The following is a 56,550-nucleotide window of genomic DNA, read 5'->3' as shown; positions in this document are numbered from 1 at the left end:
CTGCTTTCCGTCGTCCTGTCACAGGTCCATCACCCCTACTGGCTCTACTTCACCGCCTTCGTAGGGCTCAACCTGCTGCAGTCCGCCTTCACGGGTTTCTGTCCCATGGCCGCGATCCTCAAGGCCACCGGTCAGAAATCCGGCCAGGCCTTCGGCTAACGGCGGCGGCGGGCGGGCGGTCACCCGGCCGTCCGCCTCCACGCACCCGCCCTCCACCGGCCGGCCCGTAACCCCGCGACGCCATGGCATCCATCCCCCCTCACGCCCGTCGGGTCTTCCAGGGGATTCTGTTCGACGTCTATCAATGGGAACAGGAACTGTTCGACGGCTCCACCACCACCTTCGAGGCCATACACCGCCTGCCGTCGGTCCAGATCATCGCCACCACACCCGAGGACGGCATCATCCTGCTGATGGAGGAGCAACCCTTCGTCGGCGAATTCATATCCGTTCCCGGCGGCCGCGTGGAACGGGATCATGGTCCCGAGGAGACGGCGCGCCGGGAACTGCTGGAGGAACTGGGGATGACCGCCGAGACCTGGACCCCGTGGCGCACCACCCATCGCGGCGGCACCATCCAGTACCAGAGCCACGATTTCATCGCCAGGCGCTGCCGCCGCGTCCGGCCACCGGAGCAGGAACCCGGGGAACGCATCCAGCCCTTCGTCGTGGGCCTCGGGCAGTTTCTCGACCTGGCCGCGGATACACGATTCCGTAACAAAGGGTTGTCAGACTATTTGAATCACCTGCGCCATACTCCCGGTGCCGTGGAGAAACTGCGCCGCGAACTGTTTGGCTGACAGGGCCCTTTCTCCCGGCCACGAGGCTGCCGCTCCCCATGGTAAAGACCCTCTCCCGCAAGCTGGCCCAGCGTACCCACGACCTGGTATTCCGCACCGTCCATTCCCGCAATCTCATATACAACGCCTGCTGGGAGGACCCGCGCATCGATCGACGCCTCCTGGAGCTCGACCAACGGAGCCGCGTCGTGGTGCTCACCAGCGCCGGCTGCAACGCCCTGGATTATCTCCTCGATCGTTCCGCGAGCATCGACGCCGTGGACGTCAATCCCCGCCAGAACGCGCTGCTGTGGTTGAAGATCGCCCTCATCGAACGGGGCCGCCACGACGACCTGTTCCGCTTCTTCGGTGACGGCCACCACCCCGAGCACCGGCGCGTCTATGGCGAACTCCGCCACCGTCTGCCGGCGGAGGCGCGGCGGTTCTGGGACCACCACGTGGACTATTTCGACGCCGCCAGCCGCCAGGGCTCGTTCTATTATCGGGGGACTTCAGGAGCCGTGGCGTGGCTGCTCACCCGTTATCTGCTCCAACCCCGCCGCCAGCTCAAACCCCATCTCCACGACCTCATCCAGGCCGATACCCTGGAGGAACAACGGGCCATCTATGCCGCCATGGAACCGCGCCTGTGGCGCCGCGTCGATGGCTGGCTGCTGAATCAGCCCCTCATCATGTCCATGCTGGGGGTGCCGCGGCCCCAGATCCGGCTCATCAAGGACGAGTATCCGGGAGGGCTCGTCGGCTATATTCGGGACAAGTTCAAGCATGTGCTCACCGAGGTTTTGATCCACGACAACTACTTCTGGCGCGTCTATCTGACGGGTTCCTACACCGCGGACTGCTGCCCGAACTATCTGCGGCGGGAACACTTCGATACCCTGCGAGCCAATGTGCACCGGATACGGGTGCACACCACCACGGTGACGGACTTCCTGCGCCGGCGGCCGGGCACCTACAGTCATTATGTCCTGCTCGACCATCAGGACTGGCTGGCCCGTCATGATCCGATGGCCCTGGAACAGGAATGGCGCCTCATCCTCGCCAACGGCGGGCCCGGGGCCAGGGTGCTCATGCGCTCGGCCAGCCATCGGGTGGACTTCATCCCCGAGGGGATACGGGAGGCCCTGACCTTCCGGCCGGACCTCGCCCAGACCCTGCACCTGGAGGATCGGGTGGGTACCTACGGCAGCGTCAACCTGGCCGTGGTGCGGTGAACGGCACCTCCCGCGCCGCCAACGAGGCGGCGCTCCAGCGTTACTATCGCTTCCACGCCCGCATCTACGATGCCACTCGCTGGGCCTTCCTGTTCGGCCGCGCGGCCCTCGTGGATGCCATCGCCCGCCACGCACCGGCACCCCGGAACATCCTCGAAGTGGGATGCGGCACCGGCCGCAACCTGCTGGCCCTCGGCCGGCGCTTTCCGGCCGCCCATCTCCAGGGCGTGGACGTCTCGGCCGCCATGCTGGCCACCGCAAGACGCCGCCTCGCCAGGGCCGGCGCCCCGGCCACCCTGACGGAGGCCGCCTACGACAGGCCCCTGGCGGCGCCGGACCAGGCCTTCGATGTGGTGCTGTTCTCCTACTGTCTGTCCATGATCAACCCGGGCTGGCCGGAGGCCCTGGAGGCGGCCCGGGCGGATCTGGCCCCCGGCGGGCTGCTTGCCGCAGTGGACTTCCACCACAGCCCCAACGCGGGCTTTCGCCGCTGGATGGGGATGAACCACGTGCGCATGGAGGGCCAGCTGCTACCCGCCATGGAACGGGATTTCACCACCGTGGAGCGCCGGGTGATGCCGGCGTACGCGGGCCTGTGGAGCTACTTCGCGTATCTGGGGCGCGCGGGTTGACGGCGCCCCGGCCACAGGCCGTTGACACCCTCGGGCGCCAATGCGGGGGGCGCACGACGATGCGGCGTCACACCGGTTTGTAGATCTCCACCCCCTGCTCCTTGAACTCCTCCGCCTTTTCCTGCATGCCGGCATCCACCGCCTGGTCGGCACCGAGGCCCCGTTCCCGGGCGTAGTCGCGCACGTCCTGGGTGATCTTCATGGAACAGAAGTGGGGCCCGCACATGGAGCAGAAATGGGCCACCTTGTGGGCCTCCTTGGGCAGGGTGGCATCGTGATAGGAACGGGCGAGTTCCGGGTCCAGGGAGAGGTTGAACTGGTCCTCCCAGCGAAACTCGAAACGCGCCTTGGACAGGGCGTTGTCCCGGATCTGCGCCGCCGGATGCCCCTTGGCCAGATCGGCGGCGTGGGCGGCGATGCGATAGGCGATGATGCCTTCCTTCACGTCCTGGAGATCGGGCAGGCCGAGGTGCTCCTTGGGGGTCACGTAGCACAGCATGGCGGTGCCATACCAGCCGATCTGGGCGGCGCCGATGGCCGAGGTGATGTGATCGTAACCCGGGGCGATGTCGGTGGTAAGCGGCCCCAGGGTGTAGAAGGGGGCCTCGTAGCACTCGGTCAGCTCGCGGTCCATGTTCTCGCGGATGAGATGCATGGGCACGTGGCCCGGGCCTTCGATCATCACCTGGACGTCATGCTCCCAAGCCACCTTGGTGAGTTCCCCCAGGGTCCTGAGTTCCGAGAACTGGGCCTCGTCGTTGGCATCCGCGATGGAACCCGGGCGCAGGCCGTCCCCCAGGGAGAAGGCCACGTCGTAGGCCGCCATGATCTCGCAGATCTCATCGAAGTGGGTGTAGAGGAAATTCTCCTGATGGTGGGCCAGGCACCACTTGGCAAGGATGGAGCCGCCGCGGGACACGATGCCGGTCACGCGCTGGGCCGTCAGGGGCACGTAGCGCAACAGCACGCCGGCGTGGATGGTGAAGTAATCCACCCCCTGCTCGGCCTGCTCCACCAGGGTGTCCCGCATCAGCTCCCAGGTGAGTTCCTCCGGGCGGCCATCCACTTTCTCCAGGGCCTGGTAGATGGGCACGGTGCCGATGGGTACCGGGCTGTTGCGGATGATCCATTCCCGGGTCTCATGAATGTTCCTGCCGGTGGAGAGATCCATGAGGGTGTCACCGCCCCAGCGGCAGGACCACACCAGCTTCTCCACCTCCTCGTCGATGGACGAGGTGACGGCGGAGTTGCCGATATTGGTGTTGACCTTCACCCGGAAATTGCGCCCGATGATCATGGGCTCGAGTTCCGGATGATTGATGTTGGAGGGGATGATAGCCCGTCCCCGCGCCACCTCGTCGCGCACGAATTCCGGGGTGATCTCCGCCGGTATAGCGGCCCCCAGCCCCTGGCCGGCGTGCTGGCGCAGCAGCGCGCCGTAGCGGGGGTCCGCGCGCATCTCCTGGAGGCGGCAGTTCTCGCGCAAGGCCACGTACTCCATCTCCGGCGTGATGTCGCCGCGGCGCGCATAGTGCATCTGGGTCACGCGGCGGCCGTCGCGGGCCCGGCGCGGTGCCCTGATGTGCTCGAAACGCAGAGCGTCGAGGGCCGGGTCGGCCGCCCGTTCGCGACCGTAGCGGGAACTCAGGCCCGACAGCACCTCGGTATCCCCCCTCGCCACGACCCAGCCACTGCGTACATCGGCCAGCCCCTTGCGCAGATCGATGACGGTATCCGGATCCGTGTAGGGACCGGATGTATCGTAGAGATAGAGGGGCGGGTTCTCCTCGCCACCGAAATTCGTCGGGGTCTCGGCGAGTTCGACTTCCCGCATGGGAACGCGGACATCCGGCCTCGCGCCCTGGACATAGGTCTTGCGGGAACCCGGGAAGGGCGTGACGGACCCGCCGGTATGGTCCTGCCTGCCCGGCGTCAGCGCTTCAGGGACAGCATTCATATGACTATTGTCTAACCTCGCGATAAGTATGCGGTTTCCCGCTGGGACAGGCGGCCAGGACGGCCCGGTGTCGCAACGAGGCGGGGAGATTCCTCAAAAAAAACAAGGCCTAGCCATGCATTTTCACTTTTCAAAGCTATATAATGGGACGCTCGGATGCAAGCAGACCACCAGGGGGATAAACGGATATTCTCCGTGCATTAGCCCCACTCCCTGCCACCACTCGACGCCCACATGACGCCCACATGACGCCCACATGACGAATACGCGATGAACTACCAGAAGGCTCGCTTCAACATGGTCGAACAACAGATTCGGCCCTGGGATGTGCTGGACCAGCGGGTGCTCGACGCGGTGGAGGGGTTGCCGCGGGAGGCCTTCGTACCGCCATCCTTCGGCATGCTCGCCTACGCCGATGCCGCCCTGCCCCTGGCGGACGGCCAGCTCATGATGCCGCCCAAGGTGGCGGCCCGGCTGACCCAGGAACTCCTGCTCGAAGCCACCGATCGGGTGCTCGAGGTGGGTACCGGCAGCGGCTATCTGACGGCACTGCTGGGGCGCCTGTGCCGCCATGTCTACAGCATGGAGATATCCCCCGGCTTGTCGAAGGCGGCGGCACAAGTCCTGGAGAAGCAGGGCATTGCCAATGTCACCCTCGGCGTGGGCAACGGCTTGGCGGGATGGGACGAGCACGCCCCTTTCGATGCCATCGTGGTGACGGGTTCTCTCACGGAAGTCCCCGATACGCTGCTGCGTTCCCTGACCCTGGGCGGGCGCCTGGTGGCCGTGGTGGGCACGCCGCCGGTGATGGAGGCCATGAGATACCAACGAGAGACCGACGATTACTGGTCCACCACCAGCCTGTTCGATACCGAACTGCCCCCCGTATCCGGACTCGCCGAGCCCGAGCCATTCGATTTCTAGGAGATGTTCGCCGTGAAACCCATCAAGACCCTGTTTCTGGGGGCCGCCCTCGCGTTCGCCCCTTTCACGGTGTCCGCCCTCGATCTACTCGAGGCCTACGAGTTGGCCTTGGCCAACGACCCGGAATACCTGGCCGCCCAGGCCGCCAATCGCGCCGCCCAGGAGGCTCGTCCCCAGGCCCTGGCGGGCCTGCTGCCCAACGCCCAGGCCACCGGCAACACTAGCTATAACGACCAGGAGAGCAGTTCGCAGTTCAGAGCCGGCAGCGGCAGTGAAAAGTTCAACAGCCACGGCTATCAGCTCTCCCTGCGCCAACCGGTGTTCCGCTGGGACCGCTGGGTACAGCTGGAACAGGCGGACCTCAGTATCCAGCAGGCCAACGCGGTGCTGGACGCGGCCCACCAGGACCTCATCCAGCGCATCACCAGCCGTTACCTGGACGTGCTGCGCGCCGAGGACAACCTGGAGTTCGTGCGCAAGACCAAGGAGGCCATCGGCCGCCAGCTCAACCAGGCGGAACAGCGCTTCGAGGTGGGCCTCATCGCCATCACCGACGTGGAGGAGGCCAAGGCCGCCTACGATCTGGCGGTGACCGACGAGATCCGGGCGGAAAACGACATCGCCAACGCCCACGAGGCCCTGCGGGAGATCATCGGCGAGTACCACGACGAGGTGCAGGGCTTCAAGGACGACCTGCCCCTGGAGCGCCCCGACCCCGAGGACATCGATGCCTGGACCGCCATCGCCCTGGAGCAGAACCTCAATCTCCAGGCCGCGCAGTTCGCCGCGGAAAACGCCCGCGAAGAGATCCGCCGGCGCAGCGCCGACGGCCACTACCCCACCCTGGACGTGGTGGCCAGCCGCTCCTACAACAACAGCGGGGGCGGCAACTTCGGCGGTTCCACCAACAAGACCGACGCCATCGGACTCGAACTGGCGGTACCCCTGTACTCCGGTGGCTTCGCCTCGTCCAGGGTGGAGGAGGCCCGCCATCTCTACCGGCAGGCCACGGATCAGCGCGAGCAGGCGCGGCGGGCGGCCCAGCGGCTGGCCCGGGACGCCTACCTCGGCGTGCTGGCCGACATCAGCCGCATCAAGGCCTTCAAGCAGTCCCTGGTATCCACCCAGACCGCCCTCAAGGCCACGGAAGCCGGCTTTCAGGTGGGGACGCGTACCACGGTGGACGTGGTGAATGCCCAGGTGGACCGTTTCCGCGCCAGCCGCGACCTGGCGGCGTCACGCTATGACTACGTCATCAACAGTCTGGCCCTGAAACTCGCCGCCGGCACCCTCTCCCCCGAGGATATCGAGTACTTCAGCAGCTGGTTGGAACAATAGGCCTCACCTTCTTCATTCCCTCGCATGGTAGAGCAGCCCCCCGGCCCCGGATTCAGTGCGGAGCGTCGAGCAGGTGCTCCAGGGTATCGGCCAGGCGCCCCAGGGCGCCCCGGTTCTCCACCACCACCCGGCGGCCACACGCCCCCACGCGATGGCGCAGGTTGGCATCGCCCAGCCACTCCTCCACCACGCCGGCCAACCGCTCGCCGCCCGCCAGGCGCACGGCGGCGCCACGGTCCACCAGCAGATCCGTAATCTCCTGGAAATTGAACACATGGGGTCCGGTGACGACGGGCAGTCCCAGGGCGGCGGGTTCCAGCACGTTGTGGCCGCCTCGCGCCACCAGGCTGCCGCCGACAAAGGCCACATCGGCGGCGGCGTAGAACAGCAGGAGTTCGCCCATGGTGTCGCCGATGACCACCTCGGCGGCCCGCCAGTCCGCGCCAGAGTCCGTGCGTCTGGCGGTGGCGAAGCCCCTGCGCACCGCCAGGCCATGGACCCGCTCGAAGCGCTCGGGATGGCGGGGCACCAGGAGCAGCAGGGCATCGGGAAAGCACCGCCGCAACCGCTCGTGGGCCTCCAACACCGCCTCTTCCTCGCCCTCATGGGTGCTGGCGGCGATCCATACCTCCCGCTCCACCCCCATGCGCCGGCGCAACACCTGGGCCTTCTCCCTGATGCTGGCGGGGATCTCCTGATCGAACTTGACGCTGCCGGTCACCACGAGACGCTCTAGTGGCAGCCCCAGGGCCGCCAGGCGGGCGCCGTCGGCAGCGGACTGGGCCGCGGCCACGGACAGGTTGCCGAGCATCTCCCGGGTCAGCGCCCCGAAGCGGGCATAACCGCGCCGGGAGCGCTCCGACAGCCGGGCATTGGCCAACACCACCCGCGTCCGTCTCTGCGCCAGGGCGGCCAGGTAATTGGGCCACAATTCGGTCTCCACGAAGACCGCGAGCCGAGGCCGCACCCGGTCGAGGAAACGCCCCACCATGGGCGGCAGATCCTGGGGCAGGTAGCACAGTTCGAAGGCCCCGGCGCCGGCCTCGCGCAGGCGCGCCATGCCCGTGGGGGTGGTGGTGGTCACCAGCACCCGCAGCCCCGGCCGGCGCCGCTGCAGGGTACGAACGAGGGGCAGGGCCACCTGGGTCTCACCCACCGACACCGCGTGGATCCACAGGTCGTAGGGACCCTTTATGGCGGCTGGCGGCAGGCCGAAACGCTGGGGCCAGTGGCGCCAGTAGCCACGATTGCGCAGCCCACGCCAGGCCAGATGGAAGGCGACGAGAGGCTGGGCCAGGAACAGGGCGGCGGTATAGAGGGCACGCACGGGATCAGTGGCCGGGAGGCCGGGGGACCGCCACCTCCGAGTCACCGCAACACGGGGTCACGACGATTCGGCGCCGGGCTCCCGCACCCGCCCCTTGACCGCCTCGATGATGTCGGTGGTGGAGCAGCCCTCGAGGAAATCGAGCACCACCACCTCGCCACCCCGGGCGCGCACACAGTCCGCTCCGGCGATATCCTCGGGGCGGTAGTCACCGCCCTTCACCAGCACCCCGGGACGTACCGCACAGATGAGACGCTCCGGCGTGTCCTCCGGGAAGGGCACCACCCAGTCCACCGCCGCCAGGGCGTCCAGGACGGCGGCGCGCCGGGACAGGGGGTTGATGGGCCTGTCGTGACCCTTGAGACGCTTCACGGAGGCATCGTCGTTCACGGCCACCACCAGGCGGTCGCCGAGGGCCCGCGCCTGCTCCAGATAGCGCACGTGGCCCGCATGGAGGATGTCGAAACAGCCGTTGGTCATCACCACCCGCTGGCCTTTGCGCCGGGCCCCGTCCACCAGCGCCAGCAGAGACGATTCGTCCACCACGCCGCTGCCGCGCCCCTCCTGCTCCTGCACCGCGCCCCGCAGCTCGGCACGGCTCACCGACGCGGTACCCAGCTTGCCCACCACCAGGCCCGCCGCCAAGTTGGCCAGGCGCGCCGCCGGGTCGAAGTCGAGACCGGCGCCCAGGGCGGCGGCCAGGGTGGCCACCACGGTATCACCGGCACCCGTGACATCGAACACATCCCGCACCCGCGCCGGGATGTGCCGGGCGCCGCCGGCCGTGACGAGGGTCATGCCGTGTTCGCTGCGGGTGATCAGCAGGGCCTCGAGTTCGAGTTCCTCCCGCAGCCGCGCCCCCCGGGTCTCCAGGGTCTCCAGGTCCGCGCAGGCGCCCGCCATGCCCTCGAATTCGGCGAGATTGGGGGTCAGCACCGTGGCACCGCGGTACTTGTGGAAATCGCGCCCCTTGGGGTCCACCACCACCGGTATGCCGCGGTCGCGGGCGTCGCGGATCAGGGGCGCGGGGTCCTCCAGGGCACCCTTGGCGTAGTCCGACAGCACCATCACCTGGACCGCGTCCGCGGCCATCAGTCGTGGCTCCAGAGTAACACCCCCCGTGCGCCGATCCTCGAAATCCAGGCGCAGGAGTTGCTGATGGCGGCTCACCACCCGCAGCTTGGTGACCGTGGCATGGCCCGGCCGGCGCTCGAGCCGGCGGGTCACGCCATGGGCGTCCAGCAGGGCCTCGAGACTGGTGGCGGCGCCGTCATCGCCGACGATCCCCACCAGCACCGCGCGCGCGCCCAGGGCGGTGACGTTGACCGCCACGTTACCCGCTCCGCCGGCGCGCTCCTCCACGTCCTGCACGTGCACCACCGGCACGGGGGCCTCGGGCGATATGCGGGAGGTGGCGCCGTACCAGTAGCGGTCCAGCATGACGTCGCCCACCACCAGCGCGGTCACGCGGCTGAAGTCGGGCACGGTCGGATCATGGGGGGTGGCGGGCACGGCGAAGGCACGGCGTCTGGGGTGGCGCGAGTCTACCACAGGGCACCGCCGGCCCATGCCGCGGCGGGCTGGCCGGGAGCCACGATGCCCGCTAGGATCAGTTTTATGCCCTCATCTTCCCTTCTGACCCGCGTCCTGGCGGCGCTGCTGTGCCTGGGCGCCGGAGGCACCGCCGCCGCCCTGCCCGAGTCCTTCATGGCCGAGTTCGCCGTGACCAGCAATGGCAGCAGTATCGGCCGCACCACCTGGACCCTCGATGCCGTGGATGAGGGACGGTACCGTTTCCGCTCCGAGACCCGGGCCACGGGCTTCATGTCCCTGCTGTTTTCGGGCAGGCGCACGGAGCAGAGCCTGTGGACTCACCACGAGGGCCGCGTGCGGCCGCTGGCATATCGTTATGTGCGCACCGGGCGGAAGGCCCGGGAGGTGGAGGTCATCTTCGATTGGGATGCAGGCCAGGCCATCAACCGCCATGAGGGCAACAGCTGGAAGCTCGATGTCACGGCCGGCACCCAGGACAAGCTGGTCTATCTCCTGGCCCTCATGCAGGACCTGGCACGGGGCGCCCGGGATCTCGTCTACCCCATCGCCGATGGCGGTTATCTGAAGGAATATGCCATCGAACGCCAGGCACGGGAGCGCCTCGACACCCCCTTGGGCACCTTCCACACCGTCAGGCTCTACCGGCAGGACCCCAAAGGCAAGCGCCACACCACCCTGTGGGCCGCCCCCGAACTGGACTACCTGCCGGTGAAGGTCCAGCAGGACGAAAAGGACGGCGACGTGCTGGCCATGACCCTGGAGTCCCTGAAAGGCATTCGGGCTTTGGCGCGGGAAGATTCCGACTAGGCGCCGTTGGGCGAGCCGCCGATGAAGCCGAAGAAGGCGGCCGCCAGTAGCACGGCCAGGGTGGCCGAGAAGGCGAACAGCAGGCCCGCCGCGATGGGGTCGCGCCGGCGCACGTACCAGCCGGCCCAGGCCGTACCCGCCACCACCAGAAGCAGCAGGACGATCACGCGTCCCCCCATGCGGCCTCCTCGCGGCTGACACGATGGATGTGGCAGCGGTCGTCCGGGAGATCAGCCATGGCCGTATGCCCCTTATCCGCTCCGTCATCACCCGCGATCACCAGACGAAAGCGATGGAGTCCCCGCGCATCCCGCTCCGCGGCGCCCCGCTGGCAAAGCTCCGTGACGCCACCAGCGCCGTCGACGCGGTCGCCCTCCACCACATAGATGAGCAAGCGGTCCCCCACGGTGATGCGGTCCCGCAGCACCACGTCGCCCACGTTGGGCGCCTCGTCCACCCGGACCCGGGCGAACACCTCCGCCGGACACTGGCACCCGAGGACATCCCGTGCAAAGGCCTCCACCCGCGCAGGGGTCACGGCCGCCATGGTCAACCTCCGCCCTGTTCGAGCTGCTGGGCCAGCTTCCGGGCGGGCACATAGCCGGGCAGCAGCTCGCCCGTCTCCAGGACGATGGCCGGCGTACCCCGCACACCCATGGCCTTGCCCAGGCGGAAATGCTCGTCCACCGGGTGGGCGCACTCCTGGGGCTCCACCGTCTTCCCGGTCTTGGCCCGGGTCATGGCCGCTTGCCTGTCGTCGGCACACCATACCGCGATGGCGTCGGGGCGGGACCGGGGGCTGAGGGCGGGATAGGCGAGATAGTTCACGGCCACGCCGAGGGCGTTGAGTTCGGACACCTCGTCGTGCAGCTTGCGGCAGTAGCCGCAGCGGGTATCGGTGAACACGTAGACCTCGTGGCGCGGTTTATCCGGGGCGAAGCGAATCATCGAATCCCCGGCCACGCCGTTGATCATATCCAGCCGGATACCGTTCATGCGCTGGTCCGTCAGATTCTTTCCTTCCCGGGTGTCGTAGAGCTGCCCCACCAGCAGATACCGTCCATCCTCCGAGACATAGACGATGCGGGAGCCGAACACCAGCTCGTAGAAACCGTCGAGCGGCGCGGGTCGCACCGCGTCGGCCCCATGGGGCGACACCATCCGTGCCGCCTCCATGACGCTGTCGGGCACGTCGTCCGGCGCGGCGCCGACCCCCAGGGTGATGGAGGCAAGGCACAGGGTGGTTAGGATCTTCTTCATCTGGTGCTCCAAAAGATGTCTGCGGTGAGTCCGCCGGCGCGGCGCCGACGAGACCATGGTCCGGCCTTTCGGGAAAGGGCCGTATTTGCCGGTCCTTCCCTGGTCCTTCCCTGGTCGTTCCCTGGTCGTTCCCTGGTCGTTCCCCATGAGACCGCCGTCAGTCGCGAAAGTTGATGAACTGCAATGGCTGGTCGAATTTCTGTTCCTTTAACAAGGCGATGATCTGCTGCAACTCGTCGCGCTTTTTGCCCGTCACCCGCACCTGCTCCCCCTGCACCGAGGCCTGGACCTTGAGCTTGCTCTCCTTCACCTGTTTGACGATGCGCCGGGCCAGTTCCTTGTCTATGCCCTGGCGCAGGGTGATGGGGCGGCGCGCGCGGCGGTTGCTCTCCTGCACCTCGCCGGGATCCAGGGCGTTGATGTCCACCTTGCGCTTGGCCAGTTTGGTCTCGAGAATGGACATCATCTGGTCCAGCTGGAACTCGTTTTCGCCTTCCAGGGAGAGGCCGCCCTCGACCATCTCCACCCGGGCGTCGCTGCCCTTGAAATCGAAACGGGTGGCGACCTCGCGGTTGGTCTGGTCCACGGCGTTGGTGATCTCGTGCATGTCCACCTCGGACACCACATCGAACGATGGCATTGTCAGGCTCCCGGGATTGTCGGCCACCCCCGGCGGGGGCATGCAGTGAAGGCCCCATATCTCAGGGCAACGCGTTTTTCATCTTCCTTCGAGGTCGGAGGCGCTGCAGTATAAGCTCGTAGCGGGGTTCCCACCAAGGCACCATCGAGGTTATCGTGCCCGTGCGCACCGGGCCTGCCCTGCGGAACGACCATCGCGTCCATGGGCGCTGACTCAGTCCACCGCGGACCGTCGTGCTAGACTTGAAGTACCCCTTTAGCGGAGTACTTCCAATGCGCGCCGTCGGCATCAAAGAACTCAGAACCAATCCCTCCCTGCTCAGCAAGGCCCTGGAGGACCGGGAATACCTGCTGATCACCAAACGCGGCAAGCCGATCGGCATCGCCTCGGCCTTCGAGGATGGCGTCCTCGACCTGGGCTTGAAAAAATGGCTTGCCATCCGTTCCTTCGAGGCGGGCGACCTGTCCCTCGGCCAGGTGGCCCAGGTGTTCGACAAGTCCAAGGAAGAGACGATGCGGCTGTTGGCATGCCTGGGCATCGCCATCGCCGATTACGACCTCGATCAGGACCTCGAAACCCTGGGGTTGAAAACGCGCTGACATGGACAGCATCGTCAGCGACACGACGGCGCTGATCGTACTCGCCAGACAACAACGCATCGCCATCCTGGGGGCGTGTTTCGAACGCATATTGCTGCCGCCGACCGTCTACGAGGAATGGTTGCGGGGTGATGCCAGGGTCGAGGATCTGATGGCCCAGCACCGCTTCTTGAGGGTCGTCGCGTCACCTCGAGGTGACGTATTGGAGGAACTGCAGGCACTGTTGGACCCGGGTGAGGCCGAGGCCATCGCCCTGGCCAAGGAACTTCGCATTCCCCTCCTGGTGGACGAGAAAAAGGGCCGCACCATCGCCCGCATGATGGGGATACCCGTAGTAGGCCTGGTGGGCGTGCTGTGTCTCGCGGTGGAGTCGGGCGTTTGCTCCGCCGCGGAAGTGAAAGCCGTGGTGCACAAGGCCGTCGACAGCGGGTTTCGCCTGTCCAACCCACTGTATGCGGCATTCGTCGAGCGGGTCGATGAGATCGAAGGTGCAAGGCACCAACGATAATGGAGCCCCACCAGCGGCAGGCCCTGACGGGCGGCCTGCCCCTGGCCCCACCCGCCCGGTTCTTCAAGGTGGTACCCGCCGAGACTGAAGCACCGCCCTCCGTATGACGCGCAGGGCCGGGAAAAGCGTCACCACGAAAGACACGAAACTGCACGAAAAGGAAAAGGCCGGGGCGAACAGCCAAGAGCCTAACCGCGAAAGGCGCGAGTGACGCGACGAAGTTAACGCCAGGGAGACACGCAGGGTGGGACTAGCCGAGCGGTGCCCCCGCTCGGACGCCGGGGTGACTATTTCCCATTTCCCATTTCCCACTTCTCTTGCCCATTTCCCTATTCACTATTCCCTATTCACCATTCCGATTTCCCTATTCACTATTCACTATTCACTATTCACTATTCACTATTCACTATTCACTATTCACTATTCACTATTCCCCTTTTCCCTTTTCCCTTTTCCCTTTTCCCCAAGCATGCATCGAATCACAACGGTCGCGGCTCACCCCCTCGGATGGTGTTGCTGGTGGAGTCTTTTGAGGCGCTCGCGGGCCACGTGGGTATAGATCTGGGTGGTGGAGATGTCGCTGTGACCCAACAGCATCTGCACGGCGCGCAGATCCGCACCGTGGTTCAGGAGGTGAGTAGCGAAGGCGTGGCGCAGGGTGTGGGGGGAGAGATGCTTGCGGATCCCGGCCGCGGTACCGTAGCGGCGGATGTTGTGCCAAAAGGCTTGGCGGGTCATGGCGCGGCCGCGGGCGGTGGGGAACAGCACGCCGGTGGGACGTCCCCGAACGAGCCCTTCCCGGCCGTCCTGGAGATAGCGCTCCAGCCACGCCGCGGCCTCCTCGCCGAAGGGTACCAGCCGCTCCTTGGCACCCTTGCCCATGACCCGCACCAAACCTTGGCGCCGGCTGAGGCGCGCCATCTCGAGGCCCACCAGTTCGGATACCCGCAGGCCCGTGGCGTAGAGCAGTTCCAGCATGGCGCGGTCCCGCAATCCGAGCACCGTGGTCGTATCCGGGGCCGCCAGCAGGGCCTCCACCTCCGCCTCCGACAACACCCCCGGCAGGCCGCGACCCAGGCGGGGTCCGGCAATGTTGGCGCTGGGATCCGCCGAGAGACGCTGCTCCCGCACCTGGTAGCCGTAGAACCGCCGCAGGGTGGACAGCCGCCGGGCGGTGCTGCGGGGCGGCGCAGCGGCGAAGCCGGCGAGATATTCCAGCAGGTGCTCGCGCCGGGCCTCCAGCAGCCCGAGGCCACGGGCATCCAGCCATGTCGCCAGCATGCGCAGATCGGTGCCGTAGGCCGCCAGGGTGCTACGGGCCAGGCCCCGCTCCATCCACAGGGCATCCAGGAAGGCGTCGATGAGGCCCTGCCCGGCCTCGGCACGGTTTGTCGCGCCCTGATCCAGGGTGGAAGTCACTGCCGGTCTCTGACTCGATGATTCCAAACACCGGTCACTGAACGTCTCGGGACAGAGCGCCGGTTACCCGCAATACCTGACGAGATAGCCGGATTCCACACCGCCGTTCAGCGGCTCCCGGGCAATCCCAGACGCCGGATGGCCCGCCGCAACAGCGCCTGGCGCTCGGGCTCGGCGGCCACCGCCAGCAGGGTCTCGTAGAGATTCCGGGCGTCGTCGTTCAGGCCGGCCTCGGCCAAGGCCTCGGCGGCCCGGTAGCGGGCGGTCCGGGACCAGGGATCCATGACTCGCGGCCCCGGCAACACCGCCGAGCGCAGGTACAGGCGCGCGGCCGCCAGGGGTTGCCCGGCGGCCTCCCTGGACTCCGCCATCCAGTAGTGGATCTCCCGGCGCCGCTGCTCATCGGCCACCCGCGCCCGCATGTCCTCGAACAGCCCGTAGGCCAACTCCGGCTCCCCCACCGCCTGGAGTTCGAACAGCACCTGGTTGATGCGGTCCACATCTCTGGGGGCCAAGGCCGGGTGGGCGGCCAGCAACTCCCCCAGTACGCGGGCACCCTCATCAGGCAGCCCCCCCAGCACCAGCACCCGGGCGCGCCGCAGGGGCCACTCGAAGCCGTCACCACCGGGCGGCGACGCCTCGAGATCCCGGGCCATCTCGGAGGCCAGAGGGATGTCCCCCGCGGCGAGAGCCTGTTCCACCAGGGCGTAGCGGATGGCCTCCGGCAAGCGCGCCGCTTCCGGCCCGTCATCCCTTTCCAGATAGAGCTGGCGCAGCACCTCGAGGCCCCCGGGCAGCGCCCGCAGGGCGGCCACAAGGGCGGTCTCGCCCTGCCGCCGCCATACCTCGTCCTCGGCCCCACGAGCCACGAAGGCATAGAGGCTGCGTGCCGCCACCGGCTCCCGCTCCGCGACGGTGGCCGCCAGCTCCAGCCACGTCTCGAAACGGCCGATGAGGAGCTGGTGGACGTTGGACAGGATGCGGGCATGGGTCCCGTAGGCATCCCACAACGCCTTGGGGGACGCCGCAACCAGATGTGCCGTGCCTGCAAGCCGGCGGTGGGTCATGGCACGCTCGAGGGCCAGCACGCGCTGGGCGGGTGTGGCGGCACGATCCGCCAGCGCCACGGCGAGTTGGTAATGGCGGCCGGCGGACAGTTCATGGTCCGTGGCGACCTCGTCCACCGCCGCCATGCCCGCCTCCCAGTCCAACCGGCCGGCCTGGATCTGCGCCAGCAACCGCAGGAAGGCGGCCTCGTCACCGGCAACCTCCTCCAGGGTCACCAGGGCCTCGTCGGGCTGGCCCGCCAGCACCATCACCCGCGCCGCCAGACGGCGCCACGCCTCCGCGCCGTCACCGAAATCCAGGCGGTGGCGCAACAGGGCCTTGAAGGCATCCGCGGCCTCGCCGTCCACCACGTAGCTCTCGATCACCAGCCGCCGCACCTCCTCGGCGGCGGCAGGCCGGGGCGCGGACCACAGCAGCGCCCGCAGGCGCCGCCGCGCCTCGGCGCCCCGGCCCCGTTCCAGCTCGGCCCGCACGGCGCGCAGCACGGCGTGACCATGGAAATCGGCCGGCAAGCCGGCCCCGTAGCCGTCCACCCGCGCCACCAATCGTCCCCAGGCACCCCGGGACTCCAGCACCACCAGCCGTTCCCGTTCCCAGGCCAGCCATGCCGCAGGGTCGTCGGCACGGGCGGGCTGGGCCCCGTCCAGCAACCGCAGGGCGAGCCCGGGGGCACCGGCCGCCGCCACGGCACGCACCTCCTCCAGGGACACCGCCTCGCCGGTGGCCCCCGCGGGGGCCACCAGCAGCCACAGTGCCAGCAGCAGGGGGCAACGGGACGATGGCCGGACCCAACGAAAAACGGGTGTCATGCAGACCATGACACCCGCTCCGGACAGCCCCCTCCGGCGGCCCCGCCCCGCGCCATGGGGCTAATGTCCTGTCCCGCAAGAATCATTCAATCCTCGCTGGTTCTCGCCGAGCCATACGGCGTTGTTCGTCGTCGCCATAGCGGTGCTATGACTCCTCCTCTCGCCTTGCCTGGCTCAACGCGCCCGGCGCGATCTCTTGAACATTCGTACGGGACAGGGCATTAAATCTTTTCCTTGATCTTGGCCGCGTTGCCGCGCAGGGCGCGGAGGTAGTAGAGCTTGGCGCGACGCACCTTACCCCGGCGCTTGACCTTGATCTCGTGGACCGCCGGGCTGTAGGTCTGGAACACCCGCTCCACTCCCTCGCCGTGGGAGACCTTGCGCACCGTGAACGAGGAATTGAGGCCGCGGTTGCGGCGGGCGATCACCACCCCCTCGAAGGCCTGCAGCCGCTCCCGGGTGCCCTCCGTCACTTTCACCTGGACCACCACGGTGTCGCCGGGATTGAAAACCGGCACGTCCTTGGTCATCTGTTCCTGTTCCAGTGCTTCGATGATGTTGCTCATGTCGTTACCCTCAAATGTCCGGGAGGCTAAAGGCTCCCGTCTTCCGCTTCCCGTATGAATTCGTCCAGCAATGCCAGCTGCTCCGCGTCCAGCACCCGCCCGGCCAGCAGGTCCGGACGCCGCCGCCATGTGCGGCCCAGGGCCTGCTTGAGACGCCAGCGGGCGATGTCGCCGTGGTTGCCCTCCAGCAGCACCGGCGGGACCCGCCGCCCCAGGGCCTCCTCGGGCCGGCTGTAGTGGGGACAGTCCAGCAACCCGGCCGCGAAGGAGTCCTGCCGCGCCGAGTCCTCGTGCCCCAGGGCCCCCGGCCGCAGCCGCGTGACGGCATCGATGACCACCATGGCCGCCAGCTCGCCCCCCGACAGCACGTAATCGCCGAGGGACCATTCTTCGTCCACGGTGGCCTCGATGATCCGTTCGTCCACCCCTTCGTACCGCCCCGCCACCAGCAGCAGGCGGGGCATGGCGGCCAGGTACTCCACCCCGGCCTGATCCAGCCGCCGGCCTTGGGGCGACATATAGACCGTGGTCACTCCGGATCCGCCCATGGCCTCCCGCGCCGCCACGATGGTGTCGTGCAGGGGATGCACCCGCATCACCATCCCCGGCCCACCGCCATAAGGCCGGTCATCCACGGTGCGGTGGCGATCATCCGCCCAGTCCCGCGGGTTCCACGTGTCCAGGGCGATGATGCCCTGCTCCAGGGCACGGCGGGTGATGCCGCAACAGCGCACCGCGTCGAACATCTCCGGGAACAGGGTCACCACGCCGATGTGCATGGTCAGAAGTCCGGATCCCAATCCACGGTGATGCGTCCCGCCCCGCGGTCTACCGCCGTGACCACCCGGTCCGGCAGGTAGGGCACGAGGCGCTCCCGTTCACCCCGCACCACCAGTACGTCGTTGGCCCCGGTCTCGATGAAATCCGCCACCGTGCCCAGGACCGCGCCCGCCACCGTCACTACCTCGAGCCCCAGCAGGTCCACCCAGTAGAACTCACCCTCGGGCAGGGCGGGCAACCGGCGGCGCTCCACCGAGATGTCGCTGCCCAGCAGGGCGCGGGCCTGCTCCCGGTCGGCCACGCCGTCCAGGCGCACCACGATGCCCTTGCCGTGGACGCGTCCCTCTGCCACCGCATAGGCCCGGCAGGTTCCCGCCTGCTCCAGGTACCAGGGCGAGTAGTCGAGGATCCCGGCCCGGGGCGCGGTGTGGGAATACACCCGCATCCAGCCGGCCACGCCGTAGAGCCCGTTGATCCGGCCCACGACGATGCGCGAACCGGCCTCGTCGTCGCTCACCGGGGAGCCGCTCCCGGGGTCGACCCCGTCAGGCCGGCAGCGCGCTCACCAGCTTGGCCACCCGCTCCGAGGCCTGGGCGCCCTTCGAGACCCAGTGATCGAAGCGCTCCTTGTCGATACGCACCGCCTCCTCTCCTTCCACGGCCACCGGGTTGTAGAAGCCAATGCGCTCGATGAAGCGGCCGTCGCGCCTGTTGCGGCTGTCGGTCACCACCACATGGTAGAAAGGCCGCTTCTTGGCCCCACCCCTGCTCAGACGAATCGTAACCATAAATGCTGTCAATCCACTGTAGGCGGGACGCCCGAAGGAATCCCGGCACCGAAAAGGCGAAGATTCTACTGATTATCGGCCGCGAATAGAAGCATAGTTTTGCGGCGGCCGTCCGGAGTCCTCAGACCGGGGGCATCCCGGGGGGCATGCCGCCCTTCATGCCGCGCATCATCTTGGCCAGGCCACCCTTTTTCTTCATGCGTTTCATCATCTTCTGCATCTGGGCAAACTGCTTGAGCAGCCGGTTCACATCCTGCACCTGGGTCCCCGAGCCTTGGGCGATGCGCCGCCGCCGGGAGCCCTTGATGATGGAAGGGAAATGGCGTTCCTGGGCCGTCATGGAGTTGATAATGGCCTCCATGCGCACCATTTCCCGGTCGTTCACCTGTCCCTTCACCTTGTCGGGCACCTCCGACATGCCGGGCAGCTTGTCCATGAGCCCGGCCATGCCCCCCATCTTCTTCATCTGGCGCAGCTGCTCGGCGAAGTCCTCGAGGTCGAAGCCCTTGCCCTTGGCCAGTTTCTTCGCGAGCTTCTGGGCCTGGTCCTGGTCCACCTGCCGTTCCACGTCCTCGATGAGGGTGAGCACGTCTCCCATGCCGAGGATGCGCGAGGCCACGCGGTCCGGGTGAAAGGCCTCCAGGGCCGCCAGCTTCTCCCCCACTCCGAGGAACTTGATGGGCTTGCCGGTGATGTGGCGCACCGACAGGGCCGCACCGCCCCGGGCGTCGCCGTCGGTCTTGGTGAGCACCACGCCCGTCAGGGGCAGGGCGTCACCGAAGGCCTTGGCGGTGTTGGCGGCGTCCTGGCCGGTCATGGCATCCACCACGAACAGGGTCTCCACCGGCGACACGGCACGGTGCAGGGCCTGGATCTCCCCCATCATGGCCTCGTCGATGTGCAGGCGACCGGCGGTATCCACGATGAGCACGTCCACGAACTTGCGCCGGGCGTGCTCCAGGGCCGCCCGGGCGATGTCCTCGGGCCGCTGGTCGGTGCTGCTGGGAAAGAACTCCACCCCCACCTGGCCGGCCACCGTCTCCAACTGGTGGATGGCCGCCGGGCGATAGACGTCACAGCTCACCACCAGCACCGACTTCTTGTCCCGCTCCGTCAAACGCTTGGCCAACTTGCCCACGGTGGTGGTCTTGCCCGAGCCCTGCAGGCCGGCCATCAGGATCACCGCCGGCGGCTGGGCCTTGAGGTCCAGGGACTCGTTGGCCTCGCCCATCACCGTTACCAGCTCGTCCCGGACGATACGCACCAGCTCCTGGCCGGGAGTGAGGCTGGTCATGACCTCCTGACCCACCGCCCGCTCGCGCACCCGGTCCACGAACTCCTTGACCACCGGCAGGGCCACGTCGGCCTCCAGCAGGGCCATACGCACCTCGCGCAGGGTGTCCTTGATGTTGTCCTCGGTGATCCGGCCCTGACCACGGATGGTCTTGAGGCTGCGGGACAGGCGATCGCTTAGATTCTCGAACATCGGGGCTCGGTTACGCTGAAGGGAAAGTGTTAGATTCTAACAAGCCGCGAATCATTTCATCCATGGCGGCAAGTATGCCATCATGAAGTTCCGAGTGGTCCGGCTCTCCTGGATGAACACTTTCGCTCTCGCTCTCATCGCACTGGTCTTCTACCTGGCCGCCACCGGCCGGGTGGCGGCCGGCCTCTTCGTGGATCCGCCGCCGCCCCGGCGCATCAAGGCACAACTCCTGGCCCTGGGGCTGGTGGCCCTGATACTGCACAGCGCCGTGCTGTACCTGGAGATGGTGACCAGCGCCGGCATCAACCTCGGCTTCTTCAATGCCCTGTCCCTGGTAGCATGGGTCATCGTGGTCTTGCTGCTGGCCGGCATGCTTACCCGGCCGGTGGAGAATCTGGGCCTGCTGGCCCTTCCCGTTGCGGCCCTGGCCCTGTTGCTGTCGGTCTCCTTCACCAGCGACCACTACCTGCCGCTGGACGCCGGACTGGGGCTGGAATCTCATATCGCGCTGGCCGTACTAGCCTACAGCCTGCTCACCATCGCCGCCGTGCAGGCCCTGCTGCTGGCGTTTCAGGACCACCAGCTGCGACGCCGTCACCCCGGCGGCTTCCTGCGCGCCCTGCCCCCCCTGCAGACCATGGAGAAACTGCTGTTCCAGATCATCGGCCTGGGCTTTTTCATCCTCAGCCTGGCCATCGTCAGCGGCATGATGTTCCTGGACGACATGTTCGAGCAGCAGGTAGCCCATAAGACCGTGCTGTCCATCGTCGCCTGGGTGTTGTTCGGGGTGTTGCTGTGGGGCCGCTGGCGCTTCGGCTGGCGGGGACGCAAAGCCATCCGCTGGAGCCTGGGCGGCTTCTTCGCCCTCATGCTGGCCTTCTTCGGCAGCAAGCTGGTGCTCGAACTCATCCTCGGTACCTGATCCGGGCTGGATGCCTCCCTGATATCGCGCCATGAGTGACATTCCCCTGGGCCTGCTGGCCCTTGCCCTGCTGGGCCTGATCGTCCTGTCCGCCTTCTTCTCCGGTTCCGAGACCGGCATGATGGCCATCAACCGCTACCGGCTGCGCCATCTCGCCAAGGGCGGCCATCGCTCCGCCCGGCAGGTGAGCACCCTGCTGGAGCGGCCGGACCGCCTCATCGGCGTCATTCTCCTCGGCAACAACTTCGCCAACATCCTGGCCTCCACCCTCGCCACCCTCATCGCCATCCGCCTGTTCGGCGAGGTGGGCATCGCCGTGGCCCCCATCGCCCTCACCATCGTCATTCTCATCTTCGCCGAGGTGACGCCCAAGACCATCGCCGCGCTGGAGCCCGAGCGCATCGCCTTCCCCGCGTCGTGGGTATTGAAGCCCCTGCTGTGGCTGTTGTATCCCCTGGTGTGGGTCATCAACGGCCTGGCCAACGGGCTCCTGGGATTGTTCGGCATTCGGGCCGACCGGGCCGCCGACACCCCCCTCAGCCAGGAGGAGCTGCGCACGGTGGTGAAGGAGGCCGGCGCCATGATCCCCCAGCGCCACAAGCGCATGCTGGTGAGCATCCTCGACCTGGAGAAGGTCACCGTCGACGACATCATGGTGCCCCGTAACGAGGTGGCCGGACTCAACCTGGAGGAACCCGATGACGTGCTGCTGGACGTCATCAGCGGCAGCCAGCACACGCGCCTGCCCCTCTACCGCGGCCATATCAACCATGTGGTGGGCATCATCCACCTGCGGCGGGCCCTGCGCCTGCTCAGGGAGGACCGCTTCTCCCGGGAGGACCTGGAGAAGCTGGCCCAGGAGCCCTACTTCGTGCCCTCCGGCACGCCGCTCCATACCCAACTCATCAACTTTCAGCGCCAGCGGCGCCGCATCGGCCTGGTGGTGGACGAGTACGGGGACGTCGAGGGGCTGGTGACCCTGGAGGACATCCTCGAGGAGATCGTGGGCGAGTTCACCAGCGATCCCGCGGCCTTCACCCCGGACGTGGTGGCCCAGGCCGACGGCACGTACCTGGTGGACGGCAGCGCCAACATCCGCGACCTCAACCGCGCCATGCAGTGGCACCTGCCCACCGACGGTCCCAAGACCCTCAACGGGCTGATCCTGGAACACATGGAATTCATCCCCGAGCCCGGCATCAGCCTGCGGCTCGCCGGCTATCCCATCGAGATCGTGGCCACCAAAGACAACGCGGTGCGGCGCGTACGCATCAATCCCCAACTGGCGGAGCCCTCCGCACCCCGGGAGGGAGAGGGCACACCATAACGCCGGTGACGAGCCGGCCCATTCATCTCAGGAGGTGAAGCGTGTCAGACAACCGTGGCGAGAAGCGCCGCTTCAGTCGGGTCCCCTTCGCCATGGCGGTCACGGTGGCCGGCGATGGACCGCCGTGCCGGGCCACCCTACTGGACATCTCTCTCCACGGGGCCCTGGTGGAATGCCCGCCCGGCGAGGGCCCGGAGCTGGATAGCCGGGGCACCCTGACCCTGCCCCTGGATGACGGCGAGACGCGGATCGTCATGGATTTCACCGTGGCCCATCGGGACAGTGAGCGCCTGGGGCTGCGTTGCGAGGGCATCGACGTGGACAGCATCACCCATCTGAAGCGCCTGGTGGCCCTCAACCTGGGCGACCCCGAGGCGGTGTACCGGGAACTCGCCCACCTGGTGGGGGGCGACCCGCTGCCACCGTGACGGACGGCGGGGGCTGGAAGTTCAGAAGACGTCCAGCACGTCGCCCAGGCGTTTGGCCGGGATCACCTCCATGCCCTTGACGGCCCGGCGCGGCTTGTTCGCCGCCGGCACCACGGCGCGCCGGAAGCCGTGCTTGGCGGCCTCCCGCAGGCGCTCCTCGCCCCCCTGCACGGGACGGATCTCGCCCGCCAGGCCCACCTCGCCGAACACCACCAGCTCCGCCGGCAGGTCGCGGTCCCGGAAGCTGGAAAGCACCGCCATCACCACGGCCAGATCCGCACCCGTCTCGTTGAGGCGCACCCCGCCCACCACGTTGACGAACACGTCCTGGTCGAAGGTGGCGATGCCGCCGTGGCGGTGCAGCACCGCCAGCAGCATGGCCAGCCGGCTATTGTCCAGACCCAGGGTCACACGCCGCGGGTTGGCGATATGGGAGGCATCCACCAGGGCCTGGACCTCCACCAACAGGGGCCGGCTGCCCTCACGGGTGACGGTGATGACACTCCCCGAAACCGGGGCATCGTGGCGGGACAGGAAGATGGCCGAAGGGTTGGACACCGGTTTCAGGCCGCCGTCGGTCATGGCGAACACACCCAGCTCGTTGGCCGCCCCGAAGCGGTTCTTGATGGCACGGATAATGCGATAGCGGCTGCCGGCATCGCTCTCGAAATAGAGCACCGTATCCACCATGTGCTCCAGCACCCGCGGGCCGGCCAGGGCGCCCTCCTTGGTGACGTGGCCGGCCAGGAACAGGGTGGAACCGGTGGTCTTGGCGAAGCGCACCAGCTGGGCCGTGCTCTCCCGCACCTGGGCCACGCTGCCCGGGGCCGACTGGAGCAGATCCGTGAACACCGTCTGCACCGAGTCGACGACCATCACCCCGGGACGTTCGTGGGCCGCCACCTCCAGGATGCGCTCCACCTGGGTCTCCGCCAGCAGCCGCACCGCCTCGCCCGACAGCCCCAGGCGTTCGGCCCGCAGCCGCACCTGCTGGGGCGATTCCTCGCCGGTCACGTACAGGGCCTTCACCCCCCGCGCGGCGGCGGCGGCTAGGGCCTGCAGCAGCAGGGTGGACTTGCCGATCCCCGGGTCCCCGCCCAACAGCACCACCGAGCCCGGCACCAACCCGCCTCCCAGCACCCGTTCCAGCTCCGGCATGTCGAGGCTGACCCGCTGCTCGGCCACCAGATCCACGTCCGCCAGGTCCAGGGCATCGCGCCCCTGCCCCGCGCTGCCGCTGAAGCCGCCCCGGCGGTGGCGCTCGGCACCGGGGGCCGCAGCGACGATCTCCTGGAGGCTGTTCCAGGCCCCGCAGTCCGGACACTGGCCCGCCCACTTGGGCTGCTGCCCGCCGCACTCGGTGCAGGTATAGAGCCGTTTCTCCCTGGCAGCCACCTACAGGCCCTCCGCGGCAGGGGTACCGGACCGGAGTGTAGATACTCCGTTTCCTGTCAAGCAGTCTGTAGGTCGGTTGCTCTCGGCAACCGACATCCGCACCCGCAAACCGCCGAGTTTCCGTCGGCTGCCAGGAGCAGCCGGCCTACGCCTCTGTCCTTCTCCCCAGGGAAAATGGGAAAGGGGAAATGGGAAATGGGAAAAGATTACCACCCGTGCGTCCGCTCTGCTGACGCCGAAACGGTGGATCCGCTGCGCCTTTTCAAACTGCCACTCCTCCCTGACCTTCTCCCTTTTCGCGTCACTCGCGTCTTTCGCGGTTACGCTTTGAGTAGGTCGGGCTTCAGCCCGACAGCGGGGTTGAATAGGGAAGTTTGTCGGGCTGAAGCCCGACCTACAATCCTCCACAAGCGCACCTTGGGGACATTCAAGCGTCATTCCACGTACTCCCGGGGCACCCGCGGGGCGACACCGCACAGGAGTTCGTAGGCGATGGTGCCGGCGGCGCCGGCCACCTCCGCCACCGGCAGGCCGGGGCCCCACAGTTCCACGGGATCGCCGATGCGGGTGTGGGGCCGGGTGCGCAGATCCACCGTGATCATGTCCATGGAGACGCGGCCGGCCAGGGGTACCCGGTGGCCGTCCACCAGCACCGGCGTGCCGCTGGGGGCATGGCGGGGATAGCCGTCGCCGTAGCCCGCCGCCACCACCCCCACAGGCATGGCCTCGGGACAACGGAAGGTGGCGCCATAGCCCACGGTGGCGCCGGCCCGGCAATGGCGAACCTCGATGAGTCTTGACTCCAGGGCCATCGCCGGGACGAGGCCGAGACCCGCGGCCGTGACCCCCTGGAGCGGGCTCACGCCGTAGAGCATGATGCCGGGACGCACCCATTCATGGTGACTATCGGGCCACCCCGCGATGCCCGCCGAATTGGCGATGGAACAGGCCCCGGGGAGTTCGCCCCGGGCCTCGACGAGGCGCATCTGCTGGCCCACGCTCATGGGGTCATCGCGATCGTCGGCGCAGGCCAGGTGGGTCATGAAGACGATATCGTCCGCCACCGCCGGCGCGTCCCGCAGGCGCTGCCAGTGGCAGGCCACCTCGGCGGGGGCGAAGCCGAGGCGGGACATGCCGGTATCCACCTTCAGCCACACCCCGAGCCCCGCCGCCGCCGTCACGGCCTCCAGCTCCTCCACCTGGCGGGCCTGGTGGACCACCAAATCGAGACCATGCTCCATCACCACACCCAGCTCGTCGCGGTGGAAGTGGCCCTCCAGCAGCACCACCCGCGCCGCCGGCAGCGCGGCGCGCAGGGCCAGGGCCTCGTCGAGGGTGGTGACGCCGAAGGCGTCAGCGTCCGCCAGGGCACCGGCCACGGGCCCCAGGCCGTGACCGTAGCCATCGGCCTTGACCACCGCCATGACCCGGCTGGCCGGGGCCAGCCGGCGCACGCGGGCCAGGTTGTGGGTCAGGGCATGAAGCTGGATTCTGGCCCGCAGGGGGCGGGTCACGAATAGCCTCCCCCATCATAGGCGGAGGTGTAGTTCTCGAAGCTGGTGAACTCCCCCAGGAAGGTCAGGCGCACCATGCCGATGGGCCCGTTGCGCTGCTTGCCGATGATGATCTCCGCCATACCCTTGTCGGCGCTGTCCTCGTGGTAGACCTCGTCACGATAGACGAACAGGATGACATCGGCGTCCTGCTCGATGGCGCCGGATTCCCGCAGGTCCGACATCACGGGGCGCTTGTCGGTGCGCTGCTCCAGGCTGCGATTGAGCTGGGACAGGGCCACCACCGGGCAGTCCAGCTCCTTGGCCAAAGCCTTCAGGGAGCGGGAGATCTCGGAGATCTCGTTGGTGCGGTTCTCCTTGGTACCGGGCACCTGCATGAGCTGCAGGTAGTCCACGATGATGAGCCCGAGATCACCGTTCTCGCGCTTCAGACGCCGTGCCCGGGCCCGCAGATCCGTGGGCGTAAGAGCGGGGGAATCGTCGATGAACAGGGCGCTGTCCCGCAACAGGGCGGTAGTGGAGGTGAAGCGGGGCCAGTCGTCGTCGGTGAGGCGGCCGGTGCGGATCTTGGACTGGTTGATGCGCCCCAGGGAGGAGATCATGCGCATCACCAGTTGCTCCGCCGGCATCTCCATGCTGAACACCGCCACCGGCTGCTTCTCCGCCAGGGCCACGTTCTCCGCCAGCTTCATGGCGAAGCTGGTCTTGCCCATGGAGGGCCGCCCGGCCACGATGATGAGGTCCGAGCGCTGGAGGCCGGCGGTCTTGTCGTCGAGATCGGTGAAACCGCTGGACACCCCGGTGAGGGCGGAACCCGACTGGTGCAGGGCGTCGATGCGCTCGATGACCCGGGTCAGCACGTCGCTCATGCCGGAGAAGCCCCCGCGACCGCGGTTCTCGCCGTCGGCGATCTGGAACACCAGCTGTTCCACGTGGTCCAGCAACTCGCGGGTCTCCCGGCCCTCGGTGTTGAAGGCCGCATCGGCGATCTGCCCACCCACCCGGATGAGTTGGCGCAGCACCGATTTCTCGCGCACGATGGCCGCGTAGGCCCTGACGTTGGCGGCACTGGGGGTACTTTCCACCAGTTCGGTCAGATAGATCAGCCCGCCGGCGTCGTCCAGTTGGTTGCGACTCTCCAGCCACTGGGAGAGGGTGACCAGGTCGCAGGGCGAGCCCGCCTCGATGAGGGCACGCACGGCCCCGAAGATGAGAGCGTTGGCGCGCTGATAGAAGTCTTCCTTGGAGATCCGGTCGGCGATCTGGTCCCAGGCGGAGTTGTCCAGCAGCAAGCCGCCGAGCACGGACTGCTCGGCATCGAGGGAATGGGGCGGCACCTTGAGGGCCGCGGTCTGTGAATCGAGGTCGCGCAACCGGGACGCGGTTTCCTGCATGGTGCCACCCTGAATGGTTGATCCTGGCGGGGCCATGGAAAACGCCGAAAGATTCAGCGATACCCACGTGGCCCAGGGCCGGACCTCCATGACGTTCCCACAGCGATACCGTCGCGGGGGCGCCGGCGTGCCACCGGCTGGACCGGGCCGATGCAAGCCGGAACCGACTGAATCAGCCCCTCTGGTCCGGCCGCAGCCTTGACCTCAGGTTACGCCGTGGCGCCGGCGGCGTCATCTCCACCGGCACCGGGCCAACGGCCGGTTCAGTCCTCCGCCACCACCTCCAAGCGCAGGCTGGTACGCACCTCGCCGTCCACGTTGAGTTCCACCTCGAAATCACCGGTATGACGCAAGGGCCCCTCGGGCAGCAGCACCTCCTGTTTCTCCAGCTCCACCCCCGCGGCGACGGCGGCCTCGGCAATATCCGCCGTGCCCACGGAGCCGAACAGCTTGCCTTCGGCCCCGGCCTTGCGCTCGATGCGCAGGGACAGCTCACCCAGCTTCGCGGCGCGCGCCTCGGCCTTAGCCAGGGCAGAGGCCTGGGCGGCCTCCAGCTCGGCCCGCCGCTCCTCGAAGGCGGCGATGGCCTCCTTGGTGGCCGCCACGGCCTTACCCTGAGGCACCAGGAAGTTGCGGCCATAACCGGGCCGCACCCGCACCCTGTCGCCCAACCCACCGAGGTTGTGAACCTTCTCCAGCAGTATGACGTCCATCACGGTCTACCTTTCGCGTTAGTCCTGCAGTCCCTTGCGTCTGAAATCGATCCAGGTGTCGGCCATCCCCGCCGCACCCAGGGCAATGGTCGCCGGCGCACCCATCACCAGCAACAATACATAGGTTCCGAACAGCCAGCCCACGGAAGCGCCCCGCTTGGCCACCAGGGCATGGACCACGGCCAGACCCTGAAATACGAACAGGGCCATGCCGATGATCGCGAACTCGCCGGCGAAGCGGCCGAAGCCGCCGGGGGCCACCATGGCGACACCGACCAATACCAGGGTCGCCAGCGCCAGGGCCTGGGGCAGACGCAGGGCGCGGAACTCCTCGCCGAACCCGCCCGGCTTGTAGAGCACCGACTGCCACCAGCGACCCAGCCACAGGGACAGCAACTGGCCCACCATGGACGCCACCGCCACCAGTCCCGTCATCAGCGCGGCGATGTTGTCCAGGGCCTGGGGATCCATGGTTACACCCTGACCGCTGAGGGCCGGGGCCAGGATCTCCTCCAGCATCTGTCGCCACCAGTCGGCAGGCGACTCCAGAAAAATATACAGCAGCACCACTACCAGGGCGGACAAGGCACCCGCCGTCAACATCGCCAGTTCCTGGGAACCTGTGGCCCGCAGCACCAGGGCCAGCAGGGTGACCGGTACCCACAGGCTCAGGGCCACGGCCACGGCCGGCACGAAGGAACCCAACGCCAGGGTCGCCAGCAGGCCGGTGCCCAGCAGGGCTGCGGCTCCCACCACCAGGGCCTCGCGCCCGCCGTGGCGCAGGGCCACGAGCACCAGGGCTCCGGCGCCCAGATAGGCCAGGGGCGCCACCAACAGCGACAACACCGTGAAAACCGCGATGACGGTGACCGCCTGGAAGCGGCCCCGCATCGTGTATTGGGCGATCAAGCGCACTGTAGGTTGGCCGGGCAGTGACTCACCGCGGGCGTCGCCGGAGGCCCTGCCCGCCCCTCGACACGCCCTCGTCGATTTTACTCGTGCTGGTCCGAAAACGGCAGCAAGGCGAGATAACGGGCCCGCTTGACGGCCGTGGCCAGTTGGCGCTGGTAACGGGCCTTGGTGCCCGTCACCCGGCTGGGCACTATCTTGCCCGTCTCGGTGACATAGGCCTTGAGGGTGGCGAGATCCTTGTAATCGATCTCGGTAATTCCCTCGGCAGTGAACCTGCAGTACTTGCGGCGGCGAAAAAATCTGGACATGCCCCTTTCTCCTGAATACGTGAGTTCGAAAAGTGAAGTAGCGGCCTCAGTCGGCGGCCTTGTCCGAACCCCCGGAGTCATCGTCACCACCACGGGAACCGCCGTCATCCGCGTCACCGTCGTCGCTGTCTTCACCGGAGTCATCGTCTGAGCGGCTCCGCGACGGGCGCGTATCGCCACCATCCCGATCACCCGAACGCGGCTCCTTCTCCTCCTTGGACTTGGCCATGAACGAGGGTTCGGTAACCGCCTCTTTCCTGCTCAGAACGAGGTTGCGCAACACGGCGTCGTTGAACTTGAACGCACTCACCAACTCGTCCAGCACCTCCTGTCCGCACTCGATGTTGAGAAGCACGTAGTGAGCCTTATGGATCTTGGAGATGGGATAGGCGAGGGGGCGGCGTCCCCAGTCCTCGAAGCGGTGGATCTTGCCGTTACCGCCTTCGACCATGGATCGGTATCGTTCCACCATGGCCGGCACCTGCTCGCTCTGATCCGGATGGACCAGGAACACGATCTCGTAATGACGCATGTAGGGTTCCTTTCGGGTTGAGCCCCCCGTTGCGCTGCGGTGGGGCAAGGAGATGTCCCGCATGGGGGACGGAAAAGCAGGGCAGTCTAATCCACCGGCCCGCCCGACGCAACAACAGCAAGCGCGCCTCCCCGCCCCCACAGCCGCCCCCATTCCCTTTCCCCTTTCCCCTTTCCCTTTTCCCCTACTCCCTACTCCCTACTCCCTACTCCCTACTCCCTATTCACCATTCACCATTCACCATTCACCATTCCCCTATTCCCCTATTCCCCCAAAGTATCCCTATCGATCGCGCTGCCGCACCGCCTCGAACAGCGCGATGCCGGCCGCCACGGAGACGTTGAGGCTCTCCACGGTGCCCTTGAGGGGGATGGCGGCGAACTCGCTACAGTGTTCCCGGGTCCGGTGCCTCAGTCCCTTCTCCTCGCCGCCCATCACCAGGGCGAGGGGACCCCGCAGGTCGCAGTCGGACAGGGGCGCGGCCGCCATGCCCTCCAGACCCACCCGCTTGAGTCCGCGATCCGCCAACAGCTTGAGGGTGCGGGCCAGATTGGCCACCTGGATGAAGGGAACGGTCTCGGCACCCCCGCAGGCCACCTTGCGCACCGTGGGGGTGAGACCCACCGCCCGGTCCCGGGGCGCCACCACCAGGGTCACGCCGGCGCCATCGGCGGTGCGCAGGCAGGCCCCCAGATTATGGGGGTCTTGGATGCCGTCGAGTATCAGTACCAGGGGTGCCGGGCCGGCGGCTTCCAGCAGGGGCTCGATGTCGGGTTCCCCCCGGGGGTGGCCGCTCCGGGCGAGAGCCACCACACCCTGGTGCCGCACCCCGGGCACCAGCCGGTCCAGTTCGGCGCGCTCCACCTCGTGGACCATGCCGACGCGGCGGCGGGCCAGCCCCAGCAGGCGCTCCAACCGGCGATCCTTGCGGGTGCGCTGGACCCACAGCTCGGTCACGGCCCCGGCATCGCCCTCCAGCAGGGCCGTGACCGCATGGAGGCCGCAGACCTTCTCCGCCATGGCAGCGGGCTAACGTCGGCGCCGCCGACCGCCGCGCCGGGACTTGGCCTTGGGCTTATCGCCTTCTGCCGGGGTTGCCGGGGTTGGCGGGGTTGCCGGCGTCTCCAGGATTGCCGGAATCTCGGCGGCGGCCTTGGGCCGCGCCCTGCCGCGGCCGCTCCCGGCCTTGTCCTTCGGCTTATCGCCTGACGCCGGGGTTGGCGGGGTTTCAAGGGGAGCCGGAGTGTCGTCGGCGGCCTTGGGCCGGCCCCTGCCACGGCCACCCTTGGCCTTGGGTTTATCGCCTTCCGCCACGTTTGCCGGGGCTGCCGGGGTTGGTGGGGTTTCAGGGGGTGCCAGTGTGCCGCCGGCGGCCTTGGGCCGGGCCCTGCCCCGAGCGCCCCTGCTCCTGGCCTTGCTCTGGCTCTTGCTTTGGCCCTTGCTTTGGCCCTTGCCTTGACCCCGGCCCTTGGTGGCCGGCGCGGCGGCAGGCTCGAAATCGATCTTGCGCTCGTCCAGGTTGACCCGCATCACGCGGACCTCGAGGGGATCGCCGAGACGGAAGGTCTGGCCCGTGCGCTCCCCCTTCAACCAGCGGCGTACCGGGTCGAAGTGGTAATAGTCGTCGCCGAGGGCGGTGATGTGCACCAGGCCCTCCACGTAGATGCCGTTCAGCTCCACGAACAGCCCGAAGGAGGTGACGGAGGAGATGACGCCCTCGAAGGTATCCCCCACCCGGTCCTGCATGTACTCGCACTTGAGCCAGGCCTCGGCGTCACGGGTGGCATCATCGGCCCGCCGTTCGCCCGCCGAGCACACCTCGCCGAGCTGGCCGAGGTCGCCCTCGTCATAGGGGAAATCCGCGGCCTTGCCGCCCCGCAGCATGTGACGGATGGCCCGGTGCACCATGAGATCGGGGTAGCGTCGGATGGGCGAGGTGAAGTGGGCGTAGTGCTCCAGGGCGAGACCGAAGTGACCCTTCTTCTCCGGGCTATACACCGCCTGGTTGAGGGAGCGCAGCATCACCGTCTCGATGAGGTGGCGATCCGGCCGCTCATGCACCGCGGTCAGCAGCTCGTTGTAATGAATCGGTTCCGGCTTGTCGCCGCCCTGCAGGCTGAGGCCGAGGCCCTGGAGGAACTCCCGCACGTCGGACAGCTTCTGGCCGCCGGGCGGCTCGTGGACCCGGTACAGGGCCGGTATGCGATGGCGCTTGAGGAAGCGCGCGGCCGCCACGTTGGCCGCGATCATGCACTCCTCGATGAGCATGTGAGCGTCGTTGCGCTCCACCGGCACGATGCGGTCGATCTTCTTGTCCGGCCCGAACACGATGCGGGTCTCAGAGGAACCGAAGTCGATGGCGCCGCGGCGCTCCCGGGCCACCCGCAGCACCTTGTAGAGATCGTGCAGGGCTTCCAGGTGGGGCACCAGGTGCTCATACTCCTCGCGCAACGCGGCATCGCGCGCGACGAGGATGTCGGCAACCTCGTCGTAGATGAAGCGCGCATGGGAGCGCATTACCCCCTCGATGAAGCGCGAGCGGCGGATGGTGCCCGCGGCATCGAACTGCATCTCGCACACCAGGCACAGGCGGTCCACCTCCGGGTTGAGAGAACACAGGCCGTTGGACAGCACCTCCGGCAGCATGGGTACCACCCGCCCCGGGAAATAGACGGAGGTGGTGCGCTCCAGCGCCGCCTGATCCAGCAGCACGCCGCGCTCCACGTAGGCCGAGACATCGGCGATGGCCACCAGCAGGCGCCAGCCCTTGGGGGTGGCCTCGCAATAGACGGCGTCATCGAAGTCCTTGGCGTCGGCACCGTCGATGGTCACCAGGGGCAGATGGCGTAGATCCGTGCGACCCTTCTTGGCGGCCTCGGGCACCTCATGTCCGAAGGCCTTGAGTTCCTCCTCCAGCCCCTCCGGCCATTCGTAGGGGATGCCGTGGGCGCGGATGGCGATGTCGATCTCCATGCCCGGTCCCATGTGGTCCCCCAGCACCTCCACCACCCGTCCCATGGGGCGGGCGTGTTTCTCGGGCTGGCGGGTGAGTTCCACGGTGACGATCTGGCCGGGCTCGGCGCCGCCGCGATCCTCCGGCAGCACCAGCACGTCGTGTTGCACCCGCTTGTGGTCGGGGACCACCAGCCCCAGGGGGCCCTCTTCCATGAAGCGCCCCACCAGGGTGTTGGTGTTGCGCTCCAGAACCTCCACCAGGGTGCCTTCGCGCCGTCCCCGGGCGTCCACCCCCACGGTGCGCACCAAGGCCTTGTCGCCGTGGAGCAGGCCGCGCATCTGGCGCGGCGACAGGAACAGGTCGTCCCCACCCGCCTCCGGCACCAGGAAACCGTAGCCGTCGGCATGGCCGATGACACGCCCGCGTACCAGGTCCATCTTGTCGACGGGGCCGTAGGCGCCGCGCCGGGTCACCACCAGCTGGCCGTCCCGCACCATGGCGCCGAGGCGCCGCTCCAGGGCCACCACGGCCTCGTCTTCCAGACCGATGCGGGACCGGATCTCCGCGAAGGGCAGGGGCTGACCCGCCTCGGCCAGCAGATCCAAGAGGAATTCGCGACTGGGGATGGGGTTGTCGTAGCGCCTGGCCTCGCGGCCGGCGTGGGGATCCCCGGCGCGCCAGTCGGCGGGCTTGCTTTTGTTTTTTGCCATAGGTTCGGAATTTATTGTTGGGAAGTTGGGAAAGACGGAAGCGTACGTTGACACTGCGCGGGACGAAAGGTACATTCTCGCGCTTCCTGACGGGCATTCATAGCCCCGGCCCGGGATCCACCTGCCGAGGTGGCGAAATTGGTAGACGCGCTAGCTTCAGGTGCTAGTTGGGGAAACCCAGTGGAGGTTCAAGTCCTCTCCTCGGCACCATCTCCTTAAGCCATGCCAGACCATGCCAGAGCATTCAAGCAATTGTTCTGAAAGCGTTTTCCCAGCCGCTTCGTTCCATTTGCATTTACATTGTGTTTTGTTGTCGGTTGAAGTGCCCCCTGTCAAGACAAAGTCCACCTGAGTTTAAGTTCTACATTCCACCTCATATGCAGCAGCTGCACGGCGCTGCCCCGATTCAGCACTGACGGCTGTTGTCCAGTACGAAGCCAAGGCCATCCATGCTGAAAAGCAGATTCACTACAATCTAACCAAGAGTTAGCTTCCTATGTTCCCGGACATGCTTCACTTTCCATAGCAACTGGGGGTGTTGCCTGATACGCGCTGCCAGTTTGTCGTCACCGGTCAGAAGCTCGGGGACAATTTCACCACGTTCGAGGACCGCATCCAGAAAATCACGTTCATGTTGCTCATATGGCAACACCAACGATAACCGATCCCGGCATTCTGTGACCAAGCGTTCCGTCCACTCGTTCATCTCCCTGGATGCAGGAACGGCGTTACCGCGTAGAACGGGTATAAGCTGCTGTTGAAGCTCTCTCTGGTCACAGCGTATATCGTCAGGTGATATCGTTCTCCAGTCTTTACGGCTGCACGCGCCATACACAACAAAACCCAACCGTACCTTTTCGCGTTCAAGATCATCGTGACTGAGCAACGCGTGTGCGTCGAAAAGATCGCGACTCGCCTGTCTGGAAAACAACGCACCAAGCTTGCCCGCCGCGAGTTCGTGAATATCGAGGATCGGTATATCGCGCGCCTGGAACGAGCCCACGGGATGGGAATCGCCCAGCTGTACCGGCCACAACGGAACCCGCAAGGTGAAGACCACATCGATTTCAAGATTGGCGTTGCGGCCAAGCGCATTGGTATATCCAAGTCGCCACTTGCCGCCGGCGTGTTCTTGCGGTACACGTCGCAGCGTCAACCCTTCGCGGCCACAGATTGCCGTGATCGCGTGTTCAACCTTCTCCCGCTCAGCAAGCATCACGTCACGCTCCGGAGACCCTATGTAGTTCAGATCGATATCGACGGAGAGCCGTGGCAAGTCGAATACGAACAGGTTCAGCGCCGTGCCGCCTTTCAAGACAACGCGATCCTTGAGGAAGGGATGACTTCGAAACGCATCCAGCAACCCGATCAGACGGATGACCTTGTCCAGCGTTTCCGGCAGAAACCCGGTCGCCGCCGCCTCGGCCTGGAGATCCTGGAGCGAAAGATTCATGCCCCCTCCTCCCAGCTACGCTCCAGCACGGCCGGCGGCACCACCAATCGCCAGGAAGAAACGAGCTTGCCGGATTCCCGACGGCCGCGGTCCAGGTAACAGGGCTGCTTGGGTATGTGCTGTCGCAACAGATCCAGCCGTGCCTCATCCACCATCAGTGCTTCACGGTGTTGCTCGAGGAAAAAGCCCACCTTCGCGGCTGCCGTCGCACTTTGCAACATCAGGACGTAGTCGGTGACCTGGTCCAGGTTGAAGTACTCGACCGATTCCAGGGATCGCCACACCTCCTCCCATCCGCCGCCCAGGCCGGGACGCACGAGCACGTCCACCATGGTGCGTTCGAGATGGGTGACCCGAACCTGTCCCCCGGCGTGTTTGTGAGTCTCGACCCCGAACAGTTCGGCCTGATTGGCCTGCAATGCCTTCGGAAACGGCACGGCGGTGAATTCCTGCCCCTGGTACTCGAAGGGCCGCCGGGCGTGGCGGGACAGATAGGGAAACCGGCGATGCACCGAATAGGCCTTGCCGTGGAACTGCAGTGCGCTGTGGTAGGCCAGCACGGCGTCATCCGTCATGTGCGCCCCAAGCAGGTAGGGGTCCACTCGGTAGCTCTGCGGGCGTATTCCCTCCGGCACGACGGCATACAGGCCGCGACGGACCCGCAGCAGGTGACCCGCGTTGACGTGGTAGGCCAGCAGGGCCTCCCGGGTCTTTGTACTACGGGGGCCACTGGCCTCCAGAAAGGCGGCAAACGTCTCATGCCGGAACACCGGATTTTCACGGAAGAAATCCTGTACCTTCATTGCGTGCGAGCCAGTAGTTGACAATTCTTGCGTGGACACCTAACTAATTTAGGGGTAGTTGCTATATTTGTCAACTTCTAGTCACTTGACGTTTCCTGCTGTTGCACCTAACAAAATTAGGGGTTTAAGCACGCTTTGTCACTGTAACAGAGATAATGGTTTGCCGGAAATGGCCAATGGACAAGGCGCCTGTCCGCCAGCCGGGAGCTGGCGCTGTACAGCAATCACGAAAAATGGAGCGCACGTGGAGCGCAGAAAAACAGATTTTATGTATGCTGCTGTTTTATATGATTATTTTTAGGGAGTTATGGTAGTTCAAGTCCTCTCCTCGGCACCATCTCCTCGCTTTATCTGGGTTATCAAGCAGTTGCCTTCTGCTGACGGCCATGTGTCCGCGTTGGTGGTCCGTGAGGATGCCACCGATGCCCGACCCCATCGTGAACAACGCGACTCGCGCCCGCGGCCCGGCCACCCCCCACCGGCATCATGCCCCCAAACCCGACCTTGTGAACTGTCACTTCCGCAGGGAAGCTTACACGGCTGCAAACGGGGCAGCCACTAAGCATAAGTCTGCTGAAACACCGTATCCGCGAGCCACTTGCGGAACGAGTCATTGTCGCTGAACTGCTTGAAGAGTTCGGTATCGTCTTTAAGGATCTCTATCATCACACGGGCCAACGCCTTGTCATGCTGAATGCGGGCGTTTTGCTTGCCGGAGTTCTTCTTCGCGTTCTGATAAGCAGTGTCCGCCGCCACCCTCGCGGGGATTTCCTCGGTAATCAGCTTCTGCACCCTGTCGGCATCAGTCCACTTGATGTTGCCGAACTGGTCGTTGAAGGTCTTCAGGATATTCGAGAGCCGCTCCAGCTCCGGCTCGCCCCTGGCGCCGCCTCCGGTCGTTGGGACGGGCTCTATCATTGCCTCCTGGTCGGGGAGCTGGATCTTCAGGGCTGCCTGCTTCTCCACCCGATAGCTGTCCATATCGATGGCTGCCAGGATGCCCTTTGAGAGATCTTCTTCCTTGGGTGCCGGCAGCTTGGGTATCAGGAAGTTGAGGAAGATCGAGAGCTTCTCCCACTGCGCATTGGTGTAGGGCAATATGGCCGCAAGGAAGCCATAGGCCCGAACGAAGGCCTTGGCCTTGCCCTTGAAGTCCACCTCGCCGTCCTCGTCGAGTTCGTCGTTATAGGTGGCCACGCAGGCATCGAGGATGGGATCCAGCTTATCGCGCTCGGCGCCCGCCAGGTATTGATCCACCATGCCATCGATCTGGCCCTGGTCATACACCTGGTAGCCATCGAGTGCCGACTTGAGATCGTGGAGCTTGTTCGGGTCGGTCTCTTCGCTGAGGAGGGTCGTCCGGTAGAAGTCGGAGAAAGCCGCCTCGATGGTATCCGCGTCGTTCATGAAGTCCAGCACGAACACGTCATGCTTCTTCGGATGCGCGCGGTTCAAGCGTGACAGGGTCTGCACCGCCTTGATGCCCGACAGGGTCTTGTCAACGTACATGGTATGCAGGAGCGGTTCGTCGTAGCCCGTCTGGAACTTGTCCGCACAGATCAGGAATCGGTAGGGGTCTTCCTGGATGTTGTCGGGTATGAGGTTGGATGGGAACCCGTTGAGCGACGCCTCCGTCACCCTGTCGCCGCCGTATTCATGTTCACCCGAAAAGGCGACGATTGCCGCATAAGGACTCTTGCGCTCTCCGAGGTAAGCGCGAAAGGCATGGAAGTACCGGATGGCACGATCCACCCCATTGGTGATCACCATGGCCCGCGCCCGGCCGCCAATCTTGTTCAGCGCCACCACCTGCTCGTGAAAGTGATCCACCATGATCTCGGACTTCAGTCGGATGGCATGATCATGACTCTCCACGTAGCGGCGCAGCTTCTTTCTTGCGCGCTTGGTGTCGTACTCCGGATCGCTCTCGACGGTCTTGACCAACTTGTAGTAGCTGTTTACCGGCGTGTAGTACTTCAACACGTCCAGGATGAAACCCTCCTCGATGGCCTGCTTCATGGTGTAGCTGTGGAAAGGCCGGTGTTTGACGCGCCCGTCTGGCTGCGGATCGGCCTCGCCGAATATCTCCAGGGTCTTGTTCTTCGGCGTGGCCGTAAACGCGAAGTAGCTGGCATTCGGCAGCATCTTGCGCGCCTCCATGATGCGGTTGATGCGGTCCTCGGGCGTTTCCTCGTCGTCGTTCTCTCCGCTCTCGGCAAGGGCCATAGAAACGGCCGCCGAGGTCTTGCCACCCTGGCTGGAGTGGGCCTCGTCGATGATGATGGCAAACCTACGGCCCCGGTGCTCGCTCCCGATCTCGTCAAGGATGAACGGGAACTTCTGCACCGTTGAAATGATGATCTTCTTGCCCCCCTGGATGAACCCGCGCAGGTCACCGGAGTGCTCCGCGTGCCCCACCGTCGACTTCACCTGGGCGAACTGCTTGATGGTGTCACGGATCTGCTTATCGAGGATGCGCCGGTCGGTGACCACGATGATGGAGTCGAAGACTTCCACCCCCTCCCTCGCCAAACCGATGAGCTGGTGTGCCAGCCAGGCGATAGAGTTGGACTTGCCGCTGCCGGCCGAGTGCTGGACCAGGTAGCGCCTGCCGGCACCTCTTGCCTCCACATCCGCCAGCAGCTTCCGCACCACATCGAGCTGGTGGTAACGGGGAAAGATCTGTACTGACTTCGACTTGCCGGTCTTCAGGTTCTTCTCCGTCACCACCTGGGCATAGTTCTCCAGGATGTCGGTCAGTCCGCCCGGCGTCAGCACATCCCTCCACAGGTAATCGGTCTTGAGGCCTTCCGAATTCGGCGGGTTGCCGGCACCGTCATTCCAGCCCTTGTTGAACGGCAGGAACCACGAGGCCTTGCCCTTGAGGTGGGTGCAGAACTGGACCTCCTGGTCGTCGACCGCGAAATGCGCGATACAGCGACCGAACTGGAATAGCAGCTCGCGCGGATTGCGGTCCCGCCTGTACTGCTCCACCGCGTCCTCCACGGTCTGCTTGGTGAGGGAGTTCTTGAGTTCGAAGGTGAACACGGGTAGCCCGTTGATGACCAGCCCCAGGTCCAAGGCCAGCTGCGCCTCGTCCCCGCTGTAGCGGAGCTGCCGGGTGACGCTGAAACGGTTGCGGGCATATCGTTCCGCCGCCTTCTCGTTTCCTGTACTCGGCGTGCCGTAGAAGAGGTCGAAGTGATGGGGTCCGTGGCCCACGCCGTGTCGCAGCACGTCGATCACGCCTCGCTTGGTGATCTCCCCTTGGAGGCGGGCCAGGAACTTGCGGCGAACCGGGCTATCATCGCCAAGGTCAAGGGCCTCGGCCGTGTCCGGCTGGGTCTGCCGCAAGAAGGCGGACAGCTGATAGAGATCGACGCCGTACTCGCGCTCGTAGTCCTGAGCGTAACCGCCGATCCAGCCGGTACCACCGTAGGGGACCTCCGGCCGCTTGACCGCGGCGGCGGGTAGCGGATCGCAGGGATGCCCCGTCAGCGCCTTGCAGATGAGGGCTTCGAGCCCGCTCTCGCTGGTATCCGTAGTCATCGAGGTTCCTTTCTCCTGGCGCTCACGGGCACCTCGCCGTCGATGGGTTTGATCAAGCAACCGTCAAGCAATCGGAATGAGCTTATCCTATTAATTTGCATCGCAAGTGCTGGGCCAGTCAGACGTCTGAGAGCCCGCCTGTCAAGCAATGGTCAAACAAGGGCTGCGCCTGCTCGAAAAGCCGGCCTTTGCTTAATCCTTTGCTAACTTCGCATGTTCTAGCTTGGTTATAGCAAAGACCCATCTTATTGATAAATAAGCCAAATACATGCTCGGCTTTGCTAGAACCACTGGCTTCTATGGCAATTATTTGCTCGCTCATCCTTGAGATGCCAAAGACCAGATAGTCGCGCAGCTGGTTTGCGAGGCAAGCAGCGTTGGCCAGGGCGAAAAGGTATGCGCCTATTTCCTGGGGATCATAGCGGTTACGCTTGAACTCAAGCCACTCCGTCTCGGTCGGCAGACCGCGCAGGCGATCGACCATTGCGACGAGATCGACGCTCATGTCTCGGCCTCTTTAATGGTCGCATCGAATTCATCGCTCTCAATTCCATCGGCGCTGTCCATGGCGTCGGCATCATCGAAAACCTCAGGTTCCTCTGCCTCATCAGGGAGCCGTGCCGCCACCTCCCGTACATCGAGCTTGCCGGTGACAACGTCGGCGATCAGGCGTGTGCGGTATTCGCGGAGGAGTCCGATCTCGCGACTAGCCCGGCCGATAGTAGCGTCGATATCGGCGGTGGCGTCATGAAGCCACTCTAGAATCGCGTCCTGTTCTGGGCGCGGAGGGCAGAGGAAGCGGATATTTAGAAAGTCATCTGGGTACAGGCGCAACCGGCTTGTCGTTATGCCACTGGAATTAGCCGTGTAGAAGTTCTTGTACAGCGTCGTCCGCAACAGAAGGTCCAAGTACTCATCGGCGAACCTACCTGAATCGATCTGCTCATACGTGTGGTAAGAAGGGCTGATGAGTCCGTGATAGCCCGAAACGCCGATCGCTCCCATCCAAGCCCACATCGTGTTGACGGCAATCTGCCCGGGGGTACAGATTTTCGATCCTACATACGACTCAGCCTTGAACATGGTGATGTTCTTCTGACTGCGCGGAGTCACACCCGTAATGTGAGACACTGACAGAAGTTCTTCTTGGCCAGCGCCACTTCTGATGTCGATTTCACGAAAATAGTACTTTCCTCGCTTGATTTCCCAATGCTCCGGCACATCCCCCAACCACTCCACGCCGGAGGGCTTGAGGCGGACGTTGGGGTCGAGGCCGCGGGTGACGGCGCGATGGATGATGGCCTGCTTCTGCTCCTCCAGCAGCTTGATCAGCTTCTGCTTCGCGCGAATATAGCGCCGGATGCGCCGGTCCATGTGGTCGAGGTAGCGGACGATGGCGACTTGTTCGGGGAGGGGTGGGAGAGGCAACATAAGGCGCTTCAGTTGCGAACCATAGATGTGAACGACCGTGAAGCCTCGGCCCATGCCCGCCTTTTGATGTCGAGCCGGTGGAGCGTCTGCCGCGTAGCCGAGAAAGCGAGGCTCTATGGGAATCAAAGGTCGAAAAACCAAAACGTCACCGCCACAACAGGCTGATCCAGTCAGAAGGTTCACTGCTGAACGGCCTATGTCTTCAATAGTCTCTCCGCTAGCCGCGAATAGGAGGTCACCGAACTGTATCGGTGTGTACGCTGACGCTCTTTCAGCCGAGACATCGGCCTTCGTCGACCGGATGAAGAACTCGTGTCGCGTGTAGAGGTCTCCGTAGCGGACACAGGGCACGCCTTCCACAACCTCATCTTCTTTATTGCCACCTTTGCCTTTGAATAGCTGGCCCATGCGCGCGATCGGTCGAATCTCCCAATGCTCCGGCACTTTCCCCAGCCAGGGCACGCCGGAGTCCTTCATGGCGGCATACGGTTTGAGGTCGGGAATCACTGCGCTTCACCCAGCCTGGTCGGCACGCACTGGTCGAGCTTCCTATGCAGCAGCGAGATCAGTGACAGGTAGTCGGCCGCGTCGTCTTCTCCCTCCCAGAGAATCTTCGGCTCGTGAGCGAGCGGATTGCGAACGGCCGCGATGCATTCTTTCAGCAGCGCGGCGAAACCCTTGTGCTCGGACTTCTCGGTTTCGGTCTGTAGAGTGTTCATGGCCAGCATCGGCCGTTCGGCGGCAACACCCGATCGATCAGATGGGTGTCGTCCGCCAGGATTCCTGGTCATATCTCGAACCCGTTGGGCAAGGCCCTTGGTAGCCTCGAACACGGCGTGGAAGTAGTTGTCCTGCAGGAGTTCGGAACGGCAGTACTTGACGACCTCGGGGTGCATACGCCGACCCTGAAACTTTGCGCGGATCGTGCGTACTCGTCGCTCCGCCTCATCGATCGTGGTGGCTGGATCGACCTTGCGGAACTGCTCGTCCGAACCGTAGTCGAGCCCTGAGAAGGCCAGAATCATATTCAAGTTCTGCCGATGCGCTCCGAACGCCTCGCTTCGCCCGACGAATCGCGCTGGCGTCAGGAACGCACGAATGACGTCGATGACCTGATTAGCGCAGCCGCTACGGTTCTGGCAATCCAGAAACAACCAGTAGAGTCGACGCCTTTTCGTCGATTCACTGGAGTTGTCGGCGAGGCCGCGATTTTGGAACACGGGGCTGATGTCGGTTCCCGATCCGCACTCGCCGAGCGCTCGGGCCAAAGCTTCAACTTGCCCTTCTGGAAAGCACGGAACTTTGGCCATCAACTGTCACCTCCACCGTTCCCGGTAGGTTGCTTGCTGATCGTGCGCCAGATCGACCAGGCCTGCCAGTCGGATGGGAAATCCATAGCGGCTGTGTCGATGCCGTGGTGTGCTACAAGCTCCCGCAGCCGGGTGCACCAGTGATGGCCGGGCGACACGATGTCCATGCAATGGAGTAGCACGACGAGGCTGTTGTAAAGCTTGCGAGAACCGTGCGCCCATTGTGTGTCCAGACCAGAGGGTTTGGTCCGCGGTGGCTTGGGTGTAATCGTGAATTCCCGGTTCCACAGCCGACTGTGATGCGCGCAGACATTGCGAACGTGGCTCAGGTGATGCAGCCAGGATTGCAGGAGACCTTCGTCCGTGTGATAAACGTCTGCTATTGCACGCCGAGTCGCCTTCGGCCTGAGGTTTGCGTACCAGCGCGAAAGCTGTCCCAACGACATGACTTCACACACTGCCCAGACGGGCGGTAGTGCTTCCTGGTAAGTGGTCCGGAAGTGTTCGATGAAGACCTCGTCCGAACGGTTCACTTCGTCGGTCAAGCTCGCCAGATTCTGCTGCCAGCGATCCCTGCGCCGGGCGAGTGCGGGGTCCAGATGCGCGTGTGGATTGTGCAGACGGGCGAGCTGGTAGGCCCAGTGGCTGCGGATCGATACCTCCACGCGCTCAATCGCATCCATCACCAGCAGCCGCAGCTCGCGATCGAAGACGTAGAGATTCAGAATCTCGCTGAACCGCGTGCCGGGTCTGAACTGATGCGTCCCATGGTCCGCCTCGAACGGCAGCCAGTAGGCGCCCAAACGATAGTAGTTCAGGTGCTGCAGGTAGAACTGCGCTTCGGCGGGATCGTCAACGATCAGACCGCGTTCGATGAGCAATTCGAGCTGCTGGCGGTAGGAAAGCGGGGGCTTGCGGAACCGGCGGGTCACCGCAGCGACCCCAGAAACAAGTAACCCGCCGGTTTGAGGGTACTCCGAAGAGCATAGCCTTGGCGGGTTTTGTTAGTGCTTAGGTTACACCCTGCGCGGGGCGTCTGTCGAGTCTCGGAGCCCGTAAGTCGCCTGGCGTATGCAGCTGCTGCTTTCAACCCGGCATCCCCCCAATGATCTCGCCCAACAACCCCTCGGTCTCCTTCTCCAGTACCAGGATGTCCGCCCGAATCTCTTCCAGCGAACGCAGCGGCTGCGGCTTGTAGAAGTAGCGGGTGAAGCTGATCTCGTAGCCGGTCTTCACGCTGTCCGCGAGGTACCAGGCATCGGGCGCGTGGGGCAGCACCTCGCGGCGCAGGAAGGCCTCGATACCACCCTCCTCCATGAGAGGCACCTGCTCGGTGTCGCGCAGGTCGCTGTCGGGCTCGTACTCCACCACGGCGGTCTTGCCTTTAAGGGTGACTGCAAACAGGCCCCGAAGGGGGTCTGCTGGGGTTCCCTTCCTGTGGATCTTCTTGATGACCGGCGGCGCATCATCGGCCCGCTCGTGGATCTCTCTCAGCTTCTTGATGTCCGCGGCCTTGTAAGCGCGCTCGGGGTCGATGCCCTTGAGGCGCAGGGGGCGCTCCACCGTGACCTTCCAATAGCCGAAGGCCGCATTGGGAAAGATCCTGGATTGCTCCGTCTCCTCGAAGGAGAGGAAGGTATCGCAGATGCACTGGAGGTCCTCCTCGGACAGCTCGCAGTTCTTCTTGCCGAGATTCTTACGCAGGGGCTTGTACCACTCGGTGGCGTCGATGAGTTGGACCTTGCCCTTGCGATGCGCCAGCTTGCGGTTGGTGAGCACCCAGATGTAGGTCGCGATACCGGTGTTGTAGAACATGTTGAGGGGCAGGGCGACGATGGCGTCGAGCCAGTCGTTCTCGATGATCCAACGGCGGATGTTGCTCTCGCCCTGGCCGGCGTCCCCCGTGAACAGCGAGCTGCCGTTGTGGACCTCGGCGATGCGGCTGCCAAGCCTGGAATCCCGCCGCATCTTGGAAAGCATGTTCGCCAGGAACAGCATCTGGCCGTCGCTGGAGCGGGTGATGAGGGGGTATTCCGGATCGCCCCCATGCTCGATGACGAAACGTGGGTCCTTTATGCCCTTCTTGCCTCCCATGCGCTCCAGGTCGCCCTTCCAGCTCTTGCCATAGGGCGGGTTGGAGAGCATGAAGTCGAACTCCCGGGACGGGAAGGCATCGTTCGACAGCGTCGAATGCTCGGGGCCGCCGACCAGGTTGTCTGCGGCATCTCCCTCCCCCTGCAGCAACAGGTCGGCCTTGGCGATGGCGTAGGTTTCGGCGTTGATCTCCTGGCCGAAGAGGTGAGTGGCCACTTGCTTACCGTGCTCGGCGGCCAGTTGTTGCAGGGTCTCCTCGGCGACGGTCAACATGCCGCCGGTACCGCAGGCGCCGTCGTAGAGGAGATAGGTGCCATCCTCGATCTGGTCGGCGATGGGCAAAAAGACCAGGCGGGCCATGAGCTTGACCGCATCCCTGGGCGTCCAGTGCTCACCCGCCTCCTCGTTATTCTCCTCGTTGAAGCGCCGGACCAGCTCCTCGAAGATGGTACCCATGGCGTGGTTGTCGAGGCCGGGCTGCCTCACCGTGCCGTCCTGGGCCACCATGGGCTTGGGGCTCAAGTTGATGTCGGGCGAAAGCAACATTTCGATCAGGGTGCCGAGGGCGTCGGCCTTGGAGAGCCGTGGTATCTGATTCCTGAACTCGAAGTTATCGAGGATCTCCTGGACGTTGGGCGAGAAGCCGTCCAGATAGGCCTCGAAATCGGCCTTGAGAGCCTGTTGGCTGGCGCGGTTGCGAAGGTCCCGCAGAGTAAACCTGGAGGTGTTGTAGAAGGGCTGGTCCGCGGCCTGCCGCAGAGCGGCATCCTGATGGATGATTTCGGCCTCATCCAACGAGGCCTTCATATCAAGGACCGCCTGCTTGGTCGGCTCCAGCACGGCATCGAGGCGCCGCAGAACCGTCATGGGCAGGATGACGTCACGGTATTTGCCCCGGACGTAGAGGTCCCGGAGCACGTCGTCTGCGATGCCCCAGATGAAGTTGACGATCCAGTTGAGATTGAGCGGCTCGGACACGACGGAAACACTCCCTATGACTTATTGTTCTTTTCCTGCCAAAAAGAAGCATTTTCGGCTTTTCTTGTCAGGTAAGGCCATCACCTCGCCTCCTCCCCTGGTTCACCTGGAAAAAGGAAAAACCCACCCCCACTTCGGGGGAAGTTGCGGGGAACAATCGCCAATTCATTCATTGACTCCCAACCATCCCTGATTTCCTCAGTCCGATACCCGTATAACTGGAGCGCCCTGCGCCCACCCCTCAGAACGACTCGCCGGCCGGCCGCAGGTCCAGTTCGTGGGTCCAGCAGTCGGCAGGCTGGCGGATGATGTCGAGACAGGTCGCCGCGACGGAGGTGGGATCCATGCACTGGTCCTCGGTCATGGCGAAATCGTCCCGGGCGCGCTCGCCCCACATCACGCCGTCGATGACCACGTGGGCCACGTGCACGCCCTGGGGGCCGTATTCGCGGGCCAGGGATTGGGCGAGGCCGCGCAGGGCGAACTTGGCCGCGCCGAAGGCGCTGAAGCCCGCGGCGGCCTTGACGGAGGCCGTGGCGCCCACCAGCAGCAGGGTGCCGCCGCCCTGGGCCACCATGGCGGGTAGTGTCGCCTGGGCGCCGTGCACCGCCCCCAGGCAGGTGGTGCGCCACAGGTGCTCGAAGACCGCCGGCGGGGTGTCGGCGAAGGCCTGATGATGGAAGGCGGCGGCGTTGTGGACGTAGACCGCCGGGGTTCCCAGGTCCTCGGACACGGCCGCCATCACGCCCTGGACCGCGGGAGCGTCGGTGAGGCCACACTGAAAGGCCCGGAAGGACCCTGCCCCCAACTCCTCTTCCAGGGCCTCGCCGGGGGTGGCGGAGCGCGCGAGCCCCGCCACCCGGTAACCGTCCCGGACCAGGGCCCGGCACAGGGCGGCCCCCAGCCCGGGGCCGATGCCCGCCACCACGGCCGTTCTCTGGTCACTCATGGTATGCACCTCCGGTGATCGGGGGCCGCGTCACTCTTTGCCCATGAGCCGCACCATCCCCAAGCGTGAATCCGCCTTGTCCAGGACCACCATGTCGAGCATGGCCGGCGGCCTCGAAGAACTGCTCCAGCCCATCCGGCCGGTGGCGCCTTCGCGGCAGCAGGAAGCCGCCGGCCACGACCGCCACCAGGGATAACGCAAGCAACATTGTGATGTTCATGGGCAGCCGCTATCTTGGCAGCTTGATTATGCTTCCACAAACCTCCCTCGCAAGCCTGCCCAACCATGCTGAGAATCTCCCAGCGCGTCACCCTCCCCGACCATGAGATCGAACTCAAGGCCATCCGCGCCCAGGGGCCCGGGGGACAGAACGTCAACAAGGTGTCCAGCGCCATCGAGCTGCGCTTCGCCATCCATGAATCCTCCCTGCCGGAATTCTACAAGGGCCGGTTGATGAGGCTCGCCGACCGGCGCATCGGCAAGGACGGCGTCATCGTCATCAAGGCCCAGGCCCATCGTGATCAGACCAGGAACCGGGAGGCGGCCCTGGAGCGGCTCGCCGACCTCATCCGGCGTGCCGGCGCCGTCACCAAGAGCCGGGTGGCCACGCGACCGCCCCCCCGCGCCCGTAAGGCGCGCCTCGCGGACAAGCGGCAGCGGGGCGGCCGCAAGGTCCTGCGCGGCCAGGTCCGCCACGACGAGGAATGACATGGCCCTCAAGGCGACGGTGTTTCGCGTCCAACTGGCCGTGGCGGATCTGAGCCGCCATTACTACGGCAGCCATGAACTGACCCTGGCGCGTCACCCCTCGGAGACGGATGAACGCATGATGTACCGAATCGTGGCCTTCGCCCTCCATGCCCACGACGACCTCGAATTCACCCGCGGCCTCAGCAACGACGACGAGCCCGACCTGTGGCAGAAGGACCTCACGGGGGCCGTCCTGCTGTGGATGGAGTTGGGGCAGCCCGATATCAAACGAGCCCGCCGCGCCTGCGGCCTAGCCCGCCGGGTCATGGTATACACCTACGATCAACGGCCCGCCCACCAGTGGTGGTCCCAGCACGGCACGGACTACGCGCGCTTCGCCAACCTCGGGGTCTGCCACCTGGCGCCGCGGGACGGTGGCCGCCTGGACGGGCTGGTGCAGCGCTCCATGGAGCTTTCCGCCACCATCCAGGACGACCAGGTATGGCTGGCGGACGGGAACCACGCGGTGGAACTGGAACGCACCGTGTGGCAGGCCCCTTCTTGACGGCCGAGCCCTGGATGCTGGTGGCGGGGGTCATGCTCTTCGCCGGCATGGTGCAGGGGCTGGCGGGTTTCGGCTCGGCCCTGGTGGCCATTCCCCTCATGGCCCTGTTCCTGGACATGGCCACCGCCGTGCCCCTGATGGCCTTTACCGCCGCCCTGATGGCGGTCATCAACGCCATCCACCTGCGCCGCGCCGTGCGCTGGCGCCCCCTGCTGCCCCTGCTGGGCGGCTATTTAATAGGCACGCCCCTGGGGCTCTATTTTCTGGTCTTTGCCCCCGAGGCCCTGGTGCTGGGCCTGCTCGGCGTGTTGCTGTCGGTCTACGCCGCCACCGCCCTGGCCGGACGGGTGCCCGACTACCGATGGATCCGCGAACAGGCCGTAGCCCTCGGCACCGTATCCGGGGCGCTGGGCGCCGCCTTCAGCACCAATGGTCCGCCCATCATCCTCCACGTGAGCAGCCAGGACTGGCCCGCCGATGTGAAAAAGGCGGTACTGTCCATGTTCTTCGTCACCTCGAGCATCATCACCGTGGGTGCCTTCATCGCCGGGGGTCTCATCTCGGCCACCACGGTGCAGCTGGCCCTGCGGGCCATCCCGGCCCTCATCGTGGGCACGCTGCTGGGCATCGCCGTCTACCGGCGCATGTCCGTAAAGGGTTATCAGCGCATCACCTTCGGCCTGGTCCTGGTCATGGGCCTGATGATGACGGTGCGCGCCGGTCTGACCGCCTTCTGAGGCCCATAGCCGGCAAGCGCCCCATGGCGTGCGGCGGGGAGTACCCGCGGGCGGCGGTGACTATTGCTTTTAGCGCCGAAGCTGTTCGAGACCAAGGCCACGGAGATAATTGATAGCAATGCCTTGCTGTTCTTGGCGCTCTTGGCGAGAGAGATGTTGGCGCCCGGCCAGGATCGAGCGTTCCCGCCTCCCTTCGTCAGTCGAAGGGGTGGCGGCGGATGATGGTCTCGCGGCGGTCGGGGCCGGTGGAAATGATGTCCACGGGCACCCCTACCAATTCCTCCAGGCGGGCCAGGTAGGCGCGCGCGTTGGCGGGCAGCCGGTCCTCATCGGTGACACCAACGGTGGACTCGGACCAGCCCGGCATCTCCTCGTAGACCGGTGCCACCTCCGCGGTACGATCCGCCCCCACCGGGGGGCTCGCCAGCAGCTCACCATCCACCCGGTAGCCCGTGCAGATCTTCACGGTATCCAGGCCATCCAGCACGTCGAGCTTGGTGATGCACAGACCGGAGACGGAGTTGATGAGCATGGCGCGGCGCAGGGCCACGGCATCGATCCAGCCGCAACGGCGCGCCCGGCCGGTGGTGGTGCCGAACTCGGCCCCCTTCTCGCCCAGATGCTGCCCCGCGTCATCGAAGAGTTCGGACGGAAAAGGCCCCGCGCCCACCCGGGTAGTGTAGGCCTTGGTGATACCCAGGACGTAGTCCAGATCCCGCGGGCCCACCCCCGCCCCGGAGGCGGCCCCACCTGAAGTGGTGGTGGATGAGGTGACGTAGGGATAGGTGCCGTGGTCGATGTCCAGCAGGGTACCCTGGGCACCCTCGAAAAGGATATTGCCGCCCTCGTCGCGGATGCGGTGCAACTGCCCGGGCACGTCGGTGACCAGGGCCATCAGGCGGTCCCGCATGGCGAGGATGCCGTCCAGCACCTCCCGGGCGTCCACGGTCTCCTGCCGGTAGTAATGGCTGAGGGCATGGTTGTGATACGCCATCACCTGCTCCAGCTTGGCCTCGAAGGCCGCCACGTCCACCAGGTCCCCGAGGCGCAGGCCGCGGCGGGACACCTTGTCCTCGTAGGCCGGGCCGATGCCCCGGCCGGTGGTGCCGATGGCCTTGTTGCCGCGGGCGATCTCCCGGGCCTGATCCAGGGCCACGTGATAGGGCAGAATGAGGGGACAGGCCTCGCTGATGCCGAGACGGCTGCCGGCGGGGACGCCATCCGCCTCCAGCTTGTCCACCTCTTCCAGCAGGGGGCCCGGCGCCAGCACCACGCCGTTGCCGATGAAGCAGCGCACGTTGTCCCGCAGGACGCCGGAGGGGACGAGATGCAGGGCCGTCTTCTTGCCGTCGATGACCAGAGTATGACCGGCGTTGTGGCCACCCTGGAAACGCACCACGGCACTCACCCGGTCGGTGAGCAGATCCACGATCTTGCCCTTGCCTTCGTCGCCCCACTGGGTGCCGATGATGACTACGTTCTTGCCCATGTATATTCGTCTTGGTAGAAGGAAATCGGTTGCTTGGCCTAGAAGAGCCCGGAATGGGAAGAGCCCGGAATGGCTCAGCGCGTGCCTGCCAGAGGAACCACCTGCCACTCCCCTGACCGCTGCACCAGTTCGCGATCACAGCCGGCTTCGGCGGCCGAGCCGGCCTGGCCGGGCAGTTCCTGGATGACCCGCTCGCCCCCGGCGCGCAGGCGCGCGACGTGGGCGTGGAGACCGGCATCGCCGGACCACGGGGCGCGTATGGCCCCCGGGGCGACGGCCGGTGCCTGGGCCCGGGACAGCAGGATGAGGGTCTTGAGATCGGTGCTGAAGCCGGTGGCCGGCCGCGCCCGCCCGAACACCCGGCCAATGTCGTCGTAACGACCGCCACGGGCGATCTCGCGCCCATGGCCCGGCACGAAGGCCGCGAACACGATGCCGGTATGGTAGTTGTAGCCGCGCAGTTCGGCGAGGTCGAAATACAGCGACACGCCTGGTACCCGCTCGGTGACACCGCGACTGACGGTCTCCAGATCATCGAGGGCGGCCATCACCTCGGGGCCGCCGGCGGCCAGACTCTCACGCGCCTGGGCGAGCACCTCGTCGGCGGCGCCGTTCAGTTCCACCAGCCCGTCCAGCATGCGCCGCGACGCCGCCGGGATCTGCAGCGCCGCCAGGAAGGCATCCAGCTCCGGCAGGGCCTTGCGCTGGAGGGTATCGAACAGCACCCGTTCCGCGGCCTCGTCCAGCCCCGCCTGGCGGGCCAGGGCGCGGTAGATCCCGACATGGCCCACATCCACATGGACGTCATCGACCTGGGACAAGCGCAGGGTCTCCAGCAACAGGGTCAGGACCTCGATATCGCTCTCGGCGCCGCCATGGCCATAGAGCTCGGCCCCGGCCTGGAAGGGATTGCGGCTGCCGGCGAAGTCGTCGGGACGGGTATAGAGCACCTCGCCCAGATAGCACAGCCGCACGGGTCCGTCTCCCGCCAGATGGTGGGCATCGATGCGTGCCACCTGGGGCGTCATGTCCGCCCGCACTCCCATGAGCCGCCCCGTGAGCTGGTCGGTGACCTTGAAGGTCTGCAGATCCAGGTCGTTGCCCGTCCCCGTGAGGAGGGAATCCAGGTACTCGATGAAAGGCGGGGCCACCAGGTCGTAACCCCAGCCACGGTAGAGGTCGGCCAGGGCCCGGCGCAACTTCTCCAGGCGAGCGGCGTCCGGTGGCAACATCTCCTCGATGCCCACCGGCAACAGCCAGCGCTCCAGGTTTGCGGCAGCCATCAGCGCACCAGGGTGAGCAGGAATACGCCGATGACCATGCTGGTGAGGCCGGCGAACCTCAGGGTGTTGTCGTCCATGTTGGCGATTACTCTGATGGCACGCTTCAGCCCATCCGGGTTAAGAAAGGGCAACAGGCCCTCGAGCACCAGCAACAAGGCCAGGGCGGCCCCCAGATCCTGCCAGTTCACGGGCGCCCTGCCTCATCCTGCCCTGCCTCTGGCCCGGCCACGCGGGCTACTGTTTGCCCAGGGGGTCGACGAAGTAGCGGAAGAAGTCGGACTTGGGATCCAACAGCAGGATATCGCCCTTGTTGCTGAAGGTGTCCCGATAGGCCGTCAGGCTGCGGTACAGGGAGAAGAACTCGGGGTCCTGACCAAAGGCGTTGGCATAGATCTCCGCCGCCTGGGCGTCGCCCTGGCCCCGCAGGCGCAGGCCGTCGCGTTCCGCCTCGGCGAGCATGACCTCCCGCTCGCGCTCGGCCTTGGCGCGAATGCGCTTGGCCTCCTCGGCACCCCGAGCGCGGAAGCCCTGGGCCACCTCCTTGCGCTCGGACTGCATGCGACTGTAGACCGATTCGCTCACGTCCTCCGGCAGGTCGATGCGCTTGATGCGCACGTCGACGATGTTGATGCCGTACTCGTCCACCGCGCGATTCGCCGTGATGGAGAGGATGTCCATGATGTCTGTACGTTCACCGGACACCACCTCCTGGATGGTGCGCTTGCCGAACTCGTCCTTGAGGCCCCGTTTGATCACCTCGAGGAGACGCTGTCCCGCCACCGCGAAGTTACCACCCGTGGCTTTGTAGTAGGACTCCACGTCGGCGATCTTCCACTTCACGAAGTGGTCCACCCGCACGTTCTTCTTCTCGCTGGTGAGGTAGAGTTCTGGTGGCGAATCCAGGGTCTGGACCCGGGCATCATACTTGCGAATGTTCTGCACGAAGGGCAGCTTGAAGTGCAGGCCCGGCTCGAAGTCGGACTTGACGATCTTGCCCAACTGGAACTGGATGGCCTTCTGGCGCTCGTGCACCGTGAAGACGGAGAAGCCCAACACGACGGCGATGGCGATGAGAACACCGACCCAAAGTCTGCTCTGTGGCATCAGCGTGTCCTCCCGGAACGGAATCTGTCGGAATCATTGCGTAGCCGGCTGGCGGGTAACGTTGAGGTCCCGCTGTCCCCGTCCTGGCCTGCGCCGTCTTCGTCATCCTCGAAGCCTCTGGACATGAGCTTGTCCAGGGGCAGGTACATGAGGTTGTTGCTGCCCTCGGCCCCCAGCAGCACCTTGCTGCTCTTGCCCAGCACCGATTCCATGGTCTCCAGGTAGATGCGCTCCCGGGTCACGTCGGGGGCCTTCTGATACTCCGTGAGCAGGGCCAGGAAGCGGTCCGACTGGCCTTCGGCCTGGGCGGTGACCCGCTGTTTATAACCCTGGGCGCGCTCGCGGATAGCGTCGCCTTCACCGCGGGCCTTGGGCAGGATTTCGTTAGCGAAGGCCTGGGCCTCGTTCTTCAGGCGCTCCTCGTCCTCGCGGGCCTTGACGGCATCGTTAAAGGCGTCCTGCACCTGCGCCGGCGGCTGGGCGTCCTGCATGTTGACGCTGATGACGAACAGGCCGGCGCCGTATTTGTCCAGGGTGTCCTGCACCAGCACCCGGGTATCGTCGGCCACCGCGCTGCGGCCCCCGGTGAGCACGAAGTCCATGGTGCTCTTGCCCACCACCTCACGCACGGCCGATTCCGTAACCTGGCGCAGGGTGAGATCCGGATCGCGCACATTGAACAGGTAGTCCCGGGCATCCTTGACCCGATACTGGACGGCGAACTTGATGTCCACGATGTTCTCGTCCTGGGTCAGCATCAGGGACTCGTTGCCCACCGAGCCCTGGGTCCGGCCGGCGGTGCGGAAACCGACCTCCGCGCTCCGCACCTGGGCCACGTTCACCGTCTCATGCTTCTCGATGAAGTACGGCAGCCAGTGGGGACCGGAGGTCTCGGTACGCACGTAGTTGCCGAAACGCGTGACCACCGCCTCTTCGGCCGGGTCGACGATATAGAAGCCGGCCACCAGCCAGCCCACGAACAGCACGCCGATGATGACCATGACCCCGAGTTTGCTGAAATTGGGACCGCCACCACCCCGGGAGCCGCCGCCCTGACCGCCACCGCGGCCACCGAAGATCCCCGACAGCTTGCCCTGCAGGTTCTTGATCGCTTGTTCCAGATCCGGAGGCCCTTGTTGGTTGTTGCCACCCCAAGGGTCCCGCCCACCGCCAGGCTCATTCCAAGCCATACTGTTGCTCCAGCCGCCGAAGTTTAAGATTCGGGAAGTGTAAAGTTTTAGAGGACTACGAAATACGCAGAAAGGACGTGCATTTTAGGTGTCCGCGGCCCGGCCCGCAACCGCGCCGCATTCCGCCTCGCCCAGATTGAGGCGCTGCCACACCTCGAGTTCCACCTCCACGTCCATGTGCCAGCCCTCCTCGACCACCTCTTCGGTGATGACGGCGTCGAGGTCGTGGAGACGCGAGCGCAGCCGTCCCGCCGAGGACGGCAGGCACAGACGGCGGCGAATGAGACGGCCGATGAAGCGCTGGGCCAGTTGTTCACGCAGCAGGTCGAGCCCCTCGCCGCTGTGGGCGGACAGCCACACCCGCCACACCGCACCGGCCTCGTCCGCATCCGCCCGGGGACCGCCGCCCTCCAGGGCATCCACCTTGTTGTACACCAGCAGCACCGGCACCTCGGCCGCCCCGATGGCCTCCAGCACCTCGTTCACCTGCTCCATCTTCTCGCGGTGCTCGGGATCGGCGGCGTCCACGACGTGCAGCAGCAGGTCGGCATCCCGGGTCTCTTCGAGGGTGGAACGGAAGGCGGCCACCAGGTCGTGGGGCAGGTGGCGGATGAAACCCACGGTATCCGCGAGGATGAAGGCCCGGCCGTGGCCCACCTCCACGCGCCGCAGGGTGGGATCCAGGGTCGCGAACAGCTTGTCGGCTTCCAGCACGCCGGCGTCCGTCAGACTATTGAAGAGCGTGGACTTGCCGGCGTTGGTGTACCCCACCAGGGAGACCACCGGTAGCTCCGCCTTGCGCCGGGAGCGCCGCTGGAGCTGGCGTTTCCTGCTCACCTGGGCAAGCTGCTGGTTGATCCGTTTGATGCGCACGGCCAGCAGGCGGCGGTCGGTCTCCAGCTGCTTCTCGCCGGGACCGCGCAGGCCGATACCGCCCTTCTGGCGCTCGAGGTGGGTCCAGCCCCGCACCAGGCGGGTGGACAGGTGCCGCAACTGGGCCAACTCCACCTGCAACTTGCCCTCATAGGAGCGGGCCCGCTGGGCGAAGATATCGAGAATGAGGCCGGTGCGATCGAGGACGCGACATTGCAGGGCCCGCTCCAGGTTGCGTTCCTGGGCCGGTGACAGGCCATGGTTGAACAGCACCACGCCCGCATCACTCGCCAGCACCGCCTCGCGGATCTCCTCTACCTTGCCCCGGCCCACGAAATACGCGGGGTCGGGCCGATCCCGGCTCGCCGTGATCAGCCCCGCCACCGTGACACCGGTGGAGTGCGCCAGATCCCGGAACTCGTCCAGCCGCTCCTGCTCCTCTGCCGCGCGGAAATCGACATGCACGAGCACCACGGCGTCGCCGCCCACCGGTCTTTCAAACAATCACGACGCTCCGGCGGATGACGCTGCCGCCATCACATGCCGTCGCCGGGCACCCCACCCTGCTCTCCCTCGGGGCGCGGCAGGCGGACGTTACGGGACGGCACCACGGTGGAGATGGCATGTTTGTAGACCATCTGGTTGACCGAGTTCTTGAGCAACACCACGAACTGATCGAAGGACTCGATCTGTCCCTGCAGCTTGATGCCGTTGATGAGATAAATGGATACGGGTACGCGCTCTTTCCTGAGCTGATTCAGGTAGGGATCTTGTAGGCTCTGCCCCTTACTCATCGTATTCTCCTTATGGATATTGTTATTCAGGTCTGGGTGAACCGCGCCCTGCCGTGGCGAGGCCGCCACCCGAAGGATGTACGCGTCCGGCACAGTCAGCCAAGCGCAGTGGGGAATTATAGCTCACAACTGAAGTCAACCATTCACGCCTGCACCGTGAGCTTCAAGAAAGCGGGCGATCCGTCCGCCGAGGCCATCCTCCACCCGCGGACCGAAGGGGTCAAGAGCCACGGCACCGGATTCGGCCCGCAGCCAGGTCATCTGGCGCTTGGCGAGGCGGGCGGTGGCGGTATGGAGTCGCCGTTTCATCTCCGCGAGGTCGTACTCCCCTTCCAGATAGCCCCATACCTGGCGGTAACCCACCGCCCGCATGGACGGCAGCTCCCTCGACACCTCCTCCTCGGCACGCAGGCGCCGCACCTCGTCGACCAGACCGGCGGCCAGCATGTGCTCCAGACGCCGGGCGATGCGCTGCCGCAGGACGTCACGGTCCCGCGGCATCAGCACCAGCTTCAGCAGGGGAAAGGGGAACGCCGCCCCGCGCCCCGCGGCCAGCCATTCCCCCATGGGGCGGCCGGTGATCTCGAATACCTCGATGGCACGCTGCACGCGCTGGGGATCGTTGGGGTGGATCCGCGCCGCCGAGGCCGCATCCAGGGCCGCGAGACGGGCGTGGAGGGCCGCGTTGCCCTCGCGTTCCCGCAGCCGGGCCAGCCGCGCCCGCAGTTCCGGATTGGCCCCCGGCAGGGGTGACAAACCCTGTTCCAGGGCCCGGAAGTAGAGGCCCGTGCCCCCCACCAGCAGGGGCACCCGCCCCACCCCGTGGATGTCCCGGATGGCGGCCAGGGCCTCATCCCGGAAGCGCGCCGCCGAATAGCTCTCGGTGGGGGCCACGCAGTCCACGAGCCGATGGGGCGCCCGCGCCAGCACCGCCGGGGAGGGCTTGGCGGTCCCCACGTCCATGCCCCGATACACCAGCGCGGAATCCACGCTGACGATATCGACGGCAAAGCGCGCCACCAGCCCCACCGCCAAGTCGGTCTTGCCGGTGGCGGTGGGGCCCATGAGGAAGATCACCGGTGCGGCGGTCATGGCGGGCCGGAACGCATCAAGCCCCAAAACGCCGCGCCAGCTCCAGGGCCGTGACGGTGGTGACACAATCCGCCGGCGGGTCCTCCCCGCTCCCTTCCAGCAACCGTACGGCGGCCTCCGTATCGCTCACCCTGTCCGGCACGAAGGCCTCCAGGCGCGACCGCGCCGAGTCCATGTCGGCGAACCCGGCCAGGGCATCGAGGAGCGGGCCGAGGTCGATGACCTCCAGACCCGGGGCGAGACGGCGCACGGTCACCCGGTCAGGACCGTTGGCCACCGCATCGATGCCCAGGGTCTCGAGGATTCCACCGGCCTCGCCCAGCCAGCGGACCGTCGCAGCGGCCACCGTCACCGCCCGGGGCATACGCAGGGGCTTCATGTCCACGCCCTCCCTTTCCAGGCGGCCGAGGGCGACGCGCAGCCGATGGGCCGCCAGCCGCGCCCCGTCCACCACCACCAGTTCATCGCCGTCGAGGCGCAGCAGATAACGCCCGGCCATGAGTCCCAGGGTCCCGGGGGCCGGGACCGTCCCGCGGGCGCCCTCCGCCAGCCGCGCATAAGCCGCGGTGGTCTCAGCCA

Annotated in this window: 57 protein-coding genes and 1 tRNA gene (2 of these 58 running past the window's edge); 17 read left to right on the top strand and 41 right to left on the bottom strand. The window is 65.8% G+C overall.

Annotated elements, in window-relative coordinates; translation table 11 throughout:
• From U5S82_11965 to U5S82_11950, 4 genes are all read left to right on the top strand, one after another.
• Positions 1-159 carry the 3' portion of a DUF2892 domain-containing protein gene (locus U5S82_11965; protein MDZ7752360.1) on the top strand. It extends 45 nt beyond the left edge of the window, so the window shows 159 of its 204 coding nt (coding positions 46-204); its start codon lies off the left edge, out of view; it ends in the stop codon at positions 157-159.
• Between the two features lie 83 nt (positions 160-242).
• Positions 243-800 carry an NUDIX domain-containing protein gene (locus tag U5S82_11960; GenBank protein MDZ7752359.1) on the top strand — a complete coding sequence of 186 codons (558 nt, stop codon included), beginning with the start codon at positions 243-245 and terminating at the stop codon, positions 798-800.
• 38 nt (positions 801-838) lie between these two features.
• Positions 839-2,014, top strand: coding sequence for a BtaA family protein (locus U5S82_11955; protein ID MDZ7752358.1), 1,176 nt, complete (start codon positions 839-841; stop codon positions 2,012-2,014).
• Positions 2,011-2,646: a class I SAM-dependent methyltransferase gene (locus U5S82_11950; protein ID MDZ7752357.1), complete on the top strand. Its 636-nt coding sequence runs from the start codon at positions 2,011-2,013 to the stop codon at positions 2,644-2,646. The genes U5S82_11955 and U5S82_11950 overlap by 4 nt, the downstream gene beginning before the upstream one ends.
• A gap of 67 nt (positions 2,647-2,713) precedes the next feature.
• On the opposite strand, the gene thiC is transcribed toward U5S82_11950, so the two are convergent.
• Entirely contained in the window at positions 2,714-4,603 is a 1,890-nt protein-coding gene (thiC, locus tag U5S82_11945; protein ID MDZ7752356.1) for a phosphomethylpyrimidine synthase ThiC, read from the bottom strand.
• Between the two features lie 270 nt (positions 4,604-4,873).
• Here thiC and U5S82_11940 point away from each other — a divergent pair, with 270 nt between their 5' ends.
• Positions 4,874-5,527 carry a protein-L-isoaspartate O-methyltransferase gene (locus U5S82_11940; GenBank protein ID MDZ7752355.1) on the top strand — a complete coding sequence of 218 codons (654 nt, stop codon included), beginning with the start codon at positions 4,874-4,876 and terminating at the stop codon, positions 5,525-5,527.
• A gap of 12 nt (positions 5,528-5,539) precedes the next feature.
• Complete coding sequence (locus U5S82_11935; protein ID MDZ7752354.1) at positions 5,540-6,865, top strand: TolC family outer membrane protein; 1,326 nt, start codon at positions 5,540-5,542, stop codon at positions 6,863-6,865.
• Between the two features lie 52 nt (positions 6,866-6,917).
• On the opposite strand, the gene waaA is transcribed toward U5S82_11935, so the two are convergent.
• Complete coding sequence (gene waaA / locus U5S82_11930) at positions 6,918-8,192, bottom strand: lipid IV(A) 3-deoxy-D-manno-octulosonic acid transferase (protein MDZ7752353.1); 1,275 nt, start codon at positions 8,190-8,192, stop codon at positions 6,918-6,920.
• Between the two features lie 57 nt (positions 8,193-8,249).
• Positions 8,250-9,677 (bottom strand): bifunctional D-glycero-beta-D-manno-heptose-7-phosphate kinase/D-glycero-beta-D-manno-heptose 1-phosphate adenylyltransferase HldE, encoded by a 1,428-nt coding sequence (gene hldE / locus U5S82_11925; protein MDZ7752352.1) that lies wholly within the window; start codon positions 9,675-9,677, stop codon positions 8,250-8,252.
• Between the two features lie 132 nt (positions 9,678-9,809).
• Between hldE and U5S82_11920 the strand changes: the two genes are divergently transcribed.
• Entirely contained in the window at positions 9,810-10,553 is a 744-nt protein-coding gene (locus U5S82_11920; GenBank protein ID MDZ7752351.1) for a DUF3108 domain-containing protein, read from the top strand.
• Here U5S82_11920 and U5S82_11915 read toward each other — a convergent pair.
• From U5S82_11915 to U5S82_11900, 4 genes are all read right to left on the bottom strand, one after another.
• Positions 10,550-10,732, bottom strand: a complete 183-nt coding sequence (locus tag U5S82_11915) for a hypothetical protein (GenBank protein ID MDZ7752350.1) — start codon at positions 10,730-10,732, stop codon at positions 10,550-10,552. The two genes, U5S82_11920 and U5S82_11915, sit on opposite strands and share 4 nt — an antisense overlap.
• Positions 10,717-11,100 (bottom strand): hypothetical protein, encoded by a 384-nt coding sequence (locus U5S82_11910; GenBank protein ID MDZ7752349.1) that lies wholly within the window; start codon positions 11,098-11,100, stop codon positions 10,717-10,719. The genes U5S82_11915 and U5S82_11910 overlap by 16 nt, the downstream gene beginning before the upstream one ends.
• 2 nt (positions 11,101-11,102) lie before the next feature.
• A complete protein-coding gene (locus tag U5S82_11905; GenBank protein ID MDZ7752348.1) occupies positions 11,103-11,813 on the bottom strand; it encodes a DsbC family protein in 711 nt (236 codons plus the stop codon).
• Between the two features lie 157 nt (positions 11,814-11,970).
• Positions 11,971-12,453, bottom strand: a complete 483-nt coding sequence (locus tag U5S82_11900; protein MDZ7752347.1) for a YajQ family cyclic di-GMP-binding protein — start codon at positions 12,451-12,453, stop codon at positions 11,971-11,973.
• A 272-nt stretch (positions 12,454-12,725) separates the two neighbouring features.
• Here U5S82_11900 and U5S82_11895 point away from each other — a divergent pair, with 272 nt between their 5' ends.
• Positions 12,726-13,052 (top strand): UPF0175 family protein, encoded by a 327-nt coding sequence (locus tag U5S82_11895; protein ID MDZ7752346.1) that lies wholly within the window; start codon positions 12,726-12,728, stop codon positions 13,050-13,052.
• 1 nt (position 13,053) lies between these two features.
• The gene (locus U5S82_11890; GenBank protein ID MDZ7752345.1) at positions 13,054-13,560 is read left to right on the top strand and encodes a hypothetical protein; all 507 of its coding nucleotides are present in this window, start codon (positions 13,054-13,056) and stop codon (positions 13,558-13,560) included.
• 495 nt (positions 13,561-14,055) lie between these two features.
• Here U5S82_11890 and xerD read toward each other — a convergent pair whose 3' ends face one another.
• The 7 genes from xerD to ffh form a co-directional block, all read right to left on the bottom strand.
• Entirely contained in the window at positions 14,056-14,979 is a 924-nt protein-coding gene (gene xerD / locus U5S82_11885; GenBank protein MDZ7752344.1) for a site-specific tyrosine recombinase XerD, read from the bottom strand.
• 107 nt (positions 14,980-15,086) lie between these two features.
• A complete protein-coding gene (locus U5S82_11880) occupies positions 15,087-16,856 on the bottom strand; it encodes a hypothetical protein (GenBank protein MDZ7752343.1) in 1,770 nt (589 codons plus the stop codon).
• Between the two features lie 221 nt (positions 16,857-17,077).
• On the bottom strand, positions 17,078-17,422 hold the full coding sequence (gene rplS / locus U5S82_11875) for a 50S ribosomal protein L19 (GenBank protein MDZ7752342.1): 345 nt from the start codon (positions 17,420-17,422) through the stop codon (positions 17,078-17,080).
• A 26-nt stretch (positions 17,423-17,448) separates the two neighbouring features.
• Positions 17,449-18,201: a tRNA (guanosine(37)-N1)-methyltransferase TrmD gene (trmD, locus tag U5S82_11870; protein ID MDZ7752341.1), complete on the bottom strand. Its 753-nt coding sequence runs from the start codon at positions 18,199-18,201 to the stop codon at positions 17,449-17,451.
• A gap of 2 nt (positions 18,202-18,203) precedes the next feature.
• The gene (rimM, locus tag U5S82_11865; protein MDZ7752340.1) at positions 18,204-18,719 is read right to left on the bottom strand and encodes a ribosome maturation factor RimM; all 516 of its coding nucleotides are present in this window, start codon (positions 18,717-18,719) and stop codon (positions 18,204-18,206) included.
• Positions 18,720-18,747: 28 nt separating this feature from the next.
• Positions 18,748-18,990, bottom strand: coding sequence for a 30S ribosomal protein S16 (rpsP, locus tag U5S82_11860; GenBank protein ID MDZ7752339.1), 243 nt, complete (start codon positions 18,988-18,990; stop codon positions 18,748-18,750).
• A gap of 121 nt (positions 18,991-19,111) precedes the next feature.
• Positions 19,112-20,476, bottom strand: a complete 1,365-nt coding sequence (gene ffh, locus U5S82_11855) for a signal recognition particle protein (GenBank protein MDZ7752338.1) — start codon at positions 20,474-20,476, stop codon at positions 19,112-19,114.
• A gap of 112 nt (positions 20,477-20,588) precedes the next feature.
• Between ffh and ccsA the strand changes: the two genes are divergently transcribed.
• From ccsA to U5S82_11840, 3 genes are read left to right on the top strand one after another with little or no spacing between them, the layout of a single operon-like run.
• Positions 20,589-21,398, top strand: a complete 810-nt coding sequence (ccsA, locus tag U5S82_11850; protein MDZ7752337.1) for a cytochrome c biogenesis protein CcsA — start codon at positions 20,589-20,591, stop codon at positions 21,396-21,398.
• Positions 21,399-21,429: 31 nt separating this feature from the next.
• On the top strand, positions 21,430-22,725 hold the full coding sequence (locus U5S82_11845; protein ID MDZ7752336.1) for an HlyC/CorC family transporter: 1,296 nt from the start codon (positions 21,430-21,432) through the stop codon (positions 22,723-22,725).
• Positions 22,726-22,766: 41 nt separating this feature from the next.
• Positions 22,767-23,153, top strand: a complete 387-nt coding sequence (locus U5S82_11840; GenBank protein MDZ7752335.1) for a PilZ domain-containing protein — start codon at positions 22,767-22,769, stop codon at positions 23,151-23,153.
• A 21-nt stretch (positions 23,154-23,174) separates the two neighbouring features.
• Here the strand turns inward: U5S82_11840 and radA are convergent, their stop codons facing one another.
• The 9 genes from radA to rnr form a co-directional block, all read right to left on the bottom strand.
• Positions 23,175-24,548, bottom strand: a complete 1,374-nt coding sequence (gene radA, locus U5S82_11835; GenBank protein MDZ7752334.1) for a DNA repair protein RadA — start codon at positions 24,546-24,548, stop codon at positions 23,175-23,177.
• A gap of 434 nt (positions 24,549-24,982) precedes the next feature.
• Positions 24,983-26,062 carry an alanine racemase gene (gene alr / locus U5S82_11830; GenBank protein MDZ7752333.1) on the bottom strand — a complete coding sequence of 360 codons (1,080 nt, stop codon included), beginning with the start codon at positions 26,060-26,062 and terminating at the stop codon, positions 24,983-24,985.
• Positions 26,059-27,456, bottom strand: coding sequence for a replicative DNA helicase (gene dnaB / locus U5S82_11825; protein MDZ7752332.1), 1,398 nt, complete (start codon positions 27,454-27,456; stop codon positions 26,059-26,061). The genes alr and dnaB overlap by 4 nt, the downstream gene beginning before the upstream one ends.
• Before the next feature lie 263 nt (positions 27,457-27,719).
• On the bottom strand, positions 27,720-28,169 hold the full coding sequence (rplI, locus tag U5S82_11820; protein MDZ7752331.1) for a 50S ribosomal protein L9: 450 nt from the start codon (positions 28,167-28,169) through the stop codon (positions 27,720-27,722).
• 18 nt (positions 28,170-28,187) lie between these two features.
• Positions 28,188-29,084, bottom strand: coding sequence for a hypothetical protein (locus U5S82_11815; GenBank protein MDZ7752330.1), 897 nt, complete (start codon positions 29,082-29,084; stop codon positions 28,188-28,190).
• Between the two features lie 77 nt (positions 29,085-29,161).
• On the bottom strand, positions 29,162-29,389 hold the full coding sequence (gene rpsR / locus U5S82_11810) for a 30S ribosomal protein S18 (protein MDZ7752329.1): 228 nt from the start codon (positions 29,387-29,389) through the stop codon (positions 29,162-29,164).
• A gap of 46 nt (positions 29,390-29,435) precedes the next feature.
• Complete coding sequence (gene rpsF, locus U5S82_11805; protein MDZ7752328.1) at positions 29,436-29,921, bottom strand: 30S ribosomal protein S6; 486 nt, start codon at positions 29,919-29,921, stop codon at positions 29,436-29,438.
• A 282-nt stretch (positions 29,922-30,203) separates the two neighbouring features.
• Positions 30,204-30,941 carry a 23S rRNA (guanosine(2251)-2'-O)-methyltransferase RlmB gene (gene rlmB, locus U5S82_11800; protein MDZ7752327.1) on the bottom strand — a complete coding sequence of 246 codons (738 nt, stop codon included), beginning with the start codon at positions 30,939-30,941 and terminating at the stop codon, positions 30,204-30,206.
• A 9-nt stretch (positions 30,942-30,950) separates the two neighbouring features.
• Positions 30,951-33,587: a ribonuclease R gene (rnr, locus tag U5S82_11795; protein ID MDZ7752326.1), complete on the bottom strand. Its 2,637-nt coding sequence runs from the start codon at positions 33,585-33,587 to the stop codon at positions 30,951-30,953.
• A gap of 123 nt (positions 33,588-33,710) precedes the next feature.
• Between rnr and U5S82_11790 the strand changes: the two genes are divergently transcribed.
• Positions 33,711-33,797 (top strand) — tRNA-Leu (locus U5S82_11790).
• A gap of 265 nt (positions 33,798-34,062) precedes the next feature.
• Here the strand turns inward: U5S82_11790 and U5S82_11785 are convergent.
• From U5S82_11785 to U5S82_11745, 9 genes are all read right to left on the bottom strand, one after another.
• A complete protein-coding gene (locus U5S82_11785; GenBank protein ID MDZ7752325.1) occupies positions 34,063-35,040 on the bottom strand; it encodes a nucleotidyl transferase AbiEii/AbiGii toxin family protein in 978 nt (325 codons plus the stop codon).
• Complete coding sequence (locus tag U5S82_11780) at positions 35,037-35,843, bottom strand: transcriptional regulator (protein ID MDZ7752324.1); 807 nt, start codon at positions 35,841-35,843, stop codon at positions 35,037-35,039. Before U5S82_11780 ends, U5S82_11785 begins: the two co-directional genes overlap by 4 nt.
• 558 nt (positions 35,844-36,401) lie before the next feature.
• Complete coding sequence (locus tag U5S82_11775; protein MDZ7752323.1) at positions 36,402-39,392, bottom strand: type I restriction endonuclease subunit R; 2,991 nt, start codon at positions 39,390-39,392, stop codon at positions 36,402-36,404.
• A gap of 118 nt (positions 39,393-39,510) precedes the next feature.
• Positions 39,511-39,897 carry a hypothetical protein gene (locus tag U5S82_11770; GenBank protein ID MDZ7752322.1) on the bottom strand — a complete coding sequence of 129 codons (387 nt, stop codon included), beginning with the start codon at positions 39,895-39,897 and terminating at the stop codon, positions 39,511-39,513.
• On the bottom strand, positions 39,894-41,330 hold the full coding sequence (locus U5S82_11765) for a restriction endonuclease subunit S (protein ID MDZ7752321.1): 1,437 nt from the start codon (positions 41,328-41,330) through the stop codon (positions 39,894-39,896). The genes U5S82_11770 and U5S82_11765 overlap by 4 nt, the downstream gene beginning before the upstream one ends.
• A complete protein-coding gene (locus U5S82_11760; GenBank protein MDZ7752320.1) occupies positions 41,327-42,133 on the bottom strand; it encodes a TIGR02391 family protein in 807 nt (268 codons plus the stop codon). Before U5S82_11760 ends, U5S82_11765 begins: the two co-directional genes overlap by 4 nt.
• Positions 42,133-43,065 carry an Abi family protein gene (locus tag U5S82_11755; protein MDZ7752319.1) on the bottom strand — a complete coding sequence of 311 codons (933 nt, stop codon included), beginning with the start codon at positions 43,063-43,065 and terminating at the stop codon, positions 42,133-42,135. The genes U5S82_11760 and U5S82_11755 overlap by 1 nt, the downstream gene beginning before the upstream one ends.
• A 154-nt stretch (positions 43,066-43,219) precedes the next feature.
• Positions 43,220-45,205, bottom strand: coding sequence for a class I SAM-dependent DNA methyltransferase (locus U5S82_11750; protein ID MDZ7752318.1), 1,986 nt, complete (start codon positions 45,203-45,205; stop codon positions 43,220-43,222).
• Positions 45,206-45,446: 241 nt separating this feature from the next.
• Positions 45,447-46,154, bottom strand: a complete 708-nt coding sequence (locus tag U5S82_11745) for an SDR family NAD(P)-dependent oxidoreductase (protein ID MDZ7752317.1) — start codon at positions 46,152-46,154, stop codon at positions 45,447-45,449.
• A 43-nt stretch (positions 46,155-46,197) separates the two neighbouring features.
• Between U5S82_11745 and U5S82_11740 the strand changes: the two genes are divergently transcribed.
• The 4 genes from U5S82_11740 to U5S82_11725 all read left to right on the top strand — a co-directional run bounded on the left by U5S82_11740 (position 46,198) and on the right by U5S82_11725 (position 48,146).
• Positions 46,198-46,350 carry a hypothetical protein gene (locus U5S82_11740; protein MDZ7752316.1) on the top strand — a complete coding sequence of 51 codons (153 nt, stop codon included), beginning with the start codon at positions 46,198-46,200 and terminating at the stop codon, positions 46,348-46,350.
• Between the two features lie 89 nt (positions 46,351-46,439).
• Positions 46,440-46,862, top strand: coding sequence for an alternative ribosome rescue aminoacyl-tRNA hydrolase ArfB (arfB, locus tag U5S82_11735; protein MDZ7752315.1), 423 nt, complete (start codon positions 46,440-46,442; stop codon positions 46,860-46,862).
• A 1-nt stretch (position 46,863) separates the two neighbouring features.
• Positions 46,864-47,409 (top strand): YaeQ family protein, encoded by a 546-nt coding sequence (locus U5S82_11730; GenBank protein ID MDZ7752314.1) that lies wholly within the window; start codon positions 46,864-46,866, stop codon positions 47,407-47,409.
• Positions 47,391-48,146: a sulfite exporter TauE/SafE family protein gene (locus U5S82_11725; protein MDZ7752313.1), complete on the top strand. Its 756-nt coding sequence runs from the start codon at positions 47,391-47,393 to the stop codon at positions 48,144-48,146. The genes U5S82_11730 and U5S82_11725 overlap by 19 nt, the downstream gene beginning before the upstream one ends.
• Before the next feature lie 196 nt (positions 48,147-48,342).
• On the opposite strand, the gene U5S82_11720 is transcribed toward U5S82_11725, so the two are convergent.
• The 9 genes from U5S82_11720 to mutL all read right to left on the bottom strand — a co-directional run.
• Entirely contained in the window at positions 48,343-49,635 is a 1,293-nt protein-coding gene (locus U5S82_11720; GenBank protein MDZ7752312.1) for an adenylosuccinate synthase, read from the bottom strand.
• A gap of 74 nt (positions 49,636-49,709) precedes the next feature.
• Positions 49,710-50,918, bottom strand: coding sequence for an ATP phosphoribosyltransferase regulatory subunit (locus U5S82_11715; protein MDZ7752311.1), 1,209 nt, complete (start codon positions 50,916-50,918; stop codon positions 49,710-49,712).
• Positions 50,918-51,106 (bottom strand): DUF2065 domain-containing protein, encoded by a 189-nt coding sequence (locus U5S82_11710; GenBank protein ID MDZ7752310.1) that lies wholly within the window; start codon positions 51,104-51,106, stop codon positions 50,918-50,920. Before U5S82_11710 ends, U5S82_11715 begins: the two co-directional genes overlap by 1 nt.
• A 46-nt stretch (positions 51,107-51,152) precedes the next feature.
• Complete coding sequence (gene hflC, locus U5S82_11705) at positions 51,153-52,022, bottom strand: protease modulator HflC (GenBank protein ID MDZ7752309.1); 870 nt, start codon at positions 52,020-52,022, stop codon at positions 51,153-51,155.
• Positions 52,022-53,212: an FtsH protease activity modulator HflK gene (hflK, locus tag U5S82_11700; GenBank protein MDZ7752308.1), complete on the bottom strand. Its 1,191-nt coding sequence runs from the start codon at positions 53,210-53,212 to the stop codon at positions 52,022-52,024. The genes hflC and hflK overlap by 1 nt, the downstream gene beginning before the upstream one ends.
• Positions 53,213-53,296: 84 nt before the next feature.
• Positions 53,297-54,589, bottom strand: coding sequence for a ribosome rescue GTPase HflX (gene hflX / locus U5S82_11695; GenBank protein ID MDZ7752307.1), 1,293 nt, complete (start codon positions 54,587-54,589; stop codon positions 53,297-53,299).
• A 32-nt stretch (positions 54,590-54,621) separates the two neighbouring features.
• Positions 54,622-54,879, bottom strand: a complete 258-nt coding sequence (gene hfq / locus U5S82_11690; protein ID MDZ7752306.1) for an RNA chaperone Hfq — start codon at positions 54,877-54,879, stop codon at positions 54,622-54,624.
• Positions 54,880-55,014: 135 nt separating this feature from the next.
• Complete coding sequence (gene miaA / locus U5S82_11685) at positions 55,015-55,971, bottom strand: tRNA (adenosine(37)-N6)-dimethylallyltransferase MiaA (protein ID MDZ7752305.1); 957 nt, start codon at positions 55,969-55,971, stop codon at positions 55,015-55,017.
• 16 nt (positions 55,972-55,987) lie between these two features.
• Positions 55,988-56,550, bottom strand: the final stretch of a protein-coding gene (gene mutL, locus U5S82_11680; GenBank protein MDZ7752304.1) for a DNA mismatch repair endonuclease MutL. Its footprint extends 1,171 nt past the window's final position; the window shows 563 of its 1,734 coding nt (coding positions 1,172-1,734); its start codon lies off the right edge, out of view; the stop codon is at positions 55,988-55,990.

The organism is Gammaproteobacteria bacterium, assembly GCA_034522055.1.
Taxonomy (GTDB): Bacteria; Pseudomonadota; Gammaproteobacteria; order JAABTG01; family JAABTG01; genus JAABTG01.
The sequence above is the reverse complement of the archived record's forward strand: the minus strand, read 5'-3'. Positions and strand labels throughout refer to the sequence as shown.

Excerpts from the sequence above, each read along its gene's own strand:
- U5S82_11960 (MDZ7752359.1), top strand. The coding sequence starts at position 243 with ATGGCATCCATCCCCCCTCACGCCCGTCGGGTCTTCCAGGGGATTCTG.
- U5S82_11955 (MDZ7752358.1), top strand. The coding sequence starts at position 839 with ATGGTAAAGACCCTCTCCCGCAAGCTGGCCCAGCGTACCCACGACCTG.
- thiC (MDZ7752356.1), bottom strand. The coding sequence starts at position 4,603 with ATGAATGCTGTCCCTGAAGCGCTGACGCCGGGCAGGCAGGACCATACC.
- U5S82_11940 (MDZ7752355.1), top strand. The coding sequence starts at position 4,874 with ATGAACTACCAGAAGGCTCGCTTCAACATGGTCGAACAACAGATTCGG.
- U5S82_11920 (MDZ7752351.1), top strand. The coding sequence starts at position 9,810 with ATGCCCTCATCTTCCCTTCTGACCCGCGTCCTGGCGGCGCTGCTGTGC.
- U5S82_11915 (MDZ7752350.1), bottom strand. The coding sequence starts at position 10,732 with ATGGGGGGACGCGTGATCGTCCTGCTGCTTCTGGTGGTGGCGGGTACG.
- U5S82_11910 (MDZ7752349.1), bottom strand. The coding sequence starts at position 11,100 with ATGGCGGCCGTGACCCCTGCGCGGGTGGAGGCCTTTGCACGGGATGTC.
- U5S82_11905 (MDZ7752348.1), bottom strand. The coding sequence starts at position 11,813 with ATGAAGAAGATCCTAACCACCCTGTGCCTTGCCTCCATCACCCTGGGG.
- U5S82_11900 (MDZ7752347.1), bottom strand. The coding sequence starts at position 12,453 with ATGCCATCGTTCGATGTGGTGTCCGAGGTGGACATGCACGAGATCACC.
- U5S82_11895 (MDZ7752346.1), top strand. The coding sequence starts at position 12,726 with ATGCGCGCCGTCGGCATCAAAGAACTCAGAACCAATCCCTCCCTGCTC.
- U5S82_11890 (MDZ7752345.1), top strand. The coding sequence starts at position 13,054 with ATGGACAGCATCGTCAGCGACACGACGGCGCTGATCGTACTCGCCAGA.
- U5S82_11880 (MDZ7752343.1), bottom strand. The coding sequence starts at position 16,856 with ATGACACCCGTTTTTCGTTGGGTCCGGCCATCGTCCCGTTGCCCCCTG.
- rplS (MDZ7752342.1), bottom strand. The coding sequence starts at position 17,422 with ATGAGCAACATCATCGAAGCACTGGAACAGGAACAGATGACCAAGGAC.
- trmD (MDZ7752341.1), bottom strand. The coding sequence starts at position 18,201 with ATGCACATCGGCGTGGTGACCCTGTTCCCGGAGATGTTCGACGCGGTG.
- rpsP (MDZ7752339.1), bottom strand. The coding sequence starts at position 18,990 with ATGGTTACGATTCGTCTGAGCAGGGGTGGGGCCAAGAAGCGGCCTTTC.
- ffh (MDZ7752338.1), bottom strand. The coding sequence starts at position 20,476 with ATGTTCGAGAATCTAAGCGATCGCCTGTCCCGCAGCCTCAAGACCATC.
- ccsA (MDZ7752337.1), top strand. The coding sequence starts at position 20,589 with ATGAACACTTTCGCTCTCGCTCTCATCGCACTGGTCTTCTACCTGGCC.
- U5S82_11845 (MDZ7752336.1), top strand. The coding sequence starts at position 21,430 with ATGAGTGACATTCCCCTGGGCCTGCTGGCCCTTGCCCTGCTGGGCCTG.
- dnaB (MDZ7752332.1), bottom strand. The coding sequence starts at position 27,456 with ATGCAGGAAACCGCGTCCCGGTTGCGCGACCTCGATTCACAGACCGCG.
- rplI (MDZ7752331.1), bottom strand. The coding sequence starts at position 28,169 with ATGGACGTCATACTGCTGGAGAAGGTTCACAACCTCGGTGGGTTGGGC.
- rpsR (MDZ7752329.1), bottom strand. The coding sequence starts at position 29,389 with ATGTCCAGATTTTTTCGCCGCCGCAAGTACTGCAGGTTCACTGCCGAG.
- rpsF (MDZ7752328.1), bottom strand. The coding sequence starts at position 29,921 with ATGCGTCATTACGAGATCGTGTTCCTGGTCCATCCGGATCAGAGCGAG.
- rlmB (MDZ7752327.1), bottom strand. The coding sequence starts at position 30,941 with ATGGCGGAGAAGGTCTGCGGCCTCCATGCGGTCACGGCCCTGCTGGAG.
- rnr (MDZ7752326.1), bottom strand. The coding sequence starts at position 33,587 with ATGGCAAAAAACAAAAGCAAGCCCGCCGACTGGCGCGCCGGGGATCCC.
- U5S82_11785 (MDZ7752325.1), bottom strand. The coding sequence starts at position 35,040 with ATGAATCTTTCGCTCCAGGATCTCCAGGCCGAGGCGGCGGCGACCGGG.
- U5S82_11780 (MDZ7752324.1), bottom strand. The coding sequence starts at position 35,843 with ATGAAGGTACAGGATTTCTTCCGTGAAAATCCGGTGTTCCGGCATGAG.
- U5S82_11775 (MDZ7752323.1), bottom strand. The coding sequence starts at position 39,392 with ATGACTACGGATACCAGCGAGAGCGGGCTCGAAGCCCTCATCTGCAAG.
- U5S82_11770 (MDZ7752322.1), bottom strand. The coding sequence starts at position 39,897 with ATGAGCGTCGATCTCGTCGCAATGGTCGATCGCCTGCGCGGTCTGCCG.
- U5S82_11760 (MDZ7752320.1), bottom strand. The coding sequence starts at position 42,133 with ATGGCCAAAGTTCCGTGCTTTCCAGAAGGGCAAGTTGAAGCTTTGGCC.
- U5S82_11745 (MDZ7752317.1), bottom strand. The coding sequence starts at position 46,154 with ATGAGTGACCAGAGAACGGCCGTGGTGGCGGGCATCGGCCCCGGGCTG.
- U5S82_11740 (MDZ7752316.1), top strand. The coding sequence starts at position 46,198 with ATGAGCCGCACCATCCCCAAGCGTGAATCCGCCTTGTCCAGGACCACC.
- arfB (MDZ7752315.1), top strand. The coding sequence starts at position 46,440 with ATGCTGAGAATCTCCCAGCGCGTCACCCTCCCCGACCATGAGATCGAA.
- U5S82_11730 (MDZ7752314.1), top strand. The coding sequence starts at position 46,864 with ATGGCCCTCAAGGCGACGGTGTTTCGCGTCCAACTGGCCGTGGCGGAT.
- U5S82_11720 (MDZ7752312.1), bottom strand. The coding sequence starts at position 49,635 with ATGGGCAAGAACGTAGTCATCATCGGCACCCAGTGGGGCGACGAAGGC.
- U5S82_11715 (MDZ7752311.1), bottom strand. The coding sequence starts at position 50,918 with ATGGCTGCCGCAAACCTGGAGCGCTGGCTGTTGCCGGTGGGCATCGAG.
- hflC (MDZ7752309.1), bottom strand. The coding sequence starts at position 52,022 with ATGCCACAGAGCAGACTTTGGGTCGGTGTTCTCATCGCCATCGCCGTC.
- hflK (MDZ7752308.1), bottom strand. The coding sequence starts at position 53,212 with ATGGCTTGGAATGAGCCTGGCGGTGGGCGGGACCCTTGGGGTGGCAAC.
- hfq (MDZ7752306.1), bottom strand. The coding sequence starts at position 54,879 with ATGAGTAAGGGGCAGAGCCTACAAGATCCCTACCTGAATCAGCTCAGG.
- miaA (MDZ7752305.1), bottom strand. The coding sequence starts at position 55,971 with ATGACCGCCGCACCGGTGATCTTCCTCATGGGCCCCACCGCCACCGGC.